The organism is Paenibacillus sp. F024 (genome assembly GCF_057814255.1).
Map to the genome: position 1 here is coordinate 171,286 of NZ_JBVASZ010000004.1, position 46,223 is coordinate 217,508.

Annotated in this window: 44 protein-coding genes and 1 pseudogene (1 of these 45 running past the window's edge); 7 read left to right on the plus strand and 38 right to left on the minus strand. The window is 50.1% G+C overall.

Annotated elements, in window-relative coordinates; translation table 11 throughout:
* From ACZYR9_RS07100 to ACZYR9_RS07175, 16 genes are all read right to left on the minus strand, one after another.
* On the minus strand, positions 1–602 hold the 5' portion of the coding sequence (locus ACZYR9_RS07100; protein ID WP_488977762.1) for an IclR family transcriptional regulator. It extends 187 nt beyond the left edge of the window; 602 of the gene's 789 nt are visible here — the first part of the coding sequence; the start codon lies at positions 600–602; the stop codon falls past the left edge of the window.
* A 23-nt stretch (positions 603–625) separates the two neighbouring features.
* The gene (locus ACZYR9_RS07105) at positions 626–1,411 is read right to left on the minus strand and encodes an enoyl-CoA hydratase/isomerase family protein (protein ID WP_488977763.1); all 786 of its coding nucleotides are present in this window, start codon (positions 1,409–1,411) and stop codon (positions 626–628) included.
* 161 nt (positions 1,412–1,572) lie between these two features.
* Positions 1,573–2,778 carry a CaiB/BaiF CoA transferase family protein gene (locus tag ACZYR9_RS07110; RefSeq protein ID WP_488977764.1) on the minus strand — a complete coding sequence of 402 codons (1,206 nt, stop codon included), beginning with the start codon at positions 2,776–2,778 and terminating at the stop codon, positions 1,573–1,575.
* A gap of 18 nt (positions 2,779–2,796) precedes the next feature.
* The gene (locus tag ACZYR9_RS07115) at positions 2,797–3,945 is read right to left on the minus strand and encodes an acyl-CoA dehydrogenase family protein (protein WP_488977765.1); all 1,149 of its coding nucleotides are present in this window, start codon (positions 3,943–3,945) and stop codon (positions 2,797–2,799) included.
* 15 nt (positions 3,946–3,960) lie between these two features.
* A complete protein-coding gene (locus ACZYR9_RS07120; RefSeq protein ID WP_488977766.1) occupies positions 3,961–4,386 on the minus strand; it encodes a MaoC family dehydratase in 426 nt (141 codons plus the stop codon).
* 78 nt (positions 4,387–4,464) lie between these two features.
* Entirely contained in the window at positions 4,465–5,664 is a 1,200-nt protein-coding gene (locus ACZYR9_RS07125) for a hydroxyacid-oxoacid transhydrogenase (RefSeq protein ID WP_488977767.1), read from the minus strand.
* A gap of 343 nt (positions 5,665–6,007) precedes the next feature.
* Positions 6,008–6,178, minus strand: coding sequence for a hypothetical protein (locus ACZYR9_RS07130; RefSeq protein ID WP_488977768.1), 171 nt, complete (start codon positions 6,176–6,178; stop codon positions 6,008–6,010).
* Between the two features lie 165 nt (positions 6,179–6,343).
* A complete protein-coding gene (gene thpD / locus ACZYR9_RS07135) occupies positions 6,344–7,243 on the minus strand; it encodes an ectoine hydroxylase (RefSeq protein WP_488977810.1) in 900 nt (299 codons plus the stop codon).
* A gap of 73 nt (positions 7,244–7,316) precedes the next feature.
* Entirely contained in the window at positions 7,317–7,715 is a 399-nt protein-coding gene (locus ACZYR9_RS07140; RefSeq protein ID WP_488977769.1) for an ectoine synthase, read from the minus strand.
* On the minus strand, positions 7,712–9,040 hold the full coding sequence (ectB, locus tag ACZYR9_RS07145; RefSeq protein WP_488977770.1) for a diaminobutyrate--2-oxoglutarate transaminase: 1,329 nt from the start codon (positions 9,038–9,040) through the stop codon (positions 7,712–7,714). Before ectB ends, ACZYR9_RS07140 begins: the two co-directional genes overlap by 4 nt.
* A gap of 24 nt (positions 9,041–9,064) precedes the next feature.
* Entirely contained in the window at positions 9,065–9,586 is a 522-nt protein-coding gene (gene ectA, locus ACZYR9_RS07150) for a diaminobutyrate acetyltransferase (RefSeq protein WP_488977771.1), read from the minus strand.
* 14 nt (positions 9,587–9,600) lie between these two features.
* Positions 9,601–10,386, minus strand: coding sequence for an ectoine/hydroxyectoine ABC transporter ATP-binding protein EhuA (ehuA, locus tag ACZYR9_RS07155; protein WP_488977772.1), 786 nt, complete (start codon positions 10,384–10,386; stop codon positions 9,601–9,603).
* 30 nt (positions 10,387–10,416) lie between these two features.
* Positions 10,417–11,079, minus strand: coding sequence for an ectoine/hydroxyectoine ABC transporter permease subunit EhuD (gene ehuD / locus ACZYR9_RS07160; protein ID WP_488977773.1), 663 nt, complete (start codon positions 11,077–11,079; stop codon positions 10,417–10,419).
* Positions 11,080–11,081: 2 nt separating this feature from the next.
* A complete protein-coding gene (gene ehuC, locus ACZYR9_RS07165) occupies positions 11,082–11,735 on the minus strand; it encodes an ectoine/hydroxyectoine ABC transporter permease subunit EhuC (protein WP_488977774.1) in 654 nt (217 codons plus the stop codon).
* A 1-nt stretch (position 11,736) separates the two neighbouring features.
* Positions 11,737–12,597, minus strand: coding sequence for an ectoine/hydroxyectoine ABC transporter substrate-binding protein EhuB (gene ehuB, locus ACZYR9_RS07170; RefSeq protein WP_488977811.1), 861 nt, complete (start codon positions 12,595–12,597; stop codon positions 11,737–11,739).
* Between the two features lie 366 nt (positions 12,598–12,963).
* Positions 12,964–14,124, minus strand: a complete 1,161-nt coding sequence (locus ACZYR9_RS07175; protein ID WP_488977775.1) for a hypothetical protein — start codon at positions 14,122–14,124, stop codon at positions 12,964–12,966.
* Between the two features lie 131 nt (positions 14,125–14,255).
* On the opposite strand from ACZYR9_RS07175, the gene ACZYR9_RS07180 reads away from it, so the two are divergent.
* Complete coding sequence (locus ACZYR9_RS07180; RefSeq protein WP_488977776.1) at positions 14,256–14,975, plus strand: class I SAM-dependent methyltransferase; 720 nt, start codon at positions 14,256–14,258, stop codon at positions 14,973–14,975.
* Between the two features lie 39 nt (positions 14,976–15,014).
* Positions 15,015–15,740 (plus strand): nucleotidyltransferase domain-containing protein, encoded by a 726-nt coding sequence (locus ACZYR9_RS07185; RefSeq protein ID WP_488977777.1) that lies wholly within the window; start codon positions 15,015–15,017, stop codon positions 15,738–15,740.
* A gap of 47 nt (positions 15,741–15,787) precedes the next feature.
* Here the strand turns inward: ACZYR9_RS07185 and ACZYR9_RS07190 are convergent, their stop codons facing one another.
* The 4 genes from ACZYR9_RS07190 to ACZYR9_RS07205 form a co-directional block, all read right to left on the minus strand.
* Positions 15,788–17,668 (minus strand): PAS domain S-box protein, encoded by a 1,881-nt coding sequence (locus ACZYR9_RS07190; protein WP_488977778.1) that lies wholly within the window; start codon positions 17,666–17,668, stop codon positions 15,788–15,790.
* 181 nt (positions 17,669–17,849) lie between these two features.
* Positions 17,850–18,281, minus strand: coding sequence for a universal stress protein (locus tag ACZYR9_RS07195; RefSeq protein WP_488977779.1), 432 nt, complete (start codon positions 18,279–18,281; stop codon positions 17,850–17,852).
* Positions 18,282–18,457: 176 nt separating this feature from the next.
* Complete coding sequence (locus tag ACZYR9_RS07200) at positions 18,458–18,685, minus strand: 3-dehydroquinate dehydratase (RefSeq protein ID WP_488977780.1); 228 nt, start codon at positions 18,683–18,685, stop codon at positions 18,458–18,460.
* A 287-nt stretch (positions 18,686–18,972) separates the two neighbouring features.
* The gene (locus ACZYR9_RS07205) at positions 18,973–19,536 is read right to left on the minus strand and encodes a glutathione peroxidase (protein ID WP_488977781.1); all 564 of its coding nucleotides are present in this window, start codon (positions 19,534–19,536) and stop codon (positions 18,973–18,975) included.
* Between the two features lie 240 nt (positions 19,537–19,776).
* Between ACZYR9_RS07205 and ACZYR9_RS07210 the strand changes: the two genes are divergently transcribed.
* Positions 19,777–20,223, plus strand: a complete 447-nt coding sequence (locus ACZYR9_RS07210; RefSeq protein ID WP_488977782.1) for a Fur family transcriptional regulator — start codon at positions 19,777–19,779, stop codon at positions 20,221–20,223.
* 88 nt (positions 20,224–20,311) lie between these two features.
* On the opposite strand, the gene ACZYR9_RS07215 is transcribed toward ACZYR9_RS07210, so the two are convergent.
* The 9 genes and pseudogenes from ACZYR9_RS07215 to ACZYR9_RS07255 all read right to left on the minus strand — a co-directional run bounded on the left by ACZYR9_RS07215 (position 20,312) and on the right by ACZYR9_RS07255 (position 32,812).
* Positions 20,312–21,157: an ABC transporter permease gene (locus tag ACZYR9_RS07215; RefSeq protein WP_488977783.1), complete on the minus strand. Its 846-nt coding sequence runs from the start codon at positions 21,155–21,157 to the stop codon at positions 20,312–20,314.
* Between the two features lie 2 nt (positions 21,158–21,159).
* Positions 21,160–21,936: an ABC transporter ATP-binding protein gene (locus ACZYR9_RS07220; protein WP_488977784.1), complete on the minus strand. Its 777-nt coding sequence runs from the start codon at positions 21,934–21,936 to the stop codon at positions 21,160–21,162.
* A gap of 4 nt (positions 21,937–21,940) precedes the next feature.
* Positions 21,941–23,002 (minus strand): ABC transporter substrate-binding protein, encoded by a 1,062-nt coding sequence (locus ACZYR9_RS07225; protein ID WP_488977785.1) that lies wholly within the window; start codon positions 23,000–23,002, stop codon positions 21,941–21,943.
* Positions 23,003–23,238: 236 nt separating this feature from the next.
* On the minus strand, positions 23,239–23,652 hold the full coding sequence (locus tag ACZYR9_RS07230) for a PaaI family thioesterase (protein ID WP_488977812.1): 414 nt from the start codon (positions 23,650–23,652) through the stop codon (positions 23,239–23,241).
* Positions 23,653–23,696: 44 nt separating this feature from the next.
* Positions 23,697–25,382, minus strand: coding sequence for a long-chain-fatty-acid--CoA ligase (locus ACZYR9_RS07235; RefSeq protein ID WP_488977786.1), 1,686 nt, complete (start codon positions 25,380–25,382; stop codon positions 23,697–23,699).
* 30 nt (positions 25,383–25,412) lie between these two features.
* Entirely contained in the window at positions 25,413–27,185 is a 1,773-nt protein-coding gene (locus ACZYR9_RS07240; RefSeq protein ID WP_488977787.1) for an acyl-CoA dehydrogenase FadE, read from the minus strand.
* Between the two features lie 36 nt (positions 27,186–27,221).
* On the minus strand, positions 27,222–28,406 hold the full coding sequence (locus tag ACZYR9_RS07245; RefSeq protein ID WP_488977788.1) for an acetyl-CoA C-acyltransferase: 1,185 nt from the start codon (positions 28,404–28,406) through the stop codon (positions 27,222–27,224).
* Between the two features lie 25 nt (positions 28,407–28,431).
* Positions 28,432–30,828 carry a 3-hydroxyacyl-CoA dehydrogenase/enoyl-CoA hydratase family protein gene (locus ACZYR9_RS07250; RefSeq protein WP_488977789.1) on the minus strand — a complete coding sequence of 799 codons (2,397 nt, stop codon included), beginning with the start codon at positions 30,826–30,828 and terminating at the stop codon, positions 28,432–28,434.
* Positions 30,829–30,851: 23 nt separating this feature from the next.
* Positions 30,852–32,812: pseudogene (locus ACZYR9_RS07255) on the minus strand (heterodisulfide reductase-related iron-sulfur binding cluster).
* A 171-nt stretch (positions 32,813–32,983) separates the two neighbouring features.
* Here ACZYR9_RS07255 and fadR point away from each other — a divergent pair.
* The 3 genes from fadR to ACZYR9_RS07270 are packed head-to-tail and all read left to right on the plus strand — an operon-like array spanning position 32,984 to position 35,379.
* On the plus strand, positions 32,984–33,568 hold the full coding sequence (fadR, locus tag ACZYR9_RS07260; RefSeq protein WP_488977790.1) for a fatty acid metabolism transcriptional regulator FadR: 585 nt from the start codon (positions 32,984–32,986) through the stop codon (positions 33,566–33,568).
* 38 nt (positions 33,569–33,606) lie between these two features.
* Complete coding sequence (locus tag ACZYR9_RS07265) at positions 33,607–34,374, plus strand: electron transfer flavoprotein subunit beta/FixA family protein (protein WP_488977791.1); 768 nt, start codon at positions 33,607–33,609, stop codon at positions 34,372–34,374.
* 27 nt (positions 34,375–34,401) lie between these two features.
* Positions 34,402–35,379, plus strand: coding sequence for an electron transfer flavoprotein subunit alpha/FixB family protein (locus ACZYR9_RS07270; RefSeq protein ID WP_488977792.1), 978 nt, complete (start codon positions 34,402–34,404; stop codon positions 35,377–35,379).
* Between the two features lie 67 nt (positions 35,380–35,446).
* On the opposite strand, the gene ACZYR9_RS07275 is transcribed toward ACZYR9_RS07270, so the two are convergent.
* The 9 genes from ACZYR9_RS07275 to ACZYR9_RS07315 all read right to left on the minus strand — a co-directional run bounded on the left by ACZYR9_RS07275 (position 35,447) and on the right by ACZYR9_RS07315 (position 43,449).
* A complete protein-coding gene (locus ACZYR9_RS07275; protein ID WP_488977793.1) occupies positions 35,447–36,724 on the minus strand; it encodes a TRAP transporter large permease in 1,278 nt (425 codons plus the stop codon).
* Positions 36,721–37,260 (minus strand): TRAP transporter small permease, encoded by a 540-nt coding sequence (locus tag ACZYR9_RS07280; protein WP_488977794.1) that lies wholly within the window; start codon positions 37,258–37,260, stop codon positions 36,721–36,723. The genes ACZYR9_RS07275 and ACZYR9_RS07280 overlap by 4 nt, the downstream gene beginning before the upstream one ends.
* Positions 37,261–37,275: 15 nt before the next feature.
* Positions 37,276–38,316: a TRAP transporter substrate-binding protein gene (locus ACZYR9_RS07285; protein ID WP_488977795.1), complete on the minus strand. Its 1,041-nt coding sequence runs from the start codon at positions 38,314–38,316 to the stop codon at positions 37,276–37,278.
* Positions 38,317–38,526: 210 nt separating this feature from the next.
* Complete coding sequence (locus tag ACZYR9_RS07290) at positions 38,527–38,877, minus strand: cupin domain-containing protein (RefSeq protein ID WP_488977796.1); 351 nt, start codon at positions 38,875–38,877, stop codon at positions 38,527–38,529.
* Between the two features lies 1 nt (position 38,878).
* Entirely contained in the window at positions 38,879–39,553 is a 675-nt protein-coding gene (locus tag ACZYR9_RS07295; RefSeq protein ID WP_488977797.1) for a DUF2848 family protein, read from the minus strand.
* 27 nt (positions 39,554–39,580) lie between these two features.
* Entirely contained in the window at positions 39,581–40,351 is a 771-nt protein-coding gene (locus ACZYR9_RS07300) for a carbon-nitrogen family hydrolase (protein WP_488977798.1), read from the minus strand.
* A 33-nt stretch (positions 40,352–40,384) separates the two neighbouring features.
* A complete protein-coding gene (locus ACZYR9_RS07305) occupies positions 40,385–41,863 on the minus strand; it encodes a 4-hydroxyphenylacetate 3-hydroxylase family protein (RefSeq protein ID WP_488977799.1) in 1,479 nt (492 codons plus the stop codon).
* 79 nt (positions 41,864–41,942) lie between these two features.
* The gene (locus ACZYR9_RS07310) at positions 41,943–42,395 is read right to left on the minus strand and encodes a PNPOx family protein (protein ID WP_488977800.1); all 453 of its coding nucleotides are present in this window, start codon (positions 42,393–42,395) and stop codon (positions 41,943–41,945) included.
* Positions 42,396–42,792: 397 nt separating this feature from the next.
* Positions 42,793–43,449, minus strand: a complete 657-nt coding sequence (locus ACZYR9_RS07315) for a GntR family transcriptional regulator (RefSeq protein WP_488977801.1) — start codon at positions 43,447–43,449, stop codon at positions 42,793–42,795.
* Positions 43,450–43,684: 235 nt separating this feature from the next.
* On the opposite strand from ACZYR9_RS07315, the gene ACZYR9_RS07320 reads away from it, so the two are divergent.
* A complete protein-coding gene (locus tag ACZYR9_RS07320) occupies positions 43,685–46,003 on the plus strand; it encodes a PAS domain-containing protein (protein ID WP_488977802.1) in 2,319 nt (772 codons plus the stop codon).
* Positions 46,004–46,223 lie beyond the last annotated feature (220 nt).

Genomic DNA, 46,223 nt, shown 5'->3' on the forward strand with positions numbered 1-46,223 from the left:
TCTTCATCATTGAAGGCATAGCCTCTCCGCCGTATTTTTTCCAATTCGGATAAAAGCAGCTGCGGGTCGGTGATCGTTTTCTCAGTGATTTGGTCTAAGCCGGCCCCCATCACTTCACGGATTCTTTCCTCCGGCGAGAAAGCCAGCATTGCTTTTCCCGAACCGGTACAGTACATCGGAGCCCTTGCCCCGACCCGGACAACGGATTGGATGTTCCAGGGACTGTTCAGATTCTCGACATTCAACACGTAAAGCACATGGGTGCCGTCCGGGATGCTTAAGGTGGCGCTTTCATTCATTTCCTTCGTCATGGAGCGCAGGATCGGTTCGGCGATTTTGGTCAGCTGCTGGTTGCGGAGCATTCCGCCCGCCAATTGTAAAATTTTAGTACCCAAGCTGTACACGCCGGTAAGATCATCCCGGACAATGTAACCGCGCTTCTCCAAAGCTTTTAACTGAAGATGGACCGTGCTTTTGCCGATTCCCGTCAGTTTGCTCAGCTCCGTCACCCCAAGCGCATCCCGTTCGATAAATTGCTCCAAAATACTTAAGGCTCTCTCGACAGACCGTGAAGTCTGCTGATTTTCATCTTGCTTATCCATCGAAATAAGCCCCTCCTTTGCCATTATCGATGTTTGAATTGGGGCTGCCTTTTGCTGAAAAAGGCGTCAATCCCTTCTGCTGCGTCTTCCGTGCGGAAGACTTCACGACTCAACTCCAAAATTCGCTTCTGCATGATATCGGGCGGCTGGCTGCCGGCTTGGTTAACCGCCTCTTTGATGGAACGTATGGCATTTCTCGCTCTGCTTGCCACAACGGCGGCCATTTCCTCCGCCTGTGCCATCACCTGACCGGGCTCCGCCAGACGATTCACAAGTCCGATGCGATAAGCTTCCTCGGCAGTAATTTGGCTGCCTAAAAACAACAACTCTTTCGCAATGGCGGGACCCACGATTTGAGGCAGGCGGTACATCCCTTCCATTCCCGGAAACCAGCCCAGCGTAATTTCCGGCAATCCGATCCGTGCCTCCGTGGACATAATCCGAAGATCGCAGGCCAATGCAATCTCGCAGCCTCCGCCAAGCGCCACACCCTGAATTGCCGCGATGGTCGGCTTGGACAGGTTGGCAATTTTCTCAAACACTTGGTTTTCCAAAGCTAATTTATCTTCAACGATCGTGCGCAGAATCCCGTTCATTTCTTTCACGTCCGAGCCTGCGGAAAAAGCGCGGTTTCCCATCCCCGTCAGAATCACAGCGCGTACGCCGTCATCCCGTTCGATCTCCGTGAGCAGAGCGTCTAATTGCACCGTCAATTCCCGGTTGACGAGGTTTAACGGCGGGTTGTTGAACACAATGCGTGAAACTCCTTCGGCCGCTTTCTCATGCAGCAGCAGTTGGCTGTCAGGCATAGATTTTCTCCTTTTCCCTTGTAAGCGTTTTATGTTTTGAAAAACCAAACGCATCCCGCTTTGTTGTTCAGTTGTACTGAACCTCGTTCAACGTTTATTATTATATCACGTATAACTCAGGAAATAAATACCTTTTGTCTTACATTTTGCAAATTTTGAGATCAGGATTTGGCATTCGCACTTTGTTTCCCGAACTCATTGACAACTCCTTTTTGCAGCAGGGCTTCGATCTCCTGTTCCTTGTACCCCGATTCGCGCAGCACTTCTTCCGTATGCTCACCCAGGCGCGGGGGATATCTGCGCACCGTTGCCCCTTGTCCGTCATAGCGCACCGGGTGGTTCAAAACCCGAATGGTTTTGGCGTCCGGATGCTCGAAACTAAGGATGGCATTATTCCATACGACCTGCGGGTCCTTCTCCACTTCTTCATAGCCGTTAACGGGAGCGTACCAAATTTCGTTCGCTTCAAAAATGGCGTACCACTCTTCGGTCGTTTTCTTGCTCACGGCATCTACAACGAGACGATTCACTTCTTCACGTTTGTGCATCTGGTCCTTAAGCGTATACTTGGCCAGCTCCTCGCATTCCAGCACCTTCGCCAGCTTATCGGCCGGGGACATGGAAAGGGCGATCCAGCTGTCCGACGTTTTGTAGACGCCGTATGGCGCTTGGTGAAAACGTGTGCCGATGTTCGTCTCGCTCCGTTCCCATAAAGGCCCCATGTTGAGATAATACGAGAAGGGCTCGATCTGCAAGTCCAGCGCCGCGTTCAGGAGATTGGATTCAATCTTCTTGCCGTTGCCCGTTTTCACGCGGTCGTATAAGGCGGAGACGATTCCGAACGCAGCCAGAACCGCAGCATGCTGGTCGATTGCAGCCGTACCGACGGGCGTCGGCGGAGCGTCTTTACCGCCTGACACCGAAGCCAATCCGCTCATCGCCTGCAGCAGCATATCCTGTCCCGGACGGTGCAGATACGGACCGTCGGAGCCGTAGCCTGTGCAGGAGCAGTAAATCAGACCGGGATTGATCTCTTTTAGTTTCTCGTAGCCGAATCCCAAGCGGTCCATCACGCCGGGGCGAAAGTTTTCCACAATAACATCGGTGTTCTTAATCAGACGGTAGATGATTTCTTTTCCTTCCTCTGTCCGCAAATTGATGGAAAGGCTGCGCTGGTTGCGGTTGGCCAGCAGGTAAAATACGCTGACATCGTTGATGTATGCGTCAAAACCTGACCAATGGCGCTCGAAAGCACCTGTCGGCGACTCGATTTTGATGACGTCGGCTCCCAGGTCCGCCAGCATTTGAACGGCAGACGGTCCCTGGAGGAAATGGGTGAAGCTCAATACCTTAATATCGTTAAGCATGGGCGATTCCTCCTTATTTTATGATATGAGCACCATTCTGGAAATGATCATTCGCTGGATCTCCGAGGTGCCTTCGACGATTTCGAGCACCTTCGCATCCCCGAACGCCCGGGCGACCGCGTATTCGCTCATAATGCCGTATCCGCCGTGAATTTGTACGGCCTGATGTGCGGCTTCCATCGCTTTTTCCGTCGTGAACAGTTTGGCGATCGACGCTTCTTTGTCAAATGGCTTGCCGGCATCCTTCAGCATGGCGGCGTGATAGATCAGAAGACGCGCAGCATGGTCGTGGGCGGCCATATCGGCAATTTTGAACTGAAGCGATTGGAATTCTCTCAGCTGCTTGCCGAACGCCGTCCGTTGGTTGAGGTATTCGACGGAACGATCTAGCGATCCCTTTAGAATGCCGAGACCCATAGCCGCAATCAGGATGCGTCCCGTATTGATGGTAGACAGCGTCTGCTTGATGCCGGATCCTTTAGCTCCCAGAAGGTTGTCCTTGGGGATGCGCATGTTCTCAAAAAACAGCTCGCCCGTGCTGGATGCCCGCCAGCCGATTTTGTTCAGCTTCCTTCCGTAAGAAAAGCCCGGCGTTTTGTTGGGAACAATAAAGTTCGAGATTTCGTTGCGGCCGTTTTCCTTCTTCCCGGTGACTGCGGCAATAACCACCGGCCCGGTGACCGCGTTATCCGAGTTGCTGATGAAAATTTTCGATCCGTTGATGACCCACTCATCCCCGTCGAGGACAGCATGCGTTTTGATGGCCGTTGCGTCCGAACCGGCATCGGGCTCCGTCAAGGCGATGGCGCCGACTTTTTTTCCGGTCAAAATATCGGGCAAAAACGTTTGCTTCTGAGCTTCGCTTCCGTAATTGGAGATCAAGCTGGCAACCGAAGAATTAGCCATAATGGAATTTGCAACTGCGCAATCGATCCGGGCAAGCTCTTCGAGCACGATAACAAAAGACAGCCAATCGCCGCCGCCCCCGCCGTACTTTTCTTCATAGGGCAGCCCGATGAAGCCCAGCTCTCCCGCCGTCTTCCAAATGTCATAAGGAAATTCCTGATGCTCCCACAGCTTTTCCGAGACAGGAGCGATTTCATTTTCGGCAAATTCCCGCACCGTATCGCGGATCATCTGCTGCTCATCCGTTAAAGTTACAAACATGTCGTTCATCCTCCGTTATAGAACTTTAAGATAGGTTTTGCCTTCCGTGACGACTTTTCCCTCCTGGTTGGTGACGGTCGCCTGAAACACGCAGACGTTCTTTTCCTCTTCTTTCTCAATGAGCTCCAGCCTGGCCGTCACCGTGTCGTGAATATAGACCGGCGCTTTGAAGGTGACGTCGTACCGGTACGAAACCCCGCCCGGGTCCGGCACTCTGCCCGCCATATAGCCCATCACCGTCGAGATGAAGCCGACAGATAAAGCTCCCTGGGCGATCCGTTTGCCGAACCGGGTCTGTTGAGAGTACACCTCATCGACATGAACCCCGTAAAAATCACCGACAATACCCGCAAAGCCGTATACGTCGTATTCGGATACCGTTTTTGAAAACTGTGCGGAATCTCCGATTTGAAACACATCCATATTGGGCCGTTTTGCCATCCAAATCACTCCTTTATATTCCAAACCGTTGGAGATCGCTCTTAAGCTTTTTATAATAAAACGATTAAATCAAGTTGACTACAGCGCCTCATAAAGCAGTTCTTCTACCTCTTTAGCCGTTGGGGTCCTTGGATTAATCCGGATTAGACGCTCGATAGGCAGCGATTTTTCCACAATATCTTTAATGTGATCGCTTTCAATACCGATTTGAGAAAGCTTGCTCGGCATGCCCAAATCGTTCAGCATCCGAAGTACAACCTCCATACCGCGCATCGCTTTGTCATACAGGTTCAGATTTGGCGCCGCATCCCCCAACAACTCCGTGACTGCCGCAAACTTTTCCGTGGCGACCGGAGCATTATACCGGATAATGTACGGCAGGAGCAGCCCGATGATTTCCCCGTGCGGCCTTTGAGTTTTCTCTGCGATCGGGTACGCCAGCGCGTGGCTGAGCGAGGTGCCCGAATTGGAGACGGCCATGGCGGAATATAAATTTCCCAGCAGCATGTTAGTCCGCGCTTCTAGATTGGAGCCCTGCCGGGAAGCGGTGACCAGGTTTTCGCCAATTAGACGAATGGCTTTTTCCGCCAAAAGGTCGCTTAACGGGTTGGAGCCCTGATAAATCAGCTCCCCTTCCGCTTCAACATACCGGTAATCGACTGCAAAATAGGCCTCTATCGCTTGGGATAAAGCGTCCATACCCGTGCAGGCCGTGATGTAAGGCGGCAGCTTTAAGGTGAGGTCAGGGTCCAGCAAAGCAGCTTTCGGTCTCAGATGATTGTCGGAAAGCCCCACTTTGAGTTGCGATTTGTCGTCGGTGACAACGGCCACAGCCGAAACCTCGGAGCCGGTACCCGCCGTCGTCGGAATGGCAATAATCGGCGTAATGTCCCCCGGAACCTTGTTTTCGCCGAAATAATCGGACGGATGGCCGCCGTGTGTCAGCAGCAAGGCGCTCATTTTTGCCAAATCCATACACGATCCTCCCCCAAGCGCTACGATCACATCAGGACCGTACGCTTTCAATTGGGAAAAGCAGGTCAGTACCGATTCCATGGACGGTTCAGGCATCGCCCGGTCGTAGACGAAGTGCGGCAAGCCTTCCCGCTCCAGTACTGCGGTTACTTTGGCCAGCAAACCCGCCTTGACGATTCCCTGGTCCGTAACAATGCAGATTTTCCCGTTAGAGAGCTTTTGGATTAAAGCAGGAAGCTGATGAATGCAACCGCTGCCAAAAACAATGGTCGAAGTCGTATGAAATTTCCATGCCTTCCGCATAGTCCGCTCCTTTCTTCATAAAAGTTTACGCAATCAGATCAGCATGCTGTTTTGCAATGATCAACCTGATAGCTGATTAAAACGATTAAATAACGCGTTTACCCAAATCTCTAAATTAGACATTACTGTGTTTTTATACCTTAACTCTCACCTCCACAGTAAATTAAAACGATTAAATCATGCTATAAAGATAACCAACCGTTTCCTTCTCTTTGTCAGTATACCTTCCGAATGCCCCGATTGTCTATACTCTAATTTTCTTTTTTTTGGGAAATACGGCACCCGTTTGAAACACAATCCCCGCTTTATAGCGACAAAAAAGCAGCCCGAAGGCTGCTTTCCGTTACAACAAATCTGCGGTTCTTGCGGCTGCCCGTTTCTCTTCCTCGGGGGGCCAATCGCTAAACTCAAACACTAACGTTCCACTGCCGGAGATTTTCAGGGTTACAAATTTTGTCTTTACATAGCCCTCCAAGTGCTTCTGGGCTTCGGTTACCGACAGTCTTGTATGCATCGCCACTTCCCGCTTCAGTAGCGGTCAATCGACCCGTGTGCCTTGCCGCAAGCTGCAAAATTTCATTTTCCAGCTCGTGTCTTGCCGGCGCGCCTTTGATCGGCGTACGACCCGAACGGCGTGCCAAATGCCTAAAGCTAGCGGCAAACAAAGCACCCATATCGGCTATGAACGGGCAGCGATATAAGCCGGACGAGGCTTTTGACCGGAGAACGGATCGATTAACCGGTTCTCCGTGCTGTTATATACCAGAAATACATTGCTTCGAGGCATCGGTGAAATGTTGCTGCTTGAGCCATGCATCAGGTTGCAGTCGAACAGCAGAATCGAGCCTGCTTTACCGACCGGTGCCTCAATGCCTCCTTGACGGACGAGCTCTGTCAAGCTTGCTTGATCAGGCACGCCGTATTCTTGACGGCGAAGCGAGCTCCGATAATGGTCGTCCGGCGTCTTGCCCACGCAGGTAACAAACGTGCGGTGAGAACCGGGAACGACCATCAGCGGACCGTTAAAGTAACTGTTGTCTTCAAGCGCTATTGAACAGCTTAACGCCCGCATTCTCGGCATGCCGTCCTCCACGTGCCAGGTTTCAAAATCGGAGTGCCAGTAAAATTCTTTTCCGTTAAAGCCGGGCTTGAAATTAATACGCGACTGATGGACGTATACGTCGCTTCCCAGCAAATAACGAACGATTTCAAGAAGCCGGGGATGCTCGGACAGTTTGCGGAATGTTGGGTTATCGCGATGGACTGCAAACACCGAACGGACTTCCCTGCTCTCCGGTTCGCGGATCACTTCATCCTTATCCGAATTCCGGCCAGCTTCCGATAGCCTTCTCAGCTCTTCCCTCCAGACGTTAACCTCCGCATCCGTGAAAAATTCCTCGAGGAACAAATACCCGTTTTTCTCATAAAAATCGGATTTCTCCTGTGCAATCGGACTATCTTCGGTCCATTGCGAATATACCACCGGATCCTTCCGGCTGATGAATTCTGCTGCAGGCTTAATTCTGGAGGGATAAGCATCCTCTATATTCCCGGAAGATCGGGGATTTACTGCCACCATGCCTTCTTCCGTACGAACATTTGAACGATTATTAGTCACTCTTATCAGCTCCTTTTGCTCTTCTATGCTTTTTTCAACCGCGTACTTCGGCTTTTACCGACGCCGGATACACCCCGTCCTTGTCGTGAACCTCGCGTCCCGTTAAAGGAGGATTAAATACGCATATCATTCGCATATCCGTCTTTCCCCGAAGGTAATGCTTTTCATGCCCGTCAAGCGCATAAAGCGTTCCCGGACGGATCGGGTATGTTTGCCCGCCGACCACTTCAATCTCCCCTTCGCCTTCAATGCAATACACGGCTTCCACATGGTTTTTATACCAAATCAGCGTCTCCGTTCCCGCCTTAATGAGGGTATCATGCATGGAAAACCCCATCCCGTCCTTTTCAAGCAGCAGCCTGCGTGAATTCCAAGTCGGGGTATCGACATCGTCATGGGTATTAACAACCTGTTCCAGATGTTTTACGATCATATCGCTTTACGCTCCTTTTCTTGAGCCGAAGTCCGGATACCTGCCGCCAGCTCTTTCATGCTATCGGCAATCCGTTGAAGCCCCTGCTCCAATACTTCATTACCGATCGTCAACGGAGGCATCAGCTTTGCCACTTCGCTGTCGGGTCCGGACGTTTCCATAATGACTCCGCGTTTGAATGCCGCTTCGCAGAGCATTTCGGCCTTCTTGGCATCTTTAAAAGCAATGCCTTGAATGAAGCCTTTGCCCCGCAATTCCCCTTGCAGCTGCGGGTACAGCTTCACCTGTTCTTCCAAAAACGTACGAATCCGCTTCGCCTTTTGCATCACTTCGTTTGATAAAGCATCGTTTTCCCAATACTTCAATGCCTCCGTAGCGGCAATAAAGCCTAAATTATTTCCCCGGAACGTGCCGTTATGCTCTCCCGGAGCCCATACATCCAGCTCAGGCTTGATCAGCGTTAAAGCCATAGGAAGGCCATAACCGCCGATCGATTTGGATAAGCAAACGATATCGGGGCGTATCCCCGCTTCATCGAAGCTGAAGAACGTCCCCGTCCGGCCGCAGCCCATTTGGACGTCATCGATGATGAGCAAAATTCCCCGTTTATCGCACAGCTTCTCCAGCCGTTTCAGCCATGGGGCGGAAGCCACGTTCAATCCACCCTCACCTTGGACCGTCTCCACGATGACGGCAGCCGGAAGCGGTACGCCGCTGCCCGGATCGTCAAGCAGCTTCTCCATATAAGCAATCGTGTCTATGTCTGCGCCGAAATAACCGTCGTATGGCATAAATACGGAATGGTTCAAGGCTACACCGGCCCCGTTGCGCTTAAACTTGTTGCCGGTCACAGACAGCGATCCCAGCGTCATCCCGTGGAACGCATTCGTAAAGCAGAGCACCGTCTCCCGGCCCGTTACTTTACGTGCGATTTTCATCGCGCTTTCGACCGAATTGGTCCCCGTTGGTCCGGGGAACATCACTTTATACTGCAGTCCTCTCGGGTTTAATATCACTTCTTGAAAACGGGTAAGAAAGTCCTCCTTCGCTTTCGTAGCCATATCCAGGCTGTGGGTAATGCCGTCCTCCAGCAAATACTCAACCAGCTTTTGCCGAATTCTCTCGTTGTTATGGCCGTAATTTAATGCTCCTGCACCGGCGAAGAAATCAATGTACTCCCGTCCGTCGACATCCCAGAGTCTATCGTTGCGCGCTTTCGAAAATACCGTACGGAAGCTTCTGCAATAACTCCGCACCTCCGATTCCAGTTCTTCAAAAACGTGCATAGAGGTCATTTCCGTCGTTTCTGTCACCGTTTGCGTCATTATTCATCATCCTCCTGATTATAGTTAAATGGATACGGATTCGTTCTGAAGCGGTCCAATGCGATATAAGGTTTCTTGTTCGTGAGAGCCGCCGCCCGGAAAAAACGCTGCCGGATAACCTTCTTCGGTTTTGATAGCGCTGCCAGTCCGCCTTGCCAAGCTGCTGAACAGCTGTCGGGAAGCCTGATTTGAAGGACTTATCGTCGCTTCCACGTAATGAACAGGGCGATCTTGGCATTGGGTTAACAGCCCGTCAAGCAGCGCTTTGCCGATTCCCCGGCCGCGAGCCTCGGAAGCAACGGCAATTTGCCAGACGAACAGCGTATCCTCACGGCCAGGGGGACGAAAAGCGGATACGAAGCCCTTCAGCCTCCCGCCCTGCTCCGCTACAAGACAAGTATCACGGAAATAATCACACAGCATAATATAGCAGTAAGCCGAATTGAGGTCCAACGTACCTGCGGAGCGAATCAGCTCCCACACCTTACCGCCATCCTCTTTATTAGGCTTTCGGTATTGAATGATCTTCGTATCGACAGGAGACATCCAATCCCTCCTTTTCAAATACTAACCGTGGAACGAAACCTTTTGAGAAAAGCTTGAAGCCGTTCGCTCTGCGGATTTTCAAAAATGTCTTCGGGTGTTCCTTCCTCCACGATCCGGCCGTCTGCGGCAAATACGACGCGATCGGCCACATCGCGTGCAAACTCCATCTCATGGGTGATGAGGAGCATGGCCATTTCGCCTTCACTTGCAATTTCTTTGATGACTTCAAGCACCTCTCCCACCAGCTCGGGGTCAAGTGCGGAGGTCACCTCATCAAACACCATCACCTTCGGGCGCATTACCAAGGCCCGTGCGATCGCTACACGCTGCTTCTGTCCTCCGGACAGCTGTGCGGGATAAGAGTCAAGCTTCTCCTCCAGCCCCACCTTGCGCAGCATGAACACCGCACGTTCCCGCGCCTCTTCTTTGGATAGTCCCAGCACCCGAATCGGGGCCTCAGTCACATTGCGGAGCACTGTCATATGCGGAAACAGGTTAAAATGCTGAAACACCATCCCGATGCTGCCGCGCATCCGGTGCAGATGCTTCTCGTTCGCCCGAACCTGCTTGCCGCCCGACTCCATATGCCAAAGCGATTCACCATTGACCTCGATGGTGCCGGAGGTAGGCTCCTCCAGCGTCATCAGCAGGCGTCCCAGCGTCGTTTTGCCCGAGCCGCTGGGGCCGATAATGGCCACTTTCTCACCAGAGGCGATATCCAGATCAATGCCTTTAAGCACCTCGACATCACCGAAGCTTTTTTGAATATTTGAGTATCTCACTATCGGATAATCCGTCATTTGGTTTCATCTCCTGTTCCTCGCTTCAGGTCAAAGTCCTCTTTGACGATTCAGCCTGATTTCCAGCCTTCTGACCAGCAGGGAGGCAGGAAAACTGATCAGCAGAAACAGTATGCCGACCATCGTATAGGGTTCAAATACGCGGTACGAAACCGAAGCGATATTTTTGGCCGTAAGCAAAAGCTCCACCAGCGTAATGGCCGACAGGACGGGCGTTTCTTTAAACATGACGATCAAATAATTGCCCATCACCGGCACAATAGGCGGTATCGCTTGGGGCAGAATAATAGAGAACCACGTTCTCGGTTTAGAGAAGTTCAGCGCAGCCGCCGCTTCCCATTGCCCCTTGGGGATCGCTTCGATGCCGGATCGGTATACTTCGGATAAATAAGTGCTGTAATGAAGTCCTAAGCCGATCATCCCGACGGCGAAAGCCGAAAGCGAAATATTCGTCATCAAGGGCAGGCTGTAATACAGGAAAAACACTTGCACCAGCAATGGCGTATTTCTCACGAACTCCGTCAAGGCCTTTGCCGCCACAGCCAACGATTTCCGGCGCGATCTTGCAGCCAAGGCCAGCAGCATACCGCCTGCACAGGCTAAGACAAATCCCCAAACCGTTGCCGCAATCGTCATTTTTAAGGAGCTGAGCAGCTCCGGCAGAATTCGCAGACTATATTCCCAATTCCACATCGTTACATCCTCCCCGCCGCTGCTTTGCGTTCAGCCCACTTGGTACCTAAGGAAACGATATAGGCCAGAACAAAGTAAAACAGAAGCAGCAGCGCAAAAATGTACGGCGTCATCGGGTAGTAATTGTTTCGAAGCAGCATCGCCTGATAGGTCAAATCGGCTAAAGTAATGAAATATACCAACGAGGTAGATTTAATCAGTTCAATCATTAAATTGCCGAACGGGGGAAGCATACGAACAAATGCTTGTGGAAAAATAATTCTCGTCATCCGCTCATAAGGGGTCATATTCAGTGCGGTCGCCGCTTCCCACTGCCCTTTGGGGACCGCCAGAATCGAGCTGCGGACGATCTCCGATCCGTAAGCGCCGTAATTCAGCCCTACCGCAAGCACTGCTGCCAGCAGCTTTGGAAGCTCCAAGCCCAGGAAAGGCAGGGCAAAATAAAGCCAGAACAGCTGGACCAACAGCGAGGTTCCGCGAAACACTTCAACGTAAACGGCCGTTACCGTTCGTACGGCCCGCCATCCGGAAAGCTTGCAAAGTCCCGCCGTTACGGCCGCCGCAAAGGCAAGGCAGCCGGCAAGCGCGGCCACCAAGACCGTCACTTTAGCCCCTTCGAGGAGCAGCGGCAGCATATTCATTACGGAAACGTCCATGCTATTGACCGCATAGCTCCGCGGCCGTCATGCCGCCCGGAAGCTCCTCCTCCGTAAATCCGAATTTTTGCAGAATGGTCAAAAGCTCACCGGAATCCTTAAGCTTCTTCAGCTCCGTATTGAATGCGTCTTTAAATTCCTGATCATCCTGCCGGAAAGCCGTAGCTCCGTAGCCTCTGACGCTTTTGCCGTCGATGATCGGCTGCTCGAAATCGGCAACCCGTTCAAGATTGCTGTCATTGGCCGAATCCAGCATGGACTGCAGTGCGGGACCTGTCATCGTAATCGCTTCCGCACGGCCTGCTTGCAAGGCACTGATGGCGGACGCCTGATCGGGAACGATCAGCATGCGGTCCTTCGGTATGCCGGATTTCTCCAAATACCCGATCTCCACCGCCCCGGCCATGACCGCTACCCGGGCATCTTTGTTCCCGGCAATATCCTTATAGCTGTTTAAAGCCAAAGGATTTCCTTTCTTGACCGCAATCGCTTCTCCTATGCTGTACTCCGGGTCGGCAAAAGCAACCGCCGAACAACGGTCCGGATTAATGAACATGCCCGCCGTAATCAGATCAAACCGCTTGGCTTGCAGACCGGCGATCAAAGAACCAAATTCGGTCAATTCACCGCGCATTTCGTTAATTCCTAAGTTTTTTAATACTGTCCGTGCAATTTCGACCGCTTCACCGGTCAGCTCCCCGTCCGCCGTTTGGTAAGCGTACGGTTTTTCATTGGCAAATCCTACCGTGACATAACCTTGTTCTTGCGCTTTGGCTAATGTACCCTCTTTGTTGCCTCCGGCGGCAGCCGGGCTGTCTCCTTGCGGAGCTCCGGCATCGTTTACAGTTCCGCATCCTGCCACTGCCGCAAACAACAAAAGTATGAGCGGAATTTTCAACCATTGCCTCAAGTTGTTTCACATCCCTCCAAAATGTTTTGATCGCGATCACTTTTAATGCTAACATGATCGCTTCTGACGGTCATGTCGGATATCCCGGATTTATTCCAGATTATCCCTCCTCTCCTAAGGTAAGGGAAGATTACCTGCCCTATGCTCCTTTTTCCCGATATATCCTCCCATATCATACCCGATTCTCCGGTTTACGTCTGATCCTTGCTATGTTAAAGCATTACCATAATGCGATCCTTATGTCAAACGACAAAACCCTACAAAAGACTTACCAAAAATGATTCTAAAGGCCTATATTAAATTTCAAGAAGATCCCTTTTAGGCTGTCCAAGTGACCGAAACGATTTGCCAGGGAGCATCATCCGATGCTTTGTCCAGCACAAAAGCGTACGTTTGTTTTTCCGGGTGTCTTCCTGCCGCGTGCACCGTTACCTCGACCGGCAGCTCGAAACGGGTTTGTCCGGTGGCATCTTTTTCAGAATATGCTTTTATCTTCCGGATGGACTTAATCTGGTTCATGGTTTGGAGGAAATAGTTCAGTACGGGATTTTCCCGGTCGGCAAACGCTCTTCGAAGCAGCTCGGGATCCTGCTGGTTTAGGGCAATGAAAAAACTGTCAATCACCCCGTAAGGAGATGCTTGCTTAAACGCTTCATCCAAACGCCCCGCCGCCTTGTATACCATCCATTGATGGTCAGGGTCCACATTCCCCGATCCATGCGTGGTGCTTCCGAGAAAATGGATGCAGAAATGGCCGGAAAAGGCGTTATCCGGGATTCCGTCGCCTCCATGCGGCATCCCATGCATGGAGGCGGCAAGTGATTTCCCGTCCATTTGTACCAACACGGCTCTTCGTCTCCAGCTCCACTCTCCACTGTAAATTTTCTTCATCACCTCGGTATCCGCTTTGGTGAGCGGCTGCATGTCCGCATGGCTGCTTCCCGCTCTGCGCTGCGCCTGAAAACGAAGCCCCGTTTCGAGGTCAACGACCTGGGCGACAGATTTCATGTAGACGGTGTTCTTGGCGTCAGTCCAGGGGACAAGCTTTCCATAATGAGCGGCACGTGCGGCATAAATGTAGTTTTTCATTTGCTCCTTTAAGGCAGGATTCAATGGCAGCGTCTCTTTGCGGCTTGCATCATACCAGTCTCCCCGATCGTCAACCCCATACAGGACATCGCCCTCCGGTCTTTTTAACCAAATATAGGTATCCGTAAGGATACCGTGCTGTGCCGAGTGAGCTTTCAATTTGCGAAGCTGTTTCATCAGCGGTCTTGAGTGTACCGTTAATTCCGTCCGCATCTCCGATTCCGGAGATGCCTTGACGGTCACCGTTATATGGTCCGACGGACGAGCGGCCGCGGCTGGATCGAGCGGACGGATCATTCCCAAGCCGATCAACGCTGCAAGACAGACATGCATCAGATGGTTCATCTTTTGCTCCTCCGTTCCTTTTTTTGCAAATATCATCTTTAGCATTTTCCGCTTTCCTCCATACTATTCCTGATCTTCCGATGAAAAAGTACAGAGAGGGGGCATCTATCCATATCCCTTTTTCTTTTTTCTCATAAAATAGAACCATATCTTAGATAAGGCAGGTGATCGATGGAGTGGAATATTTGGATATGTTAACCCGTTTGGGTGCAGGAAGCGCGCACCCTGGGGGCTTTACGGCTACACTGGAACAGCTTCGCCGTTTTCCGCTTCCACCGCAAAGCCGGGTGCTCGAAGTCGGCTGCGGCACCGGCAGAACATCCTGTTATCTGGCCAGGCAGGGACATTCCATGACGGGGCTTGACATCCGGCCGGAAATGCTGGCAAAAGCAAGGATCCGTGCCCAAAGCGAAGGCTTGCAGCTGGATTTTGTTGAGGGCAGCATTACCGCTCTGCCGTTTGACGATGACAGCTTCGATATCGTGCTCGCCGAATCTGTGACCAATTTTGCCGATATTCCCTCTGCGATTAAAGAATACCACCGCGTGCTGAAGCCCGGCGGCGTTCTCTATGACCGCGAGGTCGTCATGTCCGAATCCATCCCCGCAGAGGTGTTCACGAAGCTGACCGCCTTTTTCGGTTTCGGCGGACTGCTTACAGAGAAAGCATGGACCGATTTGCTTGAGGCAAAATTTTCGGAAGCTCGGGTTGCGGACCGGTATGAATTTCAAGAGCATATGGCTGCGGATCAATCCGCCCATCCCGATCTTTATCAAATCATCGATCAGCAAGCCATCTTCGACGCCTCCATCTGGCGCGCCTCGCTGGAGCATGACGAGTTGATTCTGGACAATCGGAACTATATCAGCTGCGCGCTGTTTATTGCGCGCAAATGAAGGCTAGGGATTGAATTTTATCAGTCAGGCGGAATCAAGATGAAAACACCTTATATGGAAGCCGCAAATCGGTTCGTTGCAACCCATTTTCCGGCTTGTGAAGCGGCCATTCTGGCCGGAAGTGTCGTGCAGGGACGCTCGACCGAAACTTCGGATCTGGATATCGTCATTATAGATGAATCCGTTTCAGCCCCTTTTCGCAGGACGTACAAAGCATTTGGATGGGTGATTGAAGCGTTCGTTCTAACGAAAGAGACCTATCGCCATTTCTTTGATCAAGCCATCGAATGCGCCATTCCGTCGCTGCTGCGGATGTGCGCAGAAGGCTTAGTCATCCGTGGACACGAAACCGCTCTCAGCTTGGCCGATGAGGCGAGGCGGGACTTGCTCTCAGGTCCTCCCGCCTGGTCAAGGCAGGAGCTGGACCGGTCCAGGTATGAGATCGGCGAAACGCTGAACGATTTGCTCGGCACCGATCATCGCGGAGAGGGCATGTTTATCGCTGCCAAGCTGGCTGAAGGCTTGGCAGCCTTCGCGCTTCGAACGGGAGGACAGTGGCTTGGCGACGGAAAGTGGATGTACCGCGGCCTGGAACAGTTTAATCCGGTTTTGGGCAGGGACTTGCTTGAAGCGCTTAATGCCTACTACAAGCTTGACCAGAAGGAGCCGCTTGCCGTTTATGCTCTTTCGCTTCTGGAGCCTTTCGGGGGGATCTTGACGGAGGGCTACGCGGAAGGGCAGCTTGAGGAATTCGAAGAAATATAAACGGCGGATCGGGGGAATAGCCCCGATCCGCCGTTTATATTTCTCTTCTATGGTAAGCTGCCTTTGACAGCAGACACGGGCAATACGATTTCGATCGTTGTGCCTTGTCCGACCTCGCTCGAAATGGATACATGGCCGCCGTGCCTTTCGATGATTTGGAAGCTGACCATCATCCCAAGCCCGGTACCGTGCTCCTTGGTCGTAAAGAACGGATGGCCGATCCGGTGCAATTGATCTGCCGGTATACCGCTGCCTTGATCCATCACTCTTACGACAATCCGGTCCTCTGCCGGCTTATTTGCCCGAACCGTAAGCTTACCGCCCTGCGGCATGGCCTCTACCGCATTTTTCATCACATTGATAAATACCTGCTTGAGTTGGTTCTCATCGCCATCAATGCAAGGGAGACCCTCTTCGCATACCTTTTCGATTTCAATACTGTTCATCAGCGCTTGCGATTCAATCAAAGTCGTGACATGGGTCAGCAATCGAGGAATGTCTACCGGTATGTATTGAACCGCTTGAGGCTTGGCCAGGACCAGCATTTCGCCCAATATTTGTTCGATCCGGTTAATTTCCGATGAAATGATGTCATAATACTGCTCCTTATCGGCTACTCCCGATCTCAGAAGCTGGATAAATCCTTTGACGGCGGTCAATGGATTGCGGATTTCGTGGGCAATTCCCGCAGCCAGCTGCCCGACAAGCGAAAGCTTCTCCGAATTTTGCAGCAGCTCCTGCGCCTTGCGGGCCTCACTAATGTCTTTTGCAATAATCCGGACAGCATTATGATTCTCATACCAGGCGGGAACAGCCGAGAACTCCACATCGACAGGCTCTCCTTGTATGGTAATAAACTTCCCTTTGAAGGTCGGAACAAACTCACCGGTGCCTATCGTTTCACTCAAGCCGGATGCCGCTTGAAGCACGTCGGGATCAATGAAATCAATGACCGGCTTGTTCAGCAGCTCGCTCCTGTTCGCGGCTCCCAACAGCCTGACCGCCATTTCGTTCACACAGACCCATCTGCCCTCTTGTTGAATGAGGAGCGCTTCCGGCATTTCTTCAATAAGCCTCTTGTACTTCTCCTCACTCTTTTGCAGTGCTTCCTCAGCTTCTTTTCTTAGTGTGATATCCCGTCCGACGATCAAAAAATTGCATACCCGGCCGTTTTCATCTCTTATTTTTTTAACAGAGTATTCGAAGTAAATGTAATATCCTTTTTTATGTAATATTCTGCATATATGTATACATTCATCCGCGCAAACCTTTTCACAAGCGCTTCGTTTCTGGTGCAGATCCTCCGGATGAATCAATTCAACGGAAGGTTTTCCGATCAGCTCTTCCTGATGGTATCCCAATTGGCGGTATACAGCAGGGGAGGTATAAAGGATTACGCCGTCCGGATCACAATAAGAAATGATATCTTGCGAATGGACCGCAAACAGCTCGTAAAGCTGTTGACAATTTAGTTTTTGTACAGGGGGATTCGGTATTGATCCGAATGCAGCTTCATCTTCCCGGCATTTACGATCAGTGTTGAAGTAACCCTCGGATTTGGCCAAATGTACAATAAAATAAGCCTCCGTCCCCGCTTCCTGCCTTTCATATTTGGAGGCGGTCATCGTTAAAGCCATCACATATCCTTCCCTGTGACGCCAATATAATTCCACCTGTTGGACTGCGTTTTCACTTGGCATCAAAACCAGTTCCTGCCAAAATGTACCCAAGCTAGCCAAATTATCGCGGTGGCCTAGGTCAGTCAGCATTCGTCCAACCAATTCAGATTCAGGAAAACCCAAAATTTGGTGGAGCGCTTTATTGGCTGCCATAATACGACCGGAAGCGGCTGTCAGCGCCATACCTGACGGGGAATGATGGAAACTAAGGAGAAACAAGGGGTGATCCCAAAAATTGTCGCTAGCCATTCCAAGCCTCCTGCATTTTTTCCAACTGCTGGGATTGTTAAGAATAACATTCTAGCTGCTGGTCGGTTTATCCTTCTATTACCAAAGAAAAAATCATCCTTCGGATAAAATTTTGATGCTAAACGAATAAAATGAAAAAACAGGAGCCCATTACGGCATCCTGTCCTAAGTCCAACTTCGATTATTTCACTACCAGCACGGGAATCTTGGCATGCTTCAAGACATGGCTGCTGACGCTGCCCAGCATAAATTCTCCGATTGCGCTTAACCCCCTGCTCCCGATGACGATTAAATCGCAGTTATTGTCATGTGCATGGCTTACGATGGTTTTGGCCGGGATGCCCTGCTTCAAAATGGCTTCCCCTCGCCCCAGACCGGACACCGCTTGCTTTGCCTTTTCCAAGATCGCTTCAGCATGTTCATATTCTATTCGGTTTGAATCCGCCGGAGGGCTGACCATCGCTTCCCCAAAAATAACAACCGGTAAATTAAACACGTGGATGACCTCAAGTTTGGCATTCGGCATAACAATGGTCAATTGAATGGCCGCTGCCATCGCCTTTTCCGATTCCTTGGAACCATCGTATGCAACCAAAATATTCGAATACGACATAAGGCCTCACCTCACTCAGGATAAAATTAAGAGGAAACATATATGTATTTACCCTTTTAACCGCAGCTAGAAACCGGCCTTTGAAAGAAGAGTTTGGGATGAACCGTCCTTTCGGTGAGGATAATCAAAAAGATCCCTCGCACAAAGCAAAGGACCCTTTTGAAATGACTCTTATATTAATAAAGTGAGAGTGCCAATGAATCTCTCTCGTTGATCGAATGAAGGATCGCTTCGCAGCCTACCACTTCAATACTAATCAGCGTTTGAAGACATTTTTTCAAAGCATGTCTTCCTGTTTCCAACTTATTGTCCAGCGCCGTCTTCAGCAGTTTTAATGTTTTCTTATTCAAATTGTCGGCGAAAACGGGGATCTGTTTGTTGTGGATCGTGACGAACACTTTCATCCCTAACACCGTCCCTACATATCAATTTTGCTTATTTATTGATAGGATAAATTACGATTATTAAAATAAGCTTAAAATATTTTTACAAAATGTCAACATCGCCTGCATTTTTTCTAGGCATACGTAAAAACTTATACCCATTCCTGCTGATTTGAAAAACCACTATATTTCCCAGTGAAAAGAAAAATCGCATATTCGACATCCATGATGGAAAATGGAAAAGTATGCATTTCCCGGGAAATTAGTCGATTATTCTATGCTTGAAAAAAATGATGGTGAAAAAGTTCCTAACGCTTATGATAACACTGAACAAGCTTCGCAATATCGTCTGCAAAATCTGTCGGTTCCTCCGAAGGCTCATACCTTCGCAAAATTTCTCCTTCTTGACTCACCAGGAACTTGGTAAAATTCCACTTAATTGAATCACCGACCAGCCACTCCGGATTTTTTTCGCTGATCATCATTTTGAGCAGTTTAGCCTGGATCTTCGATTCGTCAAACCCTTGAAAGGGAGCTTCCTTCTTTAAATAGTCGAACATCGGGCTCGCCTCCATGCCGTTCACTTCAACTTTGGCGAATACAGGAAACTTCACCCCGTAATTGATCTGGCAGAAAGAGGCTGCTTCTTCATTGCTTCCCGGCTCCTGTTCGCCGAATTGGTTACAAGGAAAGCCCAGAATTTCAAATCCATGCTCGCGATATTGATCATACAGCTTTTGCAAATCAACAAATTGCGGCGTGAATTTACACTTACTTGCTGTATTTACGATTAATAACGCTTTTCCTTTATAAATTGACAAAGGCACATTTTCACCATTGGTTTTTTCAACTGTAAAATCATATATATTCATCAGACAGCACCCCAACGCTAAACAAATTTTATTAGTTATTATATTATAATCATTATAAATTTCAATAGAAATAAGAAACCATGTCGAAAAACAAATGACCGATTAACCGACCTCAGCACCTTCCTCTTCATTTATTCTTCATCTCACCTTCATCTAGTAATCATGATCGGGGGGTAAGACGATGATAAAATTAAATTAATAGTTAAATTAAGTCTAATTATAACTATGAAGGAGGGCGCTATGAATACCACCATTAACGATGCCATCCGTCAATTACAGGCGGCTAATATTCGCATGACTACACAGCGGCAGCTCATTTTGGAGCATTTATATTTGAAGCTATCCCACCCTACGGCTGAGGAATTGTTCGAATCGATCTACACCGACCATCCCAAATATGTAAGCATCACGACCATCTACAAAAATCTCCGTACGTTAAAAGCGTTGGGGCTGCTGAAGGATTTTCATATTCATCATGGAGATGTTCTGCGATACGATACGAATACGGAGCCTCATCATCATTTATATTGCGTTCATTGCGGTAAAATCCAAGACTTTACGGCGGCCGTTCCGGCTTTGGTCGAATTCGGAGACGGATTCCGGGCGGAAAGCACCTATCTTGAAGTATCCGGCATATGCGATTCCTGTGAGCAGCTTCAGGGGCAAAGCTTAAAAGTTGCCATTTGAATGGAACCCTAACAAGAACAGAAAAAGCACTCACCGGTGAGACGAATCTCCCGATGAGTGCTTATTGAGCGTTCAATTCGATGTTCAATTATTTCCACGGCAGCAGCTTGCTTTCAAGCCACTGAAGTCCACGGTTGAAGAGAAGGCCCAGCAAAGACAGGATCAGCACCCCGACCATGAGCTTGGTCGTAATCATCAGATTCCCGTAATGCAGAATCATGGAACCGATCCCTTGTTGAGCCGCGATCATTTCAGCCGATACCAAAAGCAGCAGGGATGTACCGGCCGCAAGCTTAAGCCCGGCGAAGATCATCGGCAAAGCCCCTGGAAGAATAACCTTCCGGATAACGTTCAAATGGCTGGAGCCAAAAGTAACCGCAGCTTTGATCCAAATCGGATCTACGTTCTTTACCCCCGAGAATGTATTGATGACCACAGGGAAAAATACGCCAAGGGCAATCATGGTAAACTTCGGCGCTTCCCCAATTCCGAGCCATAAAATAATCAAGGGCAGCAAAGCGATTTTCGGAATCGGATAAATGGAATACACGACGGGAGACAATACCGCGTCCGCCCAGCGTGAGAAGCCCAGAATAAGACCGATCATAATGCCGCACACGGCGCCAATACCGTACCCGATGATAATCCGGGACAAGCTGGCCAGGATGTTCTCATGCAGCTCGCCGCTGGACAGCATCTCCCAGCCGGCCGATAAAATCAACGACGGAGCCGGCAGGAACAACGGAGGCACAAGCCCCAGACGGCATATGGTTTCCCACAGAAGCAGGAGGCCGACAATCCCAAGTACGGAGGCATAAACCGGAATTTTTTGCTCCAGGAAGGACACTCGGTTACGGATGACATGTTTCTGCTGTCCTTGCGCCGAAGCATGGGCCGGTGTTTCGGGTAACGATTCTCTCGATGCTTGACTCATGCCTAACCCTCCTTCAGCGCTTCCTGTGCATCATGCCGGATCAGCTGCCAGATTTCATTCGCATACCTCTCGAAGGCGACGCGATGTTCTTCTTGATCTCTTCCCGTCTTGGGTAGATCGATATGAATCACTTCTTTGATTTGACCCGGATGACGGGAAAGCACAATTACCCGGTCGGCCAAATATACCGCCTCTTGTATATTGTGCGTGACATATAAAGTGCTTAATCGGGTACGATTCCAGATCGAGAGCAGCTCTTCCTGCATCAATGTACGCGTCTGGGCGTCTAACGCCGAGAACGGTTCATCCATCAGCAGTAAATCCGGCTCGACGGCAAGCGCCCGGGCAATGCCCGCCCGTTGGCGCATCCCGCCGGATAGCTGCTTGGGATAAGCCGATTCAAATCCCGTAAGCCCGACCATATCAATATAATACTTGCCTTTTTCCTGCTGCTCCTGCTTGCTTGCACCCTGCTCTTCCAGTCCGAACACCACATTCTCATAGACCGTCCTCCACGGAAAGAGCGCGATTTCTTGAAAAACGATGCCGAGCCGGGGAGGTTTAGCCGAGGATAGCCCCTCAAAATAAACCTCTCCTTCGGAAGGAGACAGCAAGCCGCCGACAATATTGAGAAGTGTGGACTTCCCGCAGCCGCTTGGACCGACCAGTACCACAAACTCTTGTTCTTCTATCGTAAAGTTTATGTTTCTAAGAGCGGTAACCTCTCGTTTCTTCGAGTCGATAAACCGTTTCTCCACGTTGTCCACTACGATTCTCATAGCATTAATTCCCCAGTTTGCTGAGAGCTTCGTCCAGTAGAGCCGTATTTACAATCTCTTTGGTATCAATCGCTTTTTCGATCAGCTTCTCTTTGGCATACCAGTCCACCTGGGTCTTGATGTCTTCTGCCAAAAGCTTCCCGTCACGGTCGATATAAGGAAGTCCTTGCTTTACGATCTCTTCCGGTTGATCCGTATATTTGGCGACGATTTTAACCACTTCATCGTAATTGGCTCCAGGTACCAGCTGGCCGTCCTTTTTGACCAGCACCGCATCATAGTAGTAGCGTGTAGCTTTGGCATAGGCCTTCATAAAACGAACAGCCGCGTCCTGGTTGCCTGCAAGCTTAGGAGAGAAGAAAATACCGGACGTTTGATACTCGATTTCATCGCCTACCTGAGCTACGACCTTACCGTAACCTTCCTTCACAACAGCGGTGATGTTGGGCTCATTGAGCATAACTGCATCGACCTGCTTGCTCTTGAGCGATTCCATCAGGCCCTTAATGCTGTTCAGGGGCACGAATTGAACATCGTTAAGTGTCAATCCATGCTTTTCAAGCAGACGTCCAGCCATGTAATGGTAAGTAGATCCGGTTTGGGTAATTCCGATTTTCTTGCCTTTCAATTCCTCGATCGCTTTGACCGGAGAATCCGATGGAACCATCAAGGCTGTAGAAGAATAGCCCTTTTGCTCTCTGCCTTTGTCTGCAACAATAACGAGCTTTTGGCCGCCGGCCACCATGTTGTACAAGCTTGCGGTGATCCCGGTTGCGCCTACATCCACGCTGCCGCCCGCAGTGGCTACAGCAATCGGCTGCGCCGCATCGAACCACTTGGCCTTCGCATCGATATTTTCCTCTTGGAAGAACCCTTTCTCAATCCCGATAAATAACGGTGCGGAACTAGCCAGCTTGAGCATACCGATTTCAACCGAGACCACCTCCGTTTGCGTTTTTGCGGGTTCGGCCGCGTTGCCCGGTGCCGTTTCCTTGCTTCCACAGCCTGCAAGCGCAGTGGTTACGAAGAGCACCGCAGTGAGTGCGAAGAGTGATGCTTTTTTCATTCTGATAACCCTCCAGTTTTTACTAGTTGATTTTGGGGCAAATCTCATAAGTATTCGACACGCATCTACATATTTCCTTCATAATTCCTAAATTTATTATATGGCTAGGCGATCAGCCCTACAGATTGTACTGCTCCCGCTTCAGCAGCAAAAGAAATAGACCGTTCACTGGAATGACCCGGTCTATTATCCATACTATAATATTATTTTGCCCCTTCAACCCGGGAGCCGCCATTTCATTTTTGGTCGATGACCCGAAAGGACGCGGTCGCCATCGAGCACAGGGTGTTGTTTTCGTTCGTTAAGGTCCCCCGGGTAGTAATCGTTCTGGCTGACATATGAACGACTTCCGCCACAGCTGTCACTTTGCCTTTGCCTGCCGGCGCGGTAAAATGCATATTCAGACCGGAGGTCACTACATTATAGCCCGGCCGGGCGGCCATCGCCGCAATTCCCATCGCGGTATCCAGCAGAGTCGTATGCACGCCTCCGTGAAGCAGGCCGATGAAATTCAGATGATGCTCCTTCACATCCAGCGATACGACAGCCTTATTTTCATCGAACTCAACCAACTCGCACCCCAAATAGCCCCAAAAGGTATTCTGCGCCTCCTCCAGCATGCGCTCTACATTTTTTTTCAATTGTTCCATATCCACAGTATTCTCTCCATTCATGCTCCGAAAGGAACGGACTTCTATTTCAGCTTCCGTTCCTGCTGCTGCATATTTTCCTCGATCAGTTTTCTGCGAAGTACTTTGCCTGCCAATGTTTTGGGAAGCTCACGACGAAACTCATATAGATGAGGGACCTTGTAGGCGGCAAGACGCTCCCTGCACCACTGTTCAAGCTCCTTTACTTCCAAGGATATCCCTTCCTTTAGGACAATATAAGCTTTTACCGTTTCACCCCGGTAGGGGTCCGGCATGCCCAAGACGGCGGCTTCCTCTACGCCCGGATGCTCGAACAGCACTTCCTCGACTTCCCGCGGAAAGATATTGAACCCGCCGGCAATGATCATATCCTTCATCCGGTCCATAATATAATAATACCCTTCTTCGTCCATCCGCGCCATATCCCCTGTATGCAGCCAACCTTCCTTCAGTACACGGCTTGTTTCCTCCGGGTTGTTCCAATAGCCCTTCATGACCTGAGGACCGCGGACCGCAAGTTCCCCAATCTCGCCTGCCGGAAGCTCCTCTCCCGTTGCCGGATGAACCACCTTGGCCTCCGTATCGGGAAAAGGGATGCCGATCGAGCCCAGCTTCCGTTTGGCCCAAATAGGATTGGCATGTGTAACAGGGGATGCTTCCGTCAATCCATAGCCTTCAATAAGCCGCCCGCCTGTTATTTTTTCAAACCGTTCCTGCACCTCAAGAGGAAGGGGCGCCGCCCCGCTGATGCACATTCGGATCGAGGACAGATTGTATTTGCTTACGTCCGGATGGCTGATCAGCGCAATATACATCGTCGGCGCACCGGGAAAAACCGTCGGTCTCAGCTTGTGAATCAGCGAAAGAATCTGGTTCACCTCAAATTTGGGAAGCAGTATCAAGCATCCGCCCAGCATCATCGCCTGGTTCATCAGTACCGTCAGACCGAACACATGAAAAAAAGGAAGGGGTGCCAAATAGCGCTCTTTGCCGGGGATGCTTTTGTAAGCCCACAAGCCGGTTTGAACCGTATTGGCAATGACGTTATAGTGAGTCAGCATCACGCCCTTGGACAGCCCCGTCGTGCCGCCGGTGTACTGCAGCAGGGCGATATCGTTTACCGCATCGACCTCCGTATGAACGGGCGTGCTGGCTGCATGGTGCATCAGCCTCAAGAAAGCGTGGACTCCCTCCCCAAACTGGACCTCGCGGTTCAAACCATCCTTTTTGGCTTTCAGCGGATAAAGCAAATTTTTCGGAAAAGGAAGGTAATCCTTAATCGAAGTCACGATAATATGACGAACTGCCGTACCAGGTACTGTACTTTTCGCTTTCCGGAACAGCAAATCGAGGGTAACCAGATAGACGGCGCCTGAATCCTTCAACTGATGCTCAAGCTCCCGCTGCATATACAACGGGTTGGTCATCACCACCACTGCTCCTGCCTGCAATGCTCCGTAGTACGCTATCACCAATTGAGGGCAGTTGGGCAGCATGATCGCCACCCGATCCCCCTTGACCGCACCCAGCTTGCGAAGCGAATGGGCAAACCGGTATGAGGCTTCAAGCAGATCGGCGTAATTCATTTCTTTACCCATAAAATGCAGCGCCGTATGATGCGGAAACCTGACTGCAGACTGAACCAGAAAGTCAGCCAGATTTTGTTTGGGATACGTGTAAGTCGGAGGTACTTCTTCCGGATAATGAAGCAACCACGGTTTTTGTGTCACGACCGATCACCCCTTTGGTATGACATCGGATTAGCACACGAAAGATTCCGACTCGATCACTCGGGCGGCGATTTGCCGCTTTAGCTTCACCGTATTGACCGGCGTACGACGGCTCAGCTTCTTTAAGATAGAGAGCTGCGTACGCAGCACGTCTCCCGTCTCTACAGCCGAAAGCGTTTCCTTGGCAAGCGATTCTACCTTCTCGAACGCTTCTGGAACGAAAACCCGGGTCATATCTATAGCGCATGCCGATTTGTCCTCACCCTGCTTGGCGATCCTCTGCCGGGTGCGAAGGAGCGCACTTTCCATAGCATAGATTTGAATCATCATGTCGGCCAGATGACTGAGTACTTCCTGCTCCTGCTCAAGCTGCATTTGAAACTTCTGTACAGCGGCGCCTCCAGTCATGAGAAATATCTTTTTGGCCATGGAAACCAGATGCGTTTCTTCGTCCAGCGTACCGTCAAATTGTTGTCCTGGAACAAGCTGCAGCAGCTCCGACTGAAGCGCCTGCGCTTTTTGCATAAGCGGCAGTTCACCCTTCATGGCTCGTTTTAGCAGCGTACCGGGAATGAGCAGGCGATTGATTTCATTCGTTCCTTCAAAGATGCGGTTAATCCGCGAATCACGGTAAATGCGTTCAATTTTGTATTCCCGGATAAATCCGTAGCCGCCGTGAATCTGCACGCCTTCATCCGCTGCGAACTGGAGCGTTTCCGAACCGAACACCTTATTGATGGAATATTCCAGCGCATACTCAGCAATCGCCTTGGCGGACTGGACTCCCGCTTCCGGACTTCCGTGGTCGATATCGTTCAGCACCGCATCCATCAAGCCGGCCGTACGGTATACCATGCTTTCGAGCACATAGGTACGCACATTCATTTCGGCCAGCTTCTTGCCGATCAGCGGAAAGGAGGAGATCGGCTTGCCGAATTGCTTGCGGGCATTGGCATATTTGGCCGATAGTTCAATCGTATCCTTGGAGGCGCCCAGACAGCCCGCGGCCAGCTTGAAACGGCCGATGTTCAAGATATTAAAGGCAATGAGATGGCCTTTGCCTACTTCCCAAAGCAGGTTTTCCACAGGAACCTTTACCTCTTCAAGGATAAGCGGGCAGGTTGAGGAGCCCTTGATGCCCATTTTCTTTTCCTCCGGACCGATACTTACCCCTTCCATTGTCCGTTCGACGATGAAGGTACTGAAGTCCTTTCCGTCCACTTTGGCATAGACAATGAAAAGATCGGCGAAGCCCGCGTTGGTAATGAACTGCTTCGTCCCGTTAAGTACATAGTGGCGGCCGTCCTCCGAAAGACGCGCCGTCGTTTTCGCGCCAAGCGCGTCCGAGCCCGATGACGGCTCTGTCAGGCAATAGGCGGCAATAAGCCCGCCGCTGGCCAGATCGGGCAAATATTTCTTTTTCTGCTCCGGCGTGCCGAAATAGACGATCGGAAGAGTTCCGATACCTACATGGGCACCGACGGACAGAGCAAAGGAAGAAGCCTTGGATAACCGCTCGTTGATCAGCGTGGTGCTGACCTTATCGAGTCCGAGTCCGCCCAGCGCTTCCGGCACATCCGCCCCGAGAAGCCCCAGCTCTCCTGACGTCTTCAGCAGCTTTAAGGTCAAATCGTAGTTCAGCTTTTCGATTTCCTCATCGACCGGCAGCACTTCGCCTTCCACGAAATCTGCGGTCATCTCCGCAATCATCCGCTGCTCCTCCGTCAAATCATCCGGTGTGACAACGGACTGAAAGTCCGGATCGTCAATGACAAAACTTCCGCCAATCACTTTGTCTGCCATATCCCTCTCTCCTCCGTCGCATATGTTTTCATACCGTTATTCCGGGTATACCTCAAACACACCGGCCGCCCCCATGCCGCCGCCGATGCACATCGATACCACCCCATAACCCCCTCCACGGCGGCGAAGCTCATAGATCAGGCCGGTCGTCAGCTTGGTGCCCGTGCAGCCGAGCGGATGACCGAGCGCAATCGCTCCGCCGTTCACATTCACCAGGCTCTCATCCAGCTTAAGCTCCCGAATAATATGCAGACATTGGGAGGCAAACGCTTCGTTAATTTCAAACAGACGAATATCCTCCAGTCCAAGACCCGCGCGCTTAAGCACCTTGGGAATGGCTTCTACCGGTCCGACGCCCATGATTTCAGGGTCCACTCCCGCCAGGGCGAACGACCGGAAGGCGGCCAGCGGTGTGAGTCCCAGCTCCTCCGCTTTCTCCCTGCTCATCACGAGCACCGCCGCCGCACCGTCGCTCATCTGCGAGGCGTTTCCCGCGGTAACGGAGCCGCCCGCCTTGAACGCGGGCTTGAGCTTGGCCAGACCCTCAAGCGTAGTGTCGGCACGAACCCCTTCGTCCCTATCCAGAACAATCGGCTTCTCCCAAGGCTTGCCGTTATCGCCAAAGCCTCTGAGCGACGTATGCACCGGAACGATCTCTTCTTTGAAGGCGCCCGATTCAAGAGCATTAGCCGCTTTGCGGTGGCTCGACATCGCAAACCGGTCCTGGTCCTCGCGGGAAATGCCGAAACGCTCGGCCACATTCTCCGCCGTGTGGCCCATGCCGATATAGACTTGCGGCATCTCCTGCATGAGCCTCGGATGCGGCGCCAGCTTGAAGCCGGTCATCGGCACGTGGCTCATGCTTTCCACGCCGCCGGCGATGATGATATCGGCGCCGCCCGCAATAATACGCTCCGCCGCAAAGGCGATCGACTGCAGGCCTGACGAGCAAAACCGGTTGATCGTCAGGGCCGGTACCGTCGACGGGAACCCGGCGTACAGCGACATGATGCGGGCAAAGTTCAATCCCTGCTCCCCTTCCGGCATCGCGCATCCGATGATGATGTCCTCTACGTCCTCCTTCTTCATGCCGGGCGCCCGGTCAACGACAGCTTGAAGCGCTGTTTTCCCCAAATCCTCCGCGCGGGTATGGGCCAAGCTGCCCTTTTTGGCCCGCCCCACCGGCGTGCGGACAGCCGATACAATGACGGCTTCTCTCATGAGCATTCACCTCTCTCCGATTCGATCAGTTGCGCAGCGGCTTGCCTTTGGAAAGCATATACTGCATACGCTGCTGCGTTTTCGGTTCGCCGCACAGGCTGAGGAACGCCTCACGCTCCAGATCCAGCATGTATTGCTCTGTCACCATCGTTCCGGCAGGCACGTCTCCGCCGGCAAGCACATGGGCCAGCTTGCCGGCGATCAGCAAATCATGGTCGCTGATATACCCGCTTTGCCGCATGGAATATGCGCCGAGCTGCAATACCGCCTTTCCGTCTGCACCGACTACCCGGATGCTTTCTTGCGACAGCGGTACGTATCCCTCCCGGACGAGCCGGAGCGCGGACTGCTTGGCTTCATAAATCAAGTGCTCCTGGTTGGCGACGACCCTGTCCGATGAACGAAGGTAACCAATTTTTCGGGCATCGTGGGCGCTGGCCGATACCTTGGCCGTGCCGATATTCATGAAAAGCTCATTCATGTGAGGCTGCAAATCGACCTCCGGATTCGGGTTCGCCCGGCTTAGCCGCAGCGTTAGCTCCTTGCAGCCTCCGCCTGCGGGAATCAATCCGACTCCTGTTTCCACCAGGCCGTAATAGGTCTCCGTGTATGCGCATACCTCGTCAGCCGGCAGACAAGCCTCCACGCCGCCTCCCAATGTCATATGGTGAGGTGCGGCAACAACGGGCTTCTCCAAATACTTCAACTGCAGCATCGTATTCTGGAACATTCGGATAATACTGTCGATTTCATCCCATTCCTCGTCCTGCGCTTCCATCAGAAGCAGCATGAGATTAGCGCCGACGCAGAAGTTACGCCCATGGTTCGCGATAATCAAAGCTTCGTAATTTTTGCGCACCTCTTCTACGCTCTGCTGAATCATGAGCAGGATATCGGCGCCGATCGCATTGTTCGGTGAATGAAATTCCAGACATGCTACACCGTCGCCCACATCGATCAAGCTGGCGCCGCTGTTTGCGCGGATGACCTTGTTCTGCTCCTTCAAGCTGCGCAGCGAGATGTTTTCAACTGGCTGGTCTACTTTCTTGTACTGCCCTTTGTATGCGTAGGAGACCGTCCCTTGTGTATGCTGATAAAACGACTCGTTCCCGGATGCAATCCATTCCTTGACCCATGCCGGTATGCTCTCGCCCTCTTTCTCCATTTGCTCAACGGATTGGACTAACCCCATCGCATCCCACGTTTCAAACGGCCCCAGCCCCCAATTGAAGCCCCACTTCATCGCCTTGTCGATATCCGGAATGGAGTCGGCGATTTCTCCGACTTTATCCGCCGAATAAAGCAGCGTTTTTTTCAGAATCTCCCATGCCAACGCCGAGTAGCGATCCTTGGCGCCAAGCAGCGCTTTGATTTTTTCCTTGGCTCCCTTTGCCGCTTTGGCTGCCTCAAGCGAGGCCGATGCCGGCTTATTACTTTTGTCATAACCCATCGTGTTCAAATCGAGGGTCAGGATTTCACTGCCGTGCTCTCCCTTGACCTTCTTATAGAAGCCTTGGCCGGACTTTTCTCCGATCCATCCGCGGGATACCATATCCTTAAGCATCTGCGGCACCTCAAAAGCTTGTTTTTCTGAACCGCCGTCCAGCTTTTCATAAACGTTATTCGCCACATGTAAGAAGGTGTCCAGTCCGACAAGATCCAGCGTCCGGAAGGTAGCGCTTTTGGGCCTGCCCATGGCCGGTCCCGTTACCGCGTCGGCTTCGTCAACGGTATAGCCTTTGTCCAGCATGGTTTGCAAGGTAACCAGCAGGCCGTAAGTGCCGATCCGGTTGGCGATAAAATTCGGCGTATCTTTAGCTATCACAACGCCCTTTCCAAGCCTTTTTCCGCAAAAATCGGCCATTCGAGCCACGATTTCCGGATCGGTCGTTTCACCCGGAATGATTTCGAGCAGCTTCATATAGCGTGGAGGGTTAAAAAAGTGCGTACCGAGAACATGACGTTTGAATGCCTCGCCACGACCGTCCGTCATCTCATGGATGGAAATGCCTGACGTATTGGAGCTTACGATGATTCCCGGCTTCCAATGGCTTTCGATCTTGGCGAGCAGCTCCTGCTTGACCTGAAGGTTTTCCACTACAACCTCGATGACCCAATCAACCTCCCGGATTTTGCCCAGGTCGTCCTCCACATTGCCCGGCGTAATCCGCCCGAGGAAGGCCTCGTCATACAGCGGCGGCGGTTTGAGCTTTGTCAGTCTGGAAAGCGCGTTTGCCGCCAGACGGTTGCGGACTGCCGGGTGCTCCAACGTCCATCCTTTAGCTTCTTCATCCGGCGTCAAATCTGTCGGTACGATGTCGAGCAGCAGGCTGGGAATGCCCGCATTGGCGAGATGGGCGGCAATACTCGCACCCATTACGCCGGAGCCGATCACAGCGGCTTTGTTGATGGTGGCTGTCATGTGCCTCATACCTCCTGTACTTGTTATTGTTCCTGGGCATTGGCATGACCGAATACCTCTTGCTCCAAAATTTCCGCAATATCCTGCGCCTTCACCCGATCCTCCATATTCTTCAGCTTCGTCCCGTCTTCCATCATTGTCAGGCAATAAGGACATGCACTGCTGATGATCGTCGGGCTTGTGACGAGCGCCTGCTCCACACGCGCCGCGTTGACGCGCTTACCGGATGTTTCCTCCATCCACATCATTCCGCCGCCCGGGCCGCAGCACATCCCGTTGTCCCGTGACCGCTCCATTTCGACCCGCTCCCCCCCTTGATCGCCCGCAAAAGCTCGCGCGGCGGCTCGAACACCTTGTTATAACGCCCCAGATAACAGGAATCGTGGTAGGTAATCCGTTTGTTCACGGCGTATTTCGGCGTCAGCCTGCCTTCCCTTACCAGCCGGTCAAGCAGCTGCGTATGATGAAGCACCTCCACCCCCTCCATCCCGAATTCGGGATATTCATTTTTCATTGTATTGTACGTATGCGGACAAGCGGTAACGATTTGGCGGACGCTATATCTTTGGAAGGTTTCGATATTTTCCAGACACAGCTGCTGGAACAAAAATTCGTTGCCCATGCGGCGCGGCGTATCTCCGGAATTTTTCTCTTCATTGCCCAATATCGCAAAGCCAACGCCCGCTTCATGCAGAAGACGGACCAACGCCCGCGATACCTTCCGCAGCCGGTTATCATAGGAGCCCATGGAACCGACGAAAAACAAGATGTCAAAGTCCGGCTTCTCTTTAACAGTCGGAACGGACAGTCCCTCCAACTCCTTGGTCCATTGGCTTCGTTCGCTGCGGCTAAGCCCCCAAGGATTGCCCTGCCGTTCAATGTTCTGCATGGCCCGCTGCCCTTCAAGCGGAACACTGCCCTGCATGAGAACGAGATGACGGCGGAGATCGACGATTTTGTCGACATGCTCATTGCCCACCGGGCATTGCTCCTCGCAGTTTCGACAGGTCGTGCATGACCAAATTTCTTCTTCGGTCATCACATCCCCGATCAGCTCCAGCTCCTCCGGCTTTTTCTCTGTTGGCCGCTAGGCTGCTTCCTGCCATGCCAGCGTTGGACCGATATCCGTTATTCCCTGCGGATCCCGCTGCAGAACTGCAGGATGGACACGAAGCGCCGCCTTCAGGAAATACAAACGCAGGCATCCACGGCGATTTGGAGGTGATGGCCGCTCCTTTGGCCGTCAGGTGATCGCGGAGCTTAACAATCAGGTGCATCGGCGAAAGCGTTTTTCCGGTATTCGGCGCGGGGCATACATTCGTGCAGCGGCCGCATTCCACACAAGCATAGAAATCGAGCATCTGCTTCCGGGTGAAATCCTCAATTCGGCCTGCTCCGAACGATTCAGCTTCTTCATTCTCCAGATCGAGCTTGCGCAGACGCCCTGCCGGCTCTCTGCGGCGCAGGAATATATTGATCGGTGCGGTTAACATATGAAAATGCTTGGATTGCGGAATATAGACGAGGAAAGCGAGCAGGATCAGCAGGTGCACCCAGCAGGCTGCAAAAAACATGACTTTGGCTGTACCGGCGGAAAATCCCGCGAACAAGGAAGCGATCAAAGAGGAGACGGGGGGGGGTTCTTTGCCGGACCATACGCGCTCGAAGCCGAGCGAAAACAATACAGAGAGCATGAGGAAGGTAATGAAGAAAAGGACGATACTTGGCTTCCAATCTTTTTCAGCCGCTGCAGCTTCTCTGCGTATCGTCGGTAGGACGCATACCCGGCGGTCTTCAGCAGCTTTTGATGTCCCAGCACTTGGGAGACAAGATCTTTTGCCCTCATCCCCCAGTCTAAATGGCGATCGGCCGGCTGGCCGAGCTTCAGAGACATATACCGGTGGTAAACGGCCAGGTAGAACAAAGAAAGGGCATACCCCACAACCAGCAGGAACAACAGGTAATGCATCCATAACCAGAGCATGAGCACCTATCCTTTCGCGAAGGCTGAAATGCAACCCCTTACAAATACGGCTATTCAATTTGTTTAGGAACCATTGACAACGGCCAACGGATTTCATAAGATGGAATCAGATTCAGATTATGAATGAGTATTCATTCATTTTTATTTAAATCTTATCACCGGGGTGCGAGGATGACAAGTAAAAAAATAAATAAATTTGATTTGATTCTGGATGCGGCTGTCAAAGTCTTCGCCGAACTCGGCTACCATGGAGCGCAGGTATCGAAAATTGCCCGCGAAGCCGGAGTGGCCGACGGAACCATTTATTTATATTTCAAAAATAAAGAGGATATTCTTGTGTCTCTTTTTCGCGAACGGTTGGGGGAACTGGTAGGCAAGTTTAAGGAAAGCGTCGAAGCAACGTCTACAGCGGATGAAGCACTCCGCAAAATATGCGAGATTCATTACACCGAGCTGGAGCAAAACACGGACCTCGCTTACGTTACCCAAATCGAGCTGCGGCAGAGCTCCTTGGAGCTGCGCAAGGCTATAGGTCAAGCGGTCAAACCCTATATTCAATTAATAGAAGCCGTTCTGGTCAAAGGGATGGAAGAAGGCACCTTCCGCAAAGGACTGGATGTCAAATTAACACGCCTGCTGATCTTTGGAGCGATGGACGAAGCCGTTACCTCCTGGCTGATCTCAGGGCGCAAATATTCGCTGAGCAAGCAGATCGATCCGACCGTCGAGTTTTTCCTGAAGGCCCTTGAGCCTTAAGCTTCATCTGCCATTTACCTTGGAAAGGGGAAATCCGGATGAATGTGTATGTCATTCTGAAGCAAACGCTGGATACGGAGGAAAAGATCGTTATTACCTATGGAAAGGTCTCGGAGGAAGGCGTCAAATTCATCATGAATCCTTACGATGAATATGCAGTAGAAGAGGCGATCCGGATCAAGGAACGGTTCGGAGGGCGTGTGGTTGTCGTCTCCGTTGGACCCGAACGCTCTTCCGAGGCGTTGAGGACGGCTCTGGCCATGGGGGCCGATGAGGCCGTCCTGATCTCCGACAATCGCATTTCTCAGGATGAATATGTCTTGTCGGGCGTGCTTGCCGCTTATTTCGCGGATAAAACGTACGATTTAATCCTCGGAGGCTACTTTTCCATCGATAACGGCGCCGGTCAGGTGGCCGTCCGTTTGGCGGAGCTGCTGCAAATTCCCCACGTATCGTCCGTCATTAAGCTGGAGCCCTCTGCCGGGACCGTTATAGCAGACCGTGACGCCGAAGGTAACTTGGAAGTACTTCAGGTTTCGCTTCCGGCTCTGTTCACCGCCCAGCAGGGTCTCAACGAACCGCGGTATCCTTCCCTGCCCGGCATCATGAAGGCCAAAAAGAAATCCTTTCAGCGGCTGACGCTCGATGATCTGACGATAAGTACAGAAGCTCTCGAGCCTAAAACTTCACAAATCGAGCTGTTTTTGCCGCCCGCAAGACAGGCAGGACAGTTATTACAGGGGGAACCGACCGAACAGGCTGCCCAGCTTGTAGAGCTGCTTCGCACTCAAGCGAAGGTCATTTAAACGACCGGTGAAGGAGGGCGTTCATTCATGAGAAGAACGTTTACGATCATTGCGGACCATCATGACGGTAAGCTGCGTCAGGTTACCTTGGAGGCGCTTCATGCAGCGTTAACCGTTTCCCGTGAAGAAGACCGTCTCACGGCCGTTATCTTGGGAAGCAACGTGAGGTCTTTGGCCGATGAACTGGCTGCCTATCCCTATTCAGAAATATGCCTAATTGAACATGACAGCCTGCAGCATTATAATCCGGAGACTTATCTCTCCGCGCTTTTCGGAGCTCTCGATACGATCCGTCCGGATGCCGTGTTCATTGGGCATACGGCCGTCGGGCGTGACCTTGCCCCGGCCATCGCCGCTAGACTGCAGGCCGGCCAGCTGTCGGATGTCACTGCGGCCGGACGGTCCGAAGACGGGATTGTGTTCACCCGGCCTTTATATGCAGGCAAAGCCTTTGAGAAAAAAGTATTTACGGATTTCCCATGGGTTGTAACCGTGAGGCCAAACAATTTTCCCGCAGCCCAGATCTCTGGAGGACAGCCTGCACCCGTCGTGAGAACCGCTTACTCCCCTCCCCCATCCCTTAGATCCGTGGTGAAAGACATTGTCCTCAAAACGTCGGGAAAGGTCGATTTAACGGAGGCGAAAATTGTCGTTTCCGGCGGTCGCGGGGTCAAAGGGGCGGATGGCTTCAAGCCTCTCGAAGAGCTGGCGGAGGTATTGAACGGCGCCGTCGGCGCATCACGAGGCGCATGCGACGCCGGATATTGCGATTACGCCATGCAGATCGGTCAAACCGGCAAAGTCGTGACGCCGGAAATTTACATCGCCTGCGGCATCAGCGGAGCGATCCAGCATCTGGCCGGCATGAGCCAGTCACGCGTCATCGTTGCGATCAATAAAGATCCGGAAGCTCCTATTTTTAAAATAGCCGATTACGGCATCGTCGGGGATTTATTCGAGGTCGTTCCCCTGCTCACCCAGGAATTCAGGAAAATGATGGGATGAAAAACCATCAAGCCCGCCAGGTGTTGAGCCGGCGGGCTTGATCATTTCTTCCGTCCCTTTATCTATGCTACTTCGCGCCGAACATGCTCGGTATGGTCAATGTCGTCCAAGGCATGTACGTGATGATAATTAGGATAGCAAATGAAATAATCAGAAAAGGAATTAAACTTCGTACAAGATGCTCGATCTTGACCCTTGTTATTGCCGATGCGATGAACAGCACCGTACCGACGGGCGGTGTTAACAAGCCAAGCGTCAGGTTAATAACAATGATCGCCCCAAGGTGAATCGGATCCACTCCGAATTGGACTGCAATCGGGACAAGGATCGGCGTAAGCAGTATAATTCCCGCTACACCTTCCAAGAACATACCGACGATCAGCAGAAGCACGTTCACTAACAGGAGGAACATCAAAGCATTGTCAGCAAGAGATAAGATGGCGTCAGTCAGCATTTGCGGTACTCTTTGGAAATTCAATACCCAACCGAAAATATTGGAAGTTGCCAGCAGGAAAGATACCGTCGAAGATGTGATGACCGTACGGAGCAAAATGGAAGGCAAATCTCTCCACTTCAATCCTTTATAGACGAACGCTCCGACAAGAATCGCAAAGAATACAGCCATTGCTGCCGATTCCGTAGCTGTAAATGCGCCGGAAGTAATTCCTACAATAATCAACAGCGGAATTCCCAATGCGGGAAGCACGTTCAGGGTTGCTCTTAACGCTTCCTTACCGTTGGCCCGTTCGGACTTGGGAAAGTTTTTCTTTTTGGCCATGAAGAAGATCGTAATCCCGTAGGCGATCCCGAATAAGAGTCCGGGAATAATACCGGCCAAAAACAATTTGCCGATGGAAACTCCTGCCGTAACGCCGTAGATGATAAACGGCATACTCGGAGGAATCAGCGGACCCATGATCGAAGCCGATGCGGTTAAGGCCGCACTGAAATCCCTTTTGTAGCCTTCCTTTTCCATGGCCGGGACCATAAATTTACCCATAATCGCCGTTTGCGCATTCGAGGAGCCTACAATGGACGCCATCATCATATTGGCAAAGACGTTAACGTAAGCCAAGCCGCCCCGGAAATGACCGATGATGACTTTCGCAAAATCGATCAATCGATTGGTAATGCCTCCATAGTTCATGATTTCTCCAAGCAATACAAACATGGGGATGGCAACCAGACCGAAATTTTGCAGTCCGTTAAACATCTTGGAAGGCATGGAAAGCAATAATCCGAGATTCCCCGTTGTCATCACATAGATGACAGAGGCCACCCCGAGAACAAAGGCGACAGGTACGCCGATAAACATAAGTCCGAAAAAGACGATAGCCGACGTCATGGATTCGTCTCCTCCCCTTGCTCAACCTTCCCTGTCACCAAATAGCGAATGATGTGGTCGATTGAGAAAATGCTGATACATACCATGCTGACGGGAACAATCAGATACAGAATCCACAATTTCACCGGTATGGTCGCCGAAAACTGATTCAACACGCTCGGGCTTGTCACCCACTTGTACGAATAATAAGCTATGATGCTGGAGAAAAAGAGAATCGTGAGCTGAATAAAAATCGAGGCGGCGAATTTCAATTTACCGGGCAGGCGGTCAAACAAAATGGTGACCGCCGCCAGGTCTGAACGTTTAACCGCCAAACAACCGCCCAGGAAAGTAAGCCAACAAAACAAGAACAAGGATAATTCATCCGCCCAAAAGATCGGCTTGCTTAACACGTAACGAAACACAACGGCAACGATCATGTTAATAGTAAGACCGGCTCCCAGGATAATGCTGACCCAAACCAAGAACTTATCTAGATAGTCGGCCACTACGGATATGATGTTACGTTTTGGTTTGCCTCCTGTTATGCTATCCATGAGATTGACACCTACTTACTTTTTGATTTGTGCCGCTTTTTCCAGGAACTTTCCAATTTCAGGCGATTTCGCAATCCATTTGTCCTGAACCGCTTTAACGAATGGATCGAATTCCGCTTTGTTCGTCAATTGGTGAGTTGTCAAACCGAATTTCGAGCTTGCGTTGGTGATCAAATCATTTTCATTCTTTCCTACATACTCCACGTTGTCTTTCATAGCTACGCTAACCGCTTCTTCAATCAGCTTCTTGTCTTCGTCGGACAAGCCGTTCCATTTGTCCTTGTTCATGAGAATGCCGCCCGCCCAATACAAATGCTTACTTGGTGTCATATTCTTAGCAATCTCCGTTAATTTCTCGGAAATGATCGATTCGGTATCGATATCCACACCGCTGATTACGCCGGTTTGCAATGCAGTATACACTTCAGTTAATGGCATTGGAGTAGGGCTGACTTTGATCGAAGTCAAGAAGTCAAGAATGGTTGGGCTTGGAGTTGTTCTTAACTTGAAATTCTCCAGGTCCTTGATACCTGTAACCGGCTTTGTAGCCAAGAAATACCGGAAACCGGAGCTTGCATAACCTAACCCTTTTACATTATCATTGGTTAACGTATCGAATAATGCCATCGACTCAGGGCTTGTCCACAATTCATATGCTTGCTTGTGGTCGTTCACCAGGAAAGGCATTAACCATGCGCCAAAAGCAGGAGAAGAACTGCTCAATTGGGCTGTAGTAATAATGGCCATATCCAGGGATCCGGTGTTTAATTGCTGCATCATATCGGTTTCATTACCCAATTGGCCGCCAGGGTACAGTTCAACCGTAATTCTACCGTTCGTTTTTGCATTCAGCTCTTCACCGATTTTTTCTGCTGTGCGGGCAAGTCCGCTCCCTGATTTTGTAATGTTAGCGAACTTCAAAACCATCTTTTGTTGACTGTCTCCGGAAGTGCCGCCTGCAGCCCCCCCAGTACTCTCGCCGCCTCCGGTTCCGCAAGCTGCGAGCAACGATGCGATAATAACCCCTATTGCTGTCGTTTTAATCACTTTTTTCATGTTTTGACCCTCCCGTCAAGTTAGAAAAGATGGATTTTCCAGTAAGATAGTTCTATGTTCAGGACTGGTGATCCAGTCCGAATAGAATCCGCAGCTCGCTACTTTTTGAGACAGCAGGACCCTCCATTTCCATACAAGGTTTCGGCTTTATTTATGATAACCGTCTTCTCTTTTATTCCAGCATGGAAATGGATCGGTCATGCTTTTTAATTATTGGCCTTTGGCATAATAACGCACTTCAAAGGTCTTACATCCGTTCGGAGACTTCCAAGGGCCATGCTTCATGCCCGGAGGACGGCAAGCTACCATTCCCGCTGTAAACTCCTGATTGAGCGACAGGTCGATCAAAGAACCTTCAATGACATAAAGCTCTTCCCAAAAGTCATGAATTTGCACACCGTTCGGGCTGGTATCCGTGCCCGGTTCGAAGATCAAAATACGTGTTGCCACACCCGATTCCGGATCTTTCGCTATGACTCGCTCACTAAGCCCCTCTACGTTTGTAAAAGGCTTTTGCTCAAATTTCGTGTAATCGATAAATTCCAGTTCCGGTTTTGCCATGTTAGTCCACCTCTGAGTCCTTTAGAATTTTGGTTTCATAATTTATGGTAAGTTTTCTATTGTTTATCTTATCATGAAGTTCCGCCTTGAAAATACCTCCAAAGTAAAATTTTTCGGTTTTCAGGGGAAGCGTTCCACAATACAGTGCAATTCCGGGGCTGTTATACCCTCGCTGCTTCACAATTTCCAGCAAATCCATCGGATTCAAAAAGGCGCTTAGCTTTCCTGATTGGTACAGCACTTCTTCTCCGTCCGCTTGGACCCAGCTGTTCAGTTCAATCTCGTCCCAATGCTCGGCAATCGAATCAAACGTCCATAGCTGCTTGGAGATCATTTTGGCGCATACTTGCTTTGACTTTTGAATCGATACGGCTTCAAGCACACGATCCGTATGATCGCTGCCTATACCGATATACCAGGTTCCATCGATATCCAGCAAAACGACTTCCGCCTCACCGCTGCTGTCGTTGCCGACAACGCTGATCACATCAGCATTGCTTAATAATTCCGGCGCCAGATCGTACATCATGGGAACCTGCCGGGGAGCCGGTATCCCCAATTCCTTTAATTCTTCAATATGGTGTTTGACCGCTTCTTGGTCTTTATTGGTATATCCGGCGATAACCAATCTTTGCGGCACAAAGTTTAATGATTCTCTTTCGTGCTGGAATTCCATGGCTTTATCTATCCTCCCAAGGTATCATTATAAAACGCGATGTTTCAATGAAGGGAAGACTTCCCGAATTTGATCCACTTGCTCCGGATGGATTTCAGTTTTCACAATCGTTTCGTGTTCCCCGCCGGATGCGACAACCGTTCCCCATGGATCCACGACACGGCTGTGGCCTCCCATGAATACATTTCTTGTCGTTCCGACGCAATTGCATGAGATCAGGAAGCATTGATTCTCCAATGCTCTTGCCGAGTTAAACAACTGCCAATGCGTTAAACGGGAATGCGGCCATGCCGATGTAACAAGCAGCAGCTTGGCCCCTGCATCCACCTGCTTACGGTATAATTCAGGAAACCGCAAATCATAGCAGGTTGTGAGCCCGACGCGTCCGAATTCCGTATCAAATACGCCAACGTCTTCTCCGCGCGTCAACAATTCGCCTTCCAATGAACCATAGCGGAACAAATGCATTTTGCGGTATGTTCCAACAATTGCTCCCGTACGGTCGAATAATACGCTTGTGTTGTAATAGTTGTCTTGATCCTTTTCAACAAAGCTTCCGGCAAACAAGTATGCGTTCAATTGTTTGGCTTTAGCGGAAAACCGCTTAATGAACGGGCCGTCCATCGGTTCTGCTTCCGACTTGTACCTGTCGAACGAGAAATACCCGGTAGCCCATATTTCAGGCAGTACAATCAAATCGCTGCCTTTGGCTTGATCCAATAGGCTATCCACCCGTTCAATTCTCTGTTCTTTCGTTTCGCTATCTTTGATTTCCAGTTGAATGGATGCCACTTTCATGATCTCAGTTCCTTTCTGTTACTCAAATCGGGATTACCCTACCTCGATGTTTTGTTTTTCCGGGTTTGAAGCTTCATTCTCGGGAAGCCCGTAGCTTTCTAGGAAGCGATCAACCATAGCAACCGGCTCCTGGTAACCGTAATTGCGGAAAGCGTACCCTTTTACCACGAAAGGCGCACCATTGTAAAACATTTCGTATTGCTGGTGGCGTCCGCCAAACTCGGATCCGATAATGTCCCAAGCCAATTTGAACAGCTTTACTTTTTCTTCCGCCTTGGCCCCTGTGGAAGAACGAATATATTTGCTCATGTCGTCCTTCGTCTCGGGATTCACCATTTCCTTATAAGAGGAAGGCACCTGCAGTACACCGCCGCCTACCAATTCTCTCAAGATGCGAATGACCGACGAATAAATCATATCCTGCATACCTACTACACCATACAAATAACGCGCATTCGGGCGGGCTACTCCGTTTTTATCGATACTGCACTGATATTCCGAAGCCATCAGCATCCCTTCTACCAGTGCCGCTTGTGACGCCAGCTCCCCAAGTCTCTCTTGAACCTGCGGGAATTTATCGGTACCGTTCATCTCCGTTACTTTTCTCGCCACGCCGATAACGAACTTCAGCTTGGCGGACAAGCGGGTTTGCGCCTGGTTGTTACCTAGGATGTGTGCAGGCGTTTCGTGGAACTGCGCGCGAGTAGCCGCAATGTCTTTGTACGCGAATACGTGCTCCCACGGAATAAATACATCCTCAAACACAACAAGCGCATCACTCTCATCATACTGCGTGGACAGCGGGTAGTCGAAAGTGCTCGGTTTGTCTGCCGCAAAGCTTGGACGGGCATAAAGCTTCAGTCCCGGCGTACTCATCGGCACTACGAACGAGATCGCGTAGTCTTCGTCTCCCGGTCGCAGCGGTGTGATGCAGCTGCAGAACAAATAGTTGCTGACGGCTGCGCTTGTTCCAAGCATTTGCGAACCGCGTACGACAATACCGCCTTCCCTTTCCTCGTATACGCCTACAGGCAGGAACTTCTCTTCCTGTTCATTAGCCGCTTTGCTGCGGTCGATTTGTGGCGGGATAATCACATAAGTGACGAACTGGTCGTTATCTCTTACATATTTATAAAAATCGATCACCTGCTTGGCACGGTCGCCAAACACCTCGGAATGGCTCACAAATCCAGCCAGGAAACAGGCCACATGGTCCGGGCTTCGTCCGGCAAAGCCGCAGGTGGCTTCTGCCCATTTGTACATGGCCTCACGGCGTGAAGCCAAATCCTCTTTGCTTCTTGGAATCATAAACATCTTGTTGGCCACCGTACCGTCTTCTGTCGTGTACGTCATGTTGTTTGCCGGATCGGCAGACATATCGTACAACTTGGCGAAGCTATTCACGATGCCTGCGAATGCAGGATGAGTGGTCACGTCACTTACACGCTCACCACCGATATAGATGTTCCTGTTGTCCTTCAGAGATGCCACATATTGCTTACCGTTTCTCATGGGTATTTCTTCCTTTCTAAGGTGAGATTGAGTTGTTGGTTTTTGTGCACTGTGTCGTGTATACATTGAAATCTAAAAATTAAACGCTAAAGATCGCATCCTTGACTTCATTGTCCAATTTTTTAGCCAAATCTTCGTTATAGGTCTTCACAAATTCAGGCTTTGTTGTAATTTTGCCGCCGTAGAAGATGATATCCCGAATCCCTTGCACTTCGACTTCCACCAACGCGAGCTTTAAGGTAAGCTCTTCTGTTTTTGCCACTTTGACGGAAGCTTTGCCGGTTAATGAAAATACCGATTCCTGAGCCACAAAGTTCATGAGCACCGACGGATCCTGTTCAATAATTTTAATGAAATCGGATTTGGCATCTATGGCAAAACGAATGGTTCCTGCATTAATAGCAAATACCCAAGACAAAGCCGTTGAATAAATCGCTCCGCTTTCCTTCTCAACTACATTAAGCAGCACGATGTTCTTCCCTTGCAGCGCTTCAATCATTTCGGGAGTCAATTCCGTTAAAACTTTAGCCATTATTCTTCTCTCCTTAGTTGGAATATCAAATGTATAGGGTTATTTCATACTTCAACCATGATCAGCAGCCTATCGGAAAACAGCGAGTTTCGAGGAATTCAGGAAAAAATGTTGTTCTTTGTATGGTGTATACACACAAAGCTTGTCGTCATTTGTTAGTTTTTGAATGAATAGCGGATGATTGTTATGGAATAAATAGTAATATAGTTCGATTATATTGTCAACATTTTTTCTACAATGTGTTATGTTTTCTTACACGCTACCATGATTAATCGTTTTTGTAGATTTTTGTCAAATAATTTTTCATATTGACTACGCTTTCATAATGTGATATGCAGGTTTGCGTGAGTTTATTTACCCCGCAAAATATTCCTGCAAAACCTTCCACGGAAGGTTCTTACTGTTTCAAAGATTCCTTCGTTTTGCTCAGATGATGAATCATGGCTTTTGCAGCCAAATCAGAGTTTTTCTTTTCCATACAAAGAATGATATATTCGTGTTCGGACAAAACTTCCTTCATCCGATTCCTCTTTTTGATCGCTCTTAGACCAATCAATTGAGATAAATTGTGCAAATTCAATAATACCTGCTCAATCAGGTGGTAGTCTGCAAATCGGGTTAAAGTAATATGGAAGGTTTGATCCATGCTGATAAATGAAATCTCATCATCCTGCTCCATGGCTTCCTGCTGATTTTGATAGATTTGTCTAAGCTGCTCCAGCTGCTCAGGGGTGATGGTCTCGGTCAGTTTCTTAATGACCTCGCTTTCAATCGTGGTTCTAAGCAAAAAGATTTGTTCAGCTTCGCTTTCCGTTACGTTCCGTACAGCCATTCCTTTTCTGGGTATCGTAACAATTAAGCCTTCCTTTAATAAATCTTGAAGCGCTTCCCGAACCGGAGTGCGAGAGGTATTCAATAATTCGGCCAGCTTCACCTCCGTGAATATTTCTTCTGAAGAAATATTCCCGTTTAAAATGACATCCTTAATTTCGTTATATGCCCTCTCTTTTGTTGTAATTTGTTTATCAATTGGCTTTAAATTAAAACTCGGCATGATGACCACGCTTTCTTCTCTTTGTGTATACATTGTACATTATACGGTGCACGCTGTGCTCTCGTCAATTTTTTTTTACTTACTTAAAATTTTCTTTAGCTGGCATTTCATCGTTTTTTGCCTTTCCGCCAAGGCAGAATCATTGTATGATGATATAGAAGTGAAAAACCACCGGACAATTTCATCATGTCCTGCAGTATCCTACAATCGATACCATATAGAAAGGAAGTCGGCTTTGGAACATAATTTAACAGCCTTGTTGAAACATACCATTGCAGAAGGCGGAACTTACAAGTCTTTGTACATCAACCACCCCGACGCCATCTATGTGATGGACGTGAATGGAAATTACATCGACGCCAACCCTGCAACCGAGCGGCTTTCCGGCTATACCACGGAGGAATTTTTACAACTGAAGCAGGAGTATCTCTTTCCTCATAACAACAATAATACGCTGATACGCAAGCACTGCTTTCAAGAGGCATTGCAAGGAAAACCAACCAGCTATGAAATTGATTTTATGCGCAAAGACGGTGAAATTATCGAAGTATCCGTTACCTATGTACCTATTATTGTGGATACGACGTTAGTTGTGGGCGTTTACGGGATTGCCAAAGATATAACGCTGCAGAAAAAAGCCGAAGAAAGGCTGAAGCATTCAGAAAGTCTGTACAAGCTGATTTCGGAAAATGCACAGGATATCATTACATATAGTTCACCCGCGGGAATTTGTCAATTCATTTCTCCTTCCGTACGGAAACTGCTCGGTTATGAACCCGAAGAACTCGTCGGAACGAATTTCCTTACCATTTACCACCCCGAAGACTTCGCGGCTAAACCCCAGCAAACCTCGGACGAATATCTTCTCACCGCTCGGATTCTTCATAAATCGGGCCATTACGTCTGGTTTGAAACCACCGTCAAACGAATCCGTAACGCAGCTGGAGAAATCGAAAAAATTCTGGCTATTGGTCGGGATATTACCGATCGTAAACGCATGGAAGTCCGAATCCTGGAAAGCGAGAAGCAATACCGGCTGATCTCGGAGAATTCCCTGGACCTCATATCGACGCACACGGCCGACGATCGGGTTTCCTTTTTATACGCCTCCCCCTCAGGACTGGCTCTCCTGGGCTATAGTCCGGCGGAACTCATCGGCACCAGTGCTTACGATTATTTCCACCCTGAGGATATTGAAAGGATCAATGAATACTTAACCGCCAAGCTCCAATCTCAGGGAGCATATACGGTCGAATATCGGGTCCGCCGAAAAGACGGGCATTATATCTGGTTTGAGAGCACCGGAAGATACACTTATGATGAAAAAACGGGCAAGATCAAAGAAATCGTAGCGATTTCCAGAGACATCACTGACCGTAAAGAAGCCGAGCAGCGGCTTCAGGAAAGCGAGCAGCGTTACGCCTTAATTCTTGGAGCGGTTTCCGAAGGCATTTACGGCGTCGATAATCAAGGAAACACCACCTTTGTCAATCAGGCAGCCTCCAAGATGCTGGGGTATCTTCCATCTGATTTCATAGGCATGATCAATCATAACAACATTCATCATACCAAAACTGACGGCAGCCATTATCCTGTTCACGAATGCCCGATTAATCTCACTGCACATGACGGGCGCCCCCGAGCAGTAAAGGAAGAGATTTTCTGGAGGAAAGACGGCTCAAGCTTTTTGGTTGAATACAATACTAATCCAATTATAGATCATGGAAAAATCAAAGGTGCGGTAGTGGTTTTCAAAGATATCACCAATGAGAAAGAAATTATCAAAGCGATGGAGTCTGCCGAACGTGCCACCCAAGCGAAATCGGAATTTCTGGCGATCATGAGCCATGAAATACGCACGCCCATGAATGGTATCATCGGCATGATCGATTTGCTTCTCGATACCGAACTCACGGACGAACAGCGGGAATATGCCGATATTATTCGCCAAAGCAGCAGCTCTCTTCTTTATATTTTAAACGATGCACTGGATTTCAGCAAAATCGAAGCCGGCAAGATGGCTTTAAATATGGAGCAGTTTGAGCTTCGATCCACGATAAATCAAATCGTCGAATTACTTAAACCCAAGGCCGATGAGAAAAATATTGAATTGAGCTGCCGAATCGATTCCCGTCTTCCCGAAAGGTTGACGGGAGATACACTTAGAATCCGCCAGATTTTGGTCAATTTGATCGGTAATGCCATAAAATTTACAAATCACGGATCCATTCAGGTCGTAGTGAATGAACATCCTGATTCCAATCAGAACGGGCTGATCCTTGATTTTGCGATTATCGATACGGGAATTGGAATTCCCATTTATAAAATGGGGCAGCTGTTCCAATCCTTCTCGCAGCTTCATCCGGCTCTTAATCGTAAATATGGAGGAACGGGGTTAGGACTTGCCATATGTAAGAAGCTAGTGGAACTTATGAATGGAACCATTTCCGCCGAAAGTGTGGAAAATCAAGGCTCAACGTTTCGGTTTACACTCCCCTGCGGAGCCGTCTCCCCCTTATTTCCAACGGAAAATGGAAAAGGCCCTGCAAATTAAACCAATAGACAATCTATCTTCCTTGTATAATACATCTTTTATGTGCAGTGGTCTTCATACGGGACGACTCGGATTCTAGAGTAAAGGACTGAATTTTTTTTTTTTTTTCAGCCCCTCCTCATCAAACCGTACGTGAAGTTTTCCCTCATACGGCTTTCCGATGTTCGTCATTCATGCGCATGCGATTTACAAAAGCGTCTTTAGTCCATACATTTTGCAG

What these genes read in the sequence shown, in the direction of transcription:
- ACZYR9_RS07105 (WP_488977763.1), bottom strand. Translation starts at nt 1,411, where the DNA reads ATGCCTGACAGCCAACTGCTGCTGCATGAGAAAGCGGCCGAAGGAGTT.
- ACZYR9_RS07110 (WP_488977764.1), bottom strand. Translation starts at nt 2,778, where the DNA reads ATGCTTAACGATATTAAGGTATTGAGCTTCACCCATTTCCTCCAGGGA.
- ACZYR9_RS07115 (WP_488977765.1), bottom strand. Translation starts at nt 3,945, where the DNA reads ATGTTTGTAACTTTAACGGATGAGCAGCAGATGATCCGCGATACGGTG.
- ACZYR9_RS07120 (WP_488977766.1), bottom strand. Translation starts at nt 4,386, where the DNA reads ATGGCAAAACGGCCCAATATGGATGTGTTTCAAATCGGAGATTCCGCA.
- ACZYR9_RS07125 (WP_488977767.1), bottom strand. Translation starts at nt 5,664, where the DNA reads ATGCGGAAGGCATGGAAATTTCATACGACTTCGACCATTGTTTTTGGC.
- ACZYR9_RS07130 (WP_488977768.1), bottom strand. Translation starts at nt 6,178, where the DNA reads ATGCATACAAGACTGTCGGTAACCGAAGCCCAGAAGCACTTGGAGGGC.
- thpD (WP_488977810.1), bottom strand. Translation starts at nt 7,243, where the DNA reads ATGGTGGCAGTAAATCCCCGATCTTCCGGGAATATAGAGGATGCTTAT.
- ACZYR9_RS07140 (WP_488977769.1), bottom strand. Translation starts at nt 7,715, where the DNA reads ATGATCGTAAAACATCTGGAACAGGTTGTTAATACCCATGACGATGTC.
- ectB (WP_488977770.1), bottom strand. Translation starts at nt 9,040, where the DNA reads ATGACGCAAACGGTGACAGAAACGACGGAAATGACCTCTATGCACGTT.
- ectA (WP_488977771.1), bottom strand. Translation starts at nt 9,586, where the DNA reads ATGTCTCCTGTCGATACGAAGATCATTCAATACCGAAAGCCTAATAAA.
- ehuA (WP_488977772.1), bottom strand. Translation starts at nt 10,386, where the DNA reads ATGACGGATTATCCGATAGTGAGATACTCAAATATTCAAAAAAGCTTC.
- ehuD (WP_488977773.1), bottom strand. Translation starts at nt 11,079, where the DNA reads ATGTGGAATTGGGAATATAGTCTGCGAATTCTGCCGGAGCTGCTCAGC.
- ehuC (WP_488977774.1), bottom strand. Translation starts at nt 11,735, where the DNA reads ATGGACGTTTCCGTAATGAATATGCTGCCGCTGCTCCTCGAAGGGGCT.
- ACZYR9_RS07175 (WP_488977775.1), bottom strand. Translation starts at nt 14,124, where the DNA reads ATGCTAAAGATGATATTTGCAAAAAAAGGAACGGAGGAGCAAAAGATG.
- ACZYR9_RS07185 (WP_488977777.1), top strand. Translation starts at nt 15,015, where the DNA reads ATGAAAACACCTTATATGGAAGCCGCAAATCGGTTCGTTGCAACCCAT.
- ACZYR9_RS07190 (WP_488977778.1), bottom strand. Translation starts at nt 17,668, where the DNA reads ATGGCTAGCGACAATTTTTGGGATCACCCCTTGTTTCTCCTTAGTTTC.
- ACZYR9_RS07195 (WP_488977779.1), bottom strand. Translation starts at nt 18,281, where the DNA reads ATGTCGTATTCGAATATTTTGGTTGCATACGATGGTTCCAAGGAATCG.
- ACZYR9_RS07200 (WP_488977780.1), bottom strand. Translation starts at nt 18,685, where the DNA reads ATGAAAGTGTTCGTCACGATCCACAACAAACAGATCCCCGTTTTCGCC.
- ACZYR9_RS07205 (WP_488977781.1), bottom strand. Translation starts at nt 19,536, where the DNA reads ATGAATATATATGATTTTACAGTTGAAAAAACCAATGGTGAAAATGTG.
- ACZYR9_RS07210 (WP_488977782.1), top strand. Translation starts at nt 19,777, where the DNA reads ATGAATACCACCATTAACGATGCCATCCGTCAATTACAGGCGGCTAAT.
- ACZYR9_RS07215 (WP_488977783.1), bottom strand. Translation starts at nt 21,157, where the DNA reads ATGAGTCAAGCATCGAGAGAATCGTTACCCGAAACACCGGCCCATGCT.
- ACZYR9_RS07220 (WP_488977784.1), bottom strand. Translation starts at nt 21,936, where the DNA reads ATGAGAATCGTAGTGGACAACGTGGAGAAACGGTTTATCGACTCGAAG.
- ACZYR9_RS07225 (WP_488977785.1), bottom strand. Translation starts at nt 23,002, where the DNA reads ATGAAAAAAGCATCACTCTTCGCACTCACTGCGGTGCTCTTCGTAACC.
- ACZYR9_RS07230 (WP_488977812.1), bottom strand. Translation starts at nt 23,652, where the DNA reads ATGGAACAATTGAAAAAAAATGTAGAGCGCATGCTGGAGGAGGCGCAG.
- ACZYR9_RS07240 (WP_488977787.1), bottom strand. Translation starts at nt 27,185, where the DNA reads ATGGCAGACAAAGTGATTGGCGGAAGTTTTGTCATTGACGATCCGGAC.
- ACZYR9_RS07245 (WP_488977788.1), bottom strand. Translation starts at nt 28,406, where the DNA reads ATGAGAGAAGCCGTCATTGTATCGGCTGTCCGCACGCCGGTGGGGCGG.
- ACZYR9_RS07250 (WP_488977789.1), bottom strand. Translation starts at nt 30,828, where the DNA reads ATGACAGCCACCATCAACAAAGCCGCTGTGATCGGCTCCGGCGTAATG.
- fadR (WP_488977790.1), top strand. Translation starts at nt 32,984, where the DNA reads ATGACAAGTAAAAAAATAAATAAATTTGATTTGATTCTGGATGCGGCT.
- ACZYR9_RS07265 (WP_488977791.1), top strand. Translation starts at nt 33,607, where the DNA reads ATGAATGTGTATGTCATTCTGAAGCAAACGCTGGATACGGAGGAAAAG.
- ACZYR9_RS07270 (WP_488977792.1), top strand. Translation starts at nt 34,402, where the DNA reads ATGAGAAGAACGTTTACGATCATTGCGGACCATCATGACGGTAAGCTG.
- ACZYR9_RS07275 (WP_488977793.1), bottom strand. Translation starts at nt 36,724, where the DNA reads ATGACGTCGGCTATCGTCTTTTTCGGACTTATGTTTATCGGCGTACCT.
- ACZYR9_RS07280 (WP_488977794.1), bottom strand. Translation starts at nt 37,260, where the DNA reads ATGGATAGCATAACAGGAGGCAAACCAAAACGTAACATCATATCCGTA.
- ACZYR9_RS07285 (WP_488977795.1), bottom strand. Translation starts at nt 38,316, where the DNA reads ATGAAAAAAGTGATTAAAACGACAGCAATAGGGGTTATTATCGCATCG.
- ACZYR9_RS07290 (WP_488977796.1), bottom strand. Translation starts at nt 38,877, where the DNA reads ATGGCAAAACCGGAACTGGAATTTATCGATTACACGAAATTTGAGCAA.
- ACZYR9_RS07295 (WP_488977797.1), bottom strand. Translation starts at nt 39,553, where the DNA reads ATGGAATTCCAGCACGAAAGAGAATCATTAAACTTTGTGCCGCAAAGA.
- ACZYR9_RS07300 (WP_488977798.1), bottom strand. Translation starts at nt 40,351, where the DNA reads ATGAAAGTGGCATCCATTCAACTGGAAATCAAAGATAGCGAAACGAAA.
- ACZYR9_RS07305 (WP_488977799.1), bottom strand. Translation starts at nt 41,863, where the DNA reads ATGAGAAACGGTAAGCAATATGTGGCATCTCTGAAGGACAACAGGAAC.
- ACZYR9_RS07310 (WP_488977800.1), bottom strand. Translation starts at nt 42,395, where the DNA reads ATGGCTAAAGTTTTAACGGAATTGACTCCCGAAATGATTGAAGCGCTG.
- ACZYR9_RS07315 (WP_488977801.1), bottom strand. Translation starts at nt 43,449, where the DNA reads ATGCCGAGTTTTAATTTAAAGCCAATTGATAAACAAATTACAACAAAA.